This is a genomic window from Tessaracoccus sp. SD287 (genome assembly GCF_017355265.1).
GTDB lineage: Bacteria > Actinomycetota > Actinomycetes > Propionibacteriales > Propionibacteriaceae > Aestuariimicrobium.
This window is the reverse complement of sequence record NZ_JADIJQ010000010.1, coordinates 1-57671: the sequence shown is the minus strand read 5'-3', so window position 1 is coordinate 57671 and position 57671 is coordinate 1. Positions and strand designations below refer to the sequence as shown.

Genomic DNA, 57671 nt, shown 5'->3' with positions numbered 1-57671 from the left:
CAGCTGTGGACCGACTGGCTGTGGTTCCGCAGCCTGCAGATGTCGTCGGTGTACACGACCCGGTTGGGCACCTCGATCACGCTCTTCTTCGTCTTCGCCCTGGTCATGGCCGGCATCGTGGGGTTCAATGCCTGGCTGGCCCTGCGCCTCAAGCCGAAGGTCCGCAGCCGCTCGGAGTCCCTGATGGTGGCCCGTTCGCGGGAACTGATCGAGCAGCGGGCAGGTCTGGCCGTGGTGCTGCCGGCCCTCGTGATCGGCGTCATCGCCGGCCTGGCCGGGGCAGCCCAAACCACCGTGTACCTCGCCTGGCGCCACAGCACGCCGTTCGGTGTGGACGATCCGTGGACCGGGCTGGACGCCTCGTTCTACGTCTTCGACTACCCGTGGTTCAGATTTCTGGCCAGTTTCCTGCTGACCGCGCTGATCATCGCCACGCTGATGGCGCTGGCGTTGCACTTCGTCGTCGGTGCGCTGTCGACGATGACGCCGCGGGTGCTGAGCTCGGGCGGGTCCGCCCGTCCGCTGGCCTCGCCCTTCAGCCCGGCCGCCCAGACGCACCTGTCGATCCTGTTCGCGCTGTGCCTGGTGGTCTGGGCCGCCCAGCAGTTGCTCGACCGCTACGGCTATTCGATCGGCACCGGTGGGATGTTCACCGGCATGGGCTACACCGACCACCATGCCCGCACCACCGCCAAGCTGATCATGATGGTCATCGCCCTGCTGTGCGCGGCCCTGTTCGCCATCAACGCCAAGGTGCGGCGCTGGTCCCTGGCCGGCCTGTCGATCGTGGTCATGCTGGTCACCTCGTTGGTGATCAGTGGCCTCTACCCGGCCGGTCTGCAGCAGTTCGTGGTGCGCCCCTCGGAGCAGGATCGCGAGCAGCCCTACATCCAGGCCAACATCAATGCCACCCGGTCGGCCTACCTGCTGGACAAGGTCGACATCACCGAGGGCTACACGGCCAAGACCGATGTCAGCGCCGGCCAGTTGAAGACCGATGCGGCGGCGCTGCCGGCGATCCGCCTGATGGACCCCGCCATGATCGGCCCGACCTTCGAGCACCTGCAGCAGGTGCGCGGCTACTACTCCTTCCCGACCGTCCTGGACGTCGACCGCTACCTGATCGACGGCAAGAACACCGACATCGTGCTGGCCGCGCGCGAGGTCGACGTCAACAACATCGCCGACCAGACCTGGAACAACCTGCACACCGTCTACACCCATGGCTACGGGCTGGTGGCGGCCCAGGGCAACCAGGCCCAGGACAACGGTGAACCGGTCTGGGCAGCCGGCGGCATTCCCCCGACGGGGCCGCTGCCCAAGCACGAACCGCGCATCTACTTCGGCGAGCTGGCCAGCCAGTACGTGGTGGTCGGCGCCCCGGACGGCACCGACCCGGTGGAGTTCGACCAGCCGACCGGCACCGCGGGGGACGCCACCAAGAACACCTACAACGGCAAGGGCGGCGTCGGCATCGGCAACCCGATCACCCGCCTCAGCTACGCGGCCCGCTTCGGCGACATCAACCTGTTGTTGTCGAACCGGGTGAACGCCGACTCGAAGATCCTCTACGACCGCCAGCCCATCCAGCGGGTCTCGCAGGTGGCGCCGTGGCTGACCTGGGACAAGGACACCTACCCGGCGGTCGTCAACGGGCGGGTCGTGTGGATCGTGGACGGCTACACCACCACCGCGAACTTCCCGAACTCCCAGCGCACCGACCTGCGCACGGCGACCAGCGACGCGGTCTCCGACCAGATGCGGCTGCAGCAGGAACGACCCATCAACTACATCCGCAACTCGGTCAAGGGTGTCGTCGACGCCCTGGACGGCACCGTCACCCTGTACGCGTGGGAGGAGGGCGAGCCGATCCTGCAGACCTGGCAGAAGGCCTTCCCCGACATCCTGCAGTCGAAGTCCTCGATCCCGACCGAGCTGTTGCAGCACCTGCGCTACCCGCAGGACATGTTCAAGGTGCAGCGCAACCTGCTGACCCGTTACCACACCACCAACCCGCTGACCTGGGTGCAGGGCTCCGACGTGTGGCAGGTGCCCGACGACCCGGTCAAGGCCGGTGGCAAGAAGGAGCCGCCGTACTACCTGTCCATCAAGTGGCCCGGCGATTCGGCGCCGATCTTCAGCCAGACGGCGACCTTCGTGCCCAGCGGACGCCAGAACCTGCGCGCCTACATGGCGGTCAATGCCGATGCGTCCAGTCCGGACTACGGCACCATCCGCATCCTGCAGATGGACGACGCCAACCAGATCGCCGGACCCGGTCAGACGATGAACGCGATCACCACCGATCCGGCCGTCGCCGAGCGCCTGCGGCCGTTCCTGAACCAGGGCTCGGCCACGGCCATGTACGGCAACCTGATGACGCTGCCACTGGGCGGGGGACTGCTGTACGTGCTGCCGATCTACACCGAACGGCAGGTGGGCACCGCCGGCTACCCGGCCTTGCAGTTCATTGCGGTGCGCTTCGGTGAGCATGTCGGCATCGGGGAGACGCTGCAGGAGGCGCTGGACTCGGTCTTCGGGGGCGACTCCGGGGCCGAGACCGAGGAGGATCCCAACGACACCGGCAAGCCGCCACCGACCACGACGCCCACCGACGTCGAGGCGCAGATCATCACGTTGCTGGGTGAGGCGGATGCTGCCTTCGCGGCGGCGGACGCCGCGCTGAAGGCCGGTGACCTGGCCACCTACCAGAAGCACATTGCCGAGGCCCGGGCCAAGGTCGCCCAGGCGCTGGCCCTGCAGCGTCAGAAGTAGGCGCTCAGACGTCGAGCTCGAGCATCCGGACCTGGTAGCCGGCTGCCTCGAGCGGTCCGGTGAGCTGCTCGGCGTCACCGACGACGACCACATGTCCGTGCCCGTTGCCGACCAGCCGCTGGTGGGCGGCGGTGGCGCTGTGCGCCGTCACCCGCCGCAGGGCGTCATGGTGCATGTTGACCTGGTCGGGCGTGACCCCGGCCGCGGCCAGGGACGAGGCCTGCCCGACGATGGCCTCGGCGGTGTCGTAGTGCAGCGGGGCCACCCCCACGATCTGGTTGACCGCATCGGCCACCTCGGCCTCGTCCAGCGGGGCGTCGGTGAGGTCGAGCAGGCGCAGGGTCTGGTCCAGGGCGGGCACGGCGACGTCGGTGCGAATGTTCGCGCTGACCGTCCAGGTGCCGCCGACCCGCTGCGGCTGGGCGGTCAGGTTGATGCCGTAGGTGTAGCCCAGTTCCTCGCGGATGACCCTGTTCAAGCGTGACAGGAACGACCCGCCGACTGCGACGCTGGCGACCTGCAATGGCGCCCAGTCGGGGTGGTGGCGGTCCACGCCCTCGCCGGCGACCCGCAGGTCGATCTGCACTGCACCGGGTCGGTGCACCAGGGTGACGGTCCGCGTCGAGGGCTGGGCGGCGAACTGGTCCTGGGAGGAGGCCGCCCGCGGCTGGGTGCTGGCGCGCCAGGCGCCGAGGGTCTGGTTCAGCTGCTCGAAGGGGTCGACGGCGAAGTCGCCGGCCACCACCAGCACGGAGCCGTCCGGCCCCCAGTGCTGGGTGTGGAACTCGCGCACGTCCTCGGCGGTGATGGCCGAGACGGTGGCGCGGGTGCCCCCGACCGGGTGGCTGGCGCGGGTCCCCGGACGCCAGCGCAGGGCGCGCACGGCCAGGTTGGCGCTCTGGGCGCCAGTGACCAGGGCCTGCTCCAGTTCGGCGATGCGCAGCGCCTGGTGCCGGGCGACGTCGTCGGTGCTGATGGCTGGGCTGGAGACGATCTCAGCGAACAGGGGTAGGGCGGCGGCGAAGCGGGTCATTGGCACGTCGAGGGACGACACCGTGGTGGCGTGGGTGATCCGGCCGTCGTAGGCGGCCCCGACGTTCTCGAGGAGTTCCGAGATGCGTCCGTCGGGGTGGGCGGTGGTGCCCTCGTCGCTGACCCGCAGCGCCAGATTGGCGACACCCTCGACGCCGGGTGCCTCGACGTCCAGGGCGATCGGCTGCACCAGGTCCAGGGCGGCGACGTGCTGGCCGGGCAGGTGGTAGGCCCAGACCAGCAGGCCGTTGTCGAGGGTCTCGACCCGGGGCAGCGGGAAGCGCCAGTCGTCGCCGTGGACGACCTCGGGGCGGGCCACGCGGGGGGAGCGGACGGCGCTGGTGAATTCAGTCATCAGGCAACAACCTTCTGGAACGTGAGGGTGGCGCGGGCCTCGGGGGCGAGCCAGGTGGCCACGGCGGTGCGCAACTGGTCGGGGGTGACGGCCGCGTACTCGGCCAGGATGCGATTGATCCGGGTGGGGTCGCCGGTCAGGCTGGCCCACTGGTTGATCTCGTCGGCCCGGGAGTCGAGGCTGGCCATCTGCGACAGCATCGAGCGCTCCAGTTGGGCATGCACCCGCTGCATCTCGTCCTCGGTGGGCCCCTGGTCGACCAGGCGGTCCAGGTGTTCCAGGATGGCCTCGACGAGTTCGTCGGTGGACCTGCCCTCCCGGGTGCGGGAACTGACCAGGGCCAGGTTGCACTGGCCGACCAGGCCCATGGTGCCGCCGCTGATGCCTTCGGCCAGGTCGCGCCGCATGACCAGGTCGCGGTGCCAGCGCGCCGACTGTCCTTGGCCGAGGATGTCCAGGGCCAGGTCGATCGCGAAGGTGTCGGGATGGTCCAGGGTGGGGATGCGCCAGGCCAGGTGGGTGGCGTCGCGGGGCACGTCCCGCTCCAGGACGACGGTCGGGTTGCCCACGAACGGGGGCAGGTCACCGGGTGCCGGACGCGTCTGGCGGGTGGCTCCGGTGATCTGGCCGAAGTGGCGGCCGACCACGTCGATGGCCTGCTCGCGGGACACGGCACCGGCCAGCACCAGGATCGCGTTGGCGGGGGAGTAGTGCAGGGAGTGGAAGGCCTGGACGTCCTCGAGGGCGGCGGCGTCCAGGTCGGCCATCGACCCGATCGGGGTGTGGCCGTAGGGGTGCTCGGCGGGGTAGGCCAGGTCGAACAGGGCCTCGAGGGTCTCGCCGTAGGGCACGTTGTCGTAGCGCTGCCGCTTCTCCTCCTTGACCACGTCTCGCTGGTTGTCCAGGTTCGCCTGGTCGACCTTGAGGTGCTCCATCCGCTGGGCCTCGAGCCACAGCGCCAACTCCAGGGCGCCGGGGTGGACGGTCTCGAAGTAGTTCGTCCGGTCGAAGCTGGTGGTGGCATTCGCGGTGCCCCCGGCCGCCTGGATCGCGGCCAGGTGCTCACCGGATGCCACCCCCGTCCAGGTGCCCTGGAACATCAGGTGCTCGAACAGGTGCGCGAAGCCGGTGCGGCCCTGCACCTCGTCGCGTGAGCCGACCTGGTACCAGAGGTTCACCGCCACCCCGGGTGCCACCGGGTCGGGGTTGACCACCAGACGCAGGCCATTGGCAAAGGTGTGCTCGACCAGTTCGTAGTGCAGTGGGCCGACGGCGGTGTTCAGCGGTGTCATGTGTCCCTCGGTTGCGGCAGGCATTCGGGCCAGCTTATCCAGTCGTTCCCCGGGCACCGCGGGTGTCTGGCTGGCGAGGACGACTGGTGCCGGGTTCAGTGGCCGAAGCTGTTGGCGTCCACGACCCGGTAGTCGGGGCTGGTCAGCGCATCCAGGGCAGTGATGTCATCGGCAGCCAGCGCGACGTCCAGGGCAGCCAGGTTCTCGGCCAGGCGCGCGGGGTTGGCGGACTTCGGAATCGGCACCAGCCCCTGCTGCAGGTGCCAGGCCAGCACCACCTGGGCGCCGGTCGCGCCGCGCTGCTCGGCGATGTCCTGCACGACGGGGTGGTCCACCAGCCCGTTGCCGGCACCCAGGGGCGCCCAGGACTCGGTGACGATGCCGTGCTCGACGTGGTAGTCCCGCTCGCGGATGCGGTCGGTGAAGGGATTGCACTGCAGTTGGTTCACCTCGGGGGCCACCCCGGTGGCCTGGATCAGGCGATCCAGGTGCTCGGGCAGGAAGTTGGACGTGCCGATGGCACGGGTCAGGCCCTGCTCACGGGCCTGGACAAGTCCCTGCCACGCCCGGACGTAGAGGTCCTGGTCGGGGTTGGGCCAGTGGATCAGCACCAGGTCGACCTGGTCGAGGCCGAGCCGGTCCAGGCTGGCCTGGACGCCGGCGACCGGGTCGGCGTGCCAGAACTTGTTGAACTTGGTGGTGATGAAGATCTCGCTGCGGTCCAGGCCGCTGGCACGCACCGCCCGCCCGACGCCGACCTCGTTGCGGTAGTTCTCGGCGGTGTCGACCAGTCGGTAGCCGACCTCGAAGGCGACCGCCAGCATGCTGGCGACCTGGTCGTCGTCCAGGGGCCAGGTGCCCACACCGATCACGGGCAGGTGGGCACCACCGGGAAGGGGCAGGGATGTCGTCATGGGTCCATGGTGCCGCACGGTCGCATCGGGTGGGACACGAGATTCATGCTAAAGAACCCTTGCGCAACGAGTCTTTAGGAATTTATGCTCGGTGCATGACACCGCACGACGAGGCCACCCCCGGCAGGGACGAGGCCATCAGCAGCCCCGAACGGATCCGCGCACTGGCCCATCCGCTGCGACTGGACCTGCTCGACCACCTGCGCAACGTCGACCAAGCCACGGCCACCGAGTGCGCCGAACGGGTGGGGGAGTCGGTCGCCAGTTGCTCCTTCCACCTGCGGATGCTCGAGAAGTACGGATTCATCGAGCGCGGAGAACGCCGCGGCCGCGAGAAGCCGTGGCGGGTGGTGCGCCAGGGCCTGGAGTTGCAGCCCGTTCCCGAGCAACCGGGCTCCTACGCGGCCGTCGCCCAGGTCGCCCTGCTCCAGGTGCTGCGCGAAGCTGAGCGCATCCAGCAGTTCCTGCACCAGGCCCACGAGGTCGAGCACGAGTGGATCGAGGCATCCTCGGTCAACCAGTCGTCGTTCTGGGCCACCGCCGACGAATTGCGACAACTGGGCGACGACGTCCGCGACCTGGTCACCCGGTTCGCCGACCGCAGCGACCCGACCAAGCGCCCCGAGGGCGCCCGCCGCGCGCACCTGTTCGGGGTCATCAACCCCGACCCGGTGCCGGCGCCACCCACCACGACTGCCGCCCCTGACGGAGACCCTGATGACTGATGTGCTGACCACCACCACCACCACGACCCGGCCGAACGGTGCGGGGCGTCGCCTGCCCACTGCTTGGCAGTACCGAGGATTTCGCCAACTGTGCGGGGCGTGGGTCTTCACCAACCTCGCTGACAGCGCCCTGTTCCTGATGGTCGCGGTGTGGGTCAAGGAACTCACCGGCTCGGACAGCGCTGCCGCCCTGGTCTTCGCCATGCTCGGCATTCCCTCACTCCTGGCCCCCTTCCTGGGCCAGGTCGCCGACCGGTTGTCGCGCAAGTGGTTGCTGGTGGGCTCCTATGCCGTGGTGGCAGTGGTGGTTGCGCTGCTGCTGCTGGTCGACTCCCCGGCGGGGCTGTGGCTGGTCTACGTCGTGATGCTGGTCTACGCGACGGTCGCCTACCTGACGGCCGCGGCCCAGTCAGGACTGGTGCGTGACCTGCTGCCCGACGAGCACCTGGGCTCCGGCAATGGCCTGCTCACCACCATCGACCAGTCCCTGCGCCTGGTCTCGCCACTGCTGGGGGCGGCCCTGTACGCGGCATTCGGGCCGGGGTCGGTGATCGTGCTGACCGCTGCCTCGTTCCTGGTTGCCGCGGGACTGCTGGCGATGCTGCGTCTGGTCGAGTCCCCGCCCGAGACCGCCGACCAGCGGGGCAGCTACTGGAACGAGGTGACCGCCGGCTTCCGGCACGTGTTCGCCCACCCGGTGCTGGGACGTCTCACGCTGGTGGCAGCGGTTGGCTTCGGTGCCACCGGGCTGATCAATGTCGCCGCCCTGCCTGCCATTGAGCGAGGGCTGCACCTTCCCGCCGCCGCCCTCGGGCCGCTGGTCAGTGTCCAGGGCGTTGGCGCCGTTCTCGCCGGGTTGACGGCTGCCAGGGCCATGAGGCGGTGGGGCGAGACCCGTGTGTTCGGCATGGGCATGGTGGGGCTGGCGTTGGGAACGCTGCCGTTCATGGGCACCAGCCTGGTCGCGGTGGTGCTGGGACTCGCACTGGTCGGGGGGTCGGTGACGTGGTCGGTGGTGGCGTTCGTGACGCTGCGGCAGCGGCTCACGGCTCCGCGGATGCAAGGACGCACCTCGGCCGCGGTGAACGTGGCGTTCAACCTGCCACAGACGGTGTTCACGCTCGGCGGTGCCGCAGTGCTGGCGGTGCTCGACTACCGCATTCTGGTGGCGGCGACGGCCCTGTGCGTACTGGCGAGCATGGTGTTGTTGCCGCGCCGTCGCGTCTCGCCGGCGGCGTCGGGGTCGGGGACCCTCGACGCTGCGGTCGCGGAGTCGTAGCCTGTCGCCATGACGAGCATCGGCTACAGCTATGACGACAGCACCGGCATTGTCACCGTCGACGTGGACGGTCATGCCTTTGACGCCCGGGACGTCGCCCGGGTCGGCAACCTGAAGAGCGGTCCGGTCCTGGAGGCGCTGGCCAGTCGGGCGAGTGAGCGCGAACTCATCGCCCACCTGGCCATCGCGCTGCTGAGTCGAGAGGCCGACGTCGCCACCCTCGCCGCCCAAATCGACACCGAGTAGCCCGGTCCTACTCCGTCTGCACCAGCCGCAGGGCACGGCGCAACAGGCGCAGTGCCCTGTCGGCGTGTGGCTCCAGCCCCTGCCAGTCGGCCTGGCCGTCGACGACGTAGTCGATGAGGTCGCTGATCAGGTCCGGGTCCTGGTCGCAGACCCCGGCCACCTGCCGGATGCTCACCGGACCGTCGGCCAGCATGGTCACCAGACTGCGGGCCAGCACCTCGGTGCGCGACCTCGCGTCGTCGGCGATGCTGGCGTAGGACTCGCCGCCTACCGTCGGCCGCAGCCGCTGCGCCGCCTCCTGGGTGACGCGAATCATCTGATGGAGCGCGAAGACGACGTTCTGGGCCGAGAAGGGCGCGGCCAGTACATGCATCTCGGTGACGATGTTGCCGCGCTCCAGCATGAACGTGACCCCGCGCCGCTCCCGGTTGAGCTCGTTGACCGCCACCCGGGCGGCGCGCCGGTGCTCGACCCCGCGCAGCGCCATCGAGCGCAGGACGACCACGGGGGACTCGGGGTGCAGCGAGACCATCACCACGGCGGCCTCGGTCCAGAACATGTACTCGTCGTCGCTGGCCCGGTGCGGCGGCTCGGTGACCCGCCCGACCGTGTCGTCGAGCAGCCGTCGCAGATGGTCGTGGTCCTCGGCCAGGACGGCCAGTGGCAGCGGGGAGACCTCGACAGGCGCGGCCGACGTGCAGCCGTCGACGCCGGTGACCTCCAGCCAGGTGGGGTGCAGCACCGCGTAGCAGTCGCGCAGGGCGCCACAAATGATCGCGGCGGCCTGGTCGACGTGACTGAGCGGCAGGACGATCTCATAGTCGGCGCTGCCGTGGCGGCGCCGCAGCCCCATCTCGCGAAGCGTCCGCATCGCCGGTGCTGACAACCTCAGTGTGTCCGGCAGATAAGTGTTGCTGGGGATGGTGACCAACAGTTCGCGCCGGTGCCGCCGCACGCTGGTCCACAGCGAGTCGCCGTCGACCAGCATCTCCTCGGCGGGGCGGATGAGGGCGAGTCCGCCGTCGGCGAGTCCGGCCAGTCCGTCGGCGAGCCGGGCCCGGAAGGCCCGCCAGTCGGCGTCCATCTGCTCGTCGAGGCCGGCGCCGCGTGACCCGGGCGGCTCGGTGCGTTCCACAGTGCTCATCTTCGACCCTTCTCGTGCTGACACTTCGAGGCTACGGAGGGGCTCCGACATTTCCGGCGGGCGTCGATGGCCGTGAGCCAGGGTCAGTTGTCGGGAGTGCCCCGACCCGACAGCTGCCGGGTGATCTGGTCGTAGGTGGTCTGGTCGAACGCCACCAGGAAGACCTCGTCGACATCAGAGCCGGCCGCGTCGATCGTGGCGATGGCGACGTCGATGGCGTCGTCCTTGGGCCAGCCGTAGATGCCGGCGCTGATCAGAGGGAAGGCGACCGAGGCTGCGCCCAGATCGTCAGCCACCTCGAGGGATCGGCGGTAGCAGGACTCCAGCAGGGCACGGTCTCGTTGGCCTGCGGCGTAATTGGGGCCGACGGTATGGATGACCCAACGGGCAGGCAGGTCACCGGCGGTGGTCCAGCCGGCGTCCCCGGTGGCCAGGCCGTGGGGGAAGCGGGCGATGCAGTCGGCCAGGACCGCGGGCCCGCCGGCGCGGTGGATCGCCCCGTCGACCCCGCCACCCCCGCGCATCCGGTTGTTCGCGGCGTTGACGACGGCGTCAACCTCGAGGGTGGTGATGTCGCCGAGGAGGGCGGTGATCTTCGGCATGGTGCCGAGTGTAGGAGGAGTCCCCGGCCCTCGTGGAGGCGCTGGCATCGACGCGTAGCATCGCGGCCATGGCCAATCGCGAACGGGACTCACTGACAGCAGCACTGCACGGCGTCCGGTCGCACGTGCTGGCACAACTCGAGGGGCTCACCGACGCCGACCTGCGTCGCCCGGTGCTGCCGTCCGGCTGGCACTGTCTGGGGTTGGTGCGACACCTGACGCTCTCCGACGAGCGCTACTGGTTCGAGGTGGTGATGGCAGGCGGATCGCTGGACTGGTGGCCGACGGCTGAGAACGGCGACTGGCTGGTGGGGCAGGACGAGTCGGCTGAGGACGTGCTCGCGGCCTACCGAGCCGCCATCGAGGCCTCGGATGCTGTGATCACCGCCATGTCCCTGGACGAGGCGCCACGCCGACGTGAGCCGCAGTGGCCCGAGAACCGGTTTGCTGACCTGCGCTCGGTGATGCAGCACGTCATCGTGGAGACGGCCACCCACGCTGGGCACCTGGACGCGGCCAGGGAACTCCTGGACGGACAGCAGTACCTGGTCCTGTGAGCCGCGCCCCGGACGATCGGCACCTGCACAGACGCACTCATCGGCGCCGAGGGACCTCACCCGAACGGGTGCCCACCCGCATGAGAACCGCCGCGGGGCACCCGTCCCGCGCGATATGTTGTGATGCTGACAACTGAAGGATGTCCGGGCTGCTGGCCCGACCCCGGTGAGTCGGCGTTCTGCGAGGGAGAGTTCTCATGAGAGTGGCGTCTGTTCCGTCCGGGCATTCCTACATCAGGCACCTGGCGCGCCTCGACGGCGGGGGAGTCACCCGACTCGCCGATCCCCGACCGCCAGAGGCGTCCAGCGAGCAGCAGTGGTGGCCACCGGTGATGCTCCAGCCGGGCTGGATCCGCGACAATGCCGAGGACTTCGACGTCATGCACGTCCACTTCGGCTTCGACGCGCTGAGCCCCGAGGACCTGGAGCGCGTCTTCGGCGAACTGCGGGAAGCCGACAAGCCGCTGGTGTACACCGTCCATGACCTGCTGAACCCGCACCACACCGACCCGGGTCTGCACCAGGCCGCCCTGGACGTCCTGGTCAGGGAGGCGTCCGCGCTGATCACCCTCACCCGTGGGGCGGCGGACGAGGTCTGGCGACGGTGGGGACGCTACGCCCACATCCTGCCGCACCCCCACATCGTGCCGTTCACCGACATGGCTGTGCCGCGACCCCGCAATGAGCGCCTTCGCGTCGGCGTCCATCTGAAGAGCCTGCGTCCCAACATGAATCCGCTGCCGATGCTGCCGGTACTGGCCGAACTCACTGGTGAACGCGACATGGACCTGGTCATTGACGCCCACACCGATGTCGTCACCCCGGGCATGCGCAACTATTCCGCGGACGTCGTCGAACTGCTCCAGGGGCTGGACCGCAGCTCGCACGTGCAGGTGCACGTGCACGACTACTACAGCGACGACGACCTGTGGGACTACTTCCGCGGCCTCGACGTCTCGGTGCTGCCCTACCGGTTCGGCACCCATTCGGGGTGGCTGGAGGCGTGCTTCGACCTGGGCACCCGCGTGCTGGCGCCCCGGATCGGCTATTACCACGACCAGGAGCCCGGCGTGCTGGGCTACCGCCTGCGCGAGGACGGCCACCCGGTTGCGGGCGACGTGGCCGTGGCCCTGGACGAGGTCGCCGCGCGGGTGCCGTGGCAGGCCGACATCGGGTGGCGCCGCACCCAGCGGGAGGTGCTGGCCGCAGCCCACGAGGCGATCTATGAGTCCGTGCGCGCCGGGGGTGCCGGATGAGGGTCGCGATCATTGCCCACGACAGGCACCCCATCGCCGAACCCTTCGCAGGCGGACTGGAGTCCTTCGTCTGGCACCTGACCCGCGGGTTGCGTCTCCGCGGACTGGACGTGACCGTTTTCGCCGGTCCGGGCAGCGACCCGAGCCTCGGCGTCGAGGAACTGCGGGTGGATCCGGTGCAGCTGAGCACCCTGGCCCGCGCCGACGTCTCGATGCCGGCCGAGAGGGTCGTCCAGGGCACCTTCGCCTACCTGGGCTGCATGCAGCAGATCGCCCGGCGTGGCGACATCGACATCGTCCACAACAACTCCCTGCACTACCTGCCGATCGCCCTCAGCGAACTGCTGCCCGTTCCGGTGCTGACCAACCTCCACACCCCACCGACCCCGTGGATCGAACCACCGCTGCGCGAACTCGGTGACGCCGCCCACGTGGTGGCCGTCAGCGCGGCGGTCGCCAAGCAGTGGGAGGGAATCGTGACGCCGCGGGTCATCCACAACGGGGTCGACCTGACGAAGTGGACCTACGGCGAGGGCGGCAGCGACCTGGTCTGGGTCGGCCGGGTCGTCCCCGAAAAGGCCCCCCACCTGGCGGCGATGGCGGCACGACTGGCCAACCGCAGGCTGCGGATAGCCGGTCCGCTGTCCGACGTGGCCTACTTCGAGGACGTGCTCCGTCCACTGCTGGACGACAGGATCACCTACGTGGGCCACCTGCACCCCGGGGAGCTGATGACACTGGTCGGATCGAGCGCGGTGAACCTGGTGACCCCGATGTGGGAGGAGCCCTTCGGGCTGGTTGCTCCCGAAGCGATGGCCTGCGGCACGCCGGTGGTGGCACTGGCTCGCGGCGGACTGGTCGAGATCGTGGCACCACCCGGCGGGGTGCTGGTGTCGGCGTCGGGTGATGAGCAGCAGACCGTCGACGCGCTCGCCGAGGCGCTGTCGAGGGCCGAGGCCCTGCCCCGGCGCGAGGTGCGTCGCTACGCCGAGACCCGGTTCGACCTGGCCGCCGTCGTCGATCGCTACATCGCCTTCTACGAGGAGCTGGCGTCGGCGTGATCGGCTACTACGTCCACCACCACGGACTGGGCCATCTGGCCCGCGCCCGCCAGATCTGCGCCCAGTTGGCCTCGCGCGGCCACGAGGTGGTGGGCTTCAGCAGCCTGACCCGCCCCGACCAATGGCCGGGGGAATGGGTGGACCTGCCCCTGGACACGCTGCCGCCCGGCGCCGTGGCAGCCCCCCTGGACGCGACCGCGGGCGGTGTGCTGCACTGGGCGCCGCTCGGTCACGAGGGCATGGGCGAGCGCATGTCCCTGATCGCTCGACGGCTGGCCTCGCTGGACCTGATGGTGGTCGACGTCTCGGTCGAGGTGGCCCTGCTGGCCCGACTGTTCGGGGTTCCCACCGTCGTGGTGGCCATGCGCGGGCTGCGCGACGACCGTCCCCACGCCGCGGCCTACGACGCCGCCACCGCACTGCTGGCGCCCTGGGCGTCCGAGTTCCCCGAGCCATGGTGGCCGACGGCGTGGATGTCCAAGACGGCCTTCGTCGGCGCCCTGTCCCGGTTCGACCACCTTGATCCGGCGACGGCGGGCCCTGCGGATTCCGGCGGCACCCGCCCGCGGCGGGTCCTGGCCGTCTGGGGCGGCGGTGGCAGGGACCTGCCGGACGACGCGCTCGCATCCGCGCGACGCGCCACCCCCGGATGGAAGTGGCTGTGGCGCTCGCCCACCGAGCCCTCACCGGACCTGTGGGCTGAGTTGCTGGACTGCGACGTGGTCGTGTGCCATGGCGGCAACAACACCGTCGCCGAAGTGGCCGCGGCACGGCGTCCGGCGATCGTGCTGCCCCAATCGCGTCCCTTCCACGAACAGCACCACACCGCCGACGCGCTGGCTCGCGCCGGGCTGGCGGTCACCGTGGAGCAGTGGCCGACACCCGAGCGGTGGCCCGGGTTGTTGGACCAGGCCGTCGGCATCGGAGGCTCCGGCTGGGGCCGCTGGAACCCCGGCGACGGGGCCGCCCGTGCCGCCGACGCCCTGGACCGACTCAGCCGGAAGGCCGACCATGACCAGTGACCTTGCCGTCGTCACCGTCGCCCACGGGCGCCACCAGCACCTGCGCCGCCAACGGCTGGGGCTGCTCGCCGGCACCCGGGCGCCGGTGGTCCATGTGGTCGTCAGCATGGGGGACCCCGCCATCGCCGCGGTGCTGGCCGAGGAACCCGGACTGCACACCGACCTGGTCTGGCTGGACGCCAGCGAGAAGTTGCCGCTGGCACGTGCCCGCAACGCCGGGGTCGCCCGAGCAGCGCAACTGGGCGCGTCCGCCGTGGCCCTGCTGGATGTCGACTGCATCCCCGAACCGGGCCTGGTGGGCGACTACACGTCGTTGCTCAGCCAGGTCCCCGATGGCGGGCCGGCGGTCATCTCCGGACGGGTGCGCTACCTGCCCGAAGGAATGACCGAGGCCGACTACACCCCCGAGCGTCTGGAACTCCTGGGCCGGGACCATCCAGCGCGGATCGTCCCCACTGAGCCGCTCGTCCCGGGCGACCCGACGATGATGTGGTCGCTGAACCTCGCGATGACCCTCGGCGACTGGGATGCGGTGGGGGGCTTCGACGATTCCTACGTCGGCTACGGGGGCGAGGACACTGACTTCGGTCAGCGGGTGGCGGCCGCCGGGGGCGGCATGTGGTGGACCGCGCGGGCCGGGGTCTTCCACCAGTGGCACCCCACCAGCAGTCCGCCGGTCCAGCACGTGGCCGACATCGTCACCAACGCCAACCTGTTCCATGCCCGGTGGGGCTGGTACCCGATGGGTGGCTGGCTGGAGAAGTTCCAGGAGATGGGTCTGGTCGAGTTGACCGACCACGGGTGGGCGCTGACCCGTTGACGCCGCCGCGTCCGTGACCCACAGTTGAGGGGAATCCCGGGCCGATGAGGACGCAGTGTGGCGAACTCAGCGCAGATCACCCATGGCCCGACCCCTCCGAAGGAACCGGACATGACGCGCGTTCGCATTGACCTGAACACCTCCCTTGACGGTTACGCCTCGGCGCCCGACCCGAGCCCCGACAACCCGATGGGCAAGGACTGGGGGCGCCTGACCGCGGCCTATGCCGCCACCCGCACCTTCCGCCAGCGCGTCCTGGGCGACACCAGCGGCGCCGGCACCACCGGCGTCGACGACACCTACGCGGCGGCCTACTTCGAGGGCGTCGGCGCCGAGATCATGGGGGCCGGCATGTTCGGCCTGCACTCCTACCCCGACGACCCGGACTGGAAGGGCTGGTGGGGTGATGAGCCGCCGTTCGGCGCCCCGGTCTACGTCCTGACCCACACGGCTCCGCGGGCGTCGATCGCCATGCAGGGCGGGACGACCTTCCATTTCCGCGACGCGCCGCTGCGAGACGTGCTCGCCGAGGCCGCCGAGGCCGCCGGCGGGCTGGACGTGCGGATCGGCGGCGGCGCCGGCACCGCCCGGGACTTCCTGCGCGCCGGTCTGGTCGACCGTCTGCACGTGGGTATCGCCCCGATCCTGCTGGGTGGGGGCATCCGGCTGTGGGACGACCTGCGCGGCCTGGACCTCACCCACACCGTCACGAGCGAGGTGGCCGAGAGCGGCACGATTCACGTCACCTTCACGCGGGTCGCGGGGGCGGGCTGAGGACCTTGCGCCCGGCGACGATCGGCGCGAGGTGCTCAGTGTCGACGCGCGTCCAGGACGGCGTCCAGCAGCGCATCGGCGACCTGCCGCTTCGTCCCGGCGCTCTGCGCCACGACCTCGTCGGTGGCGTCGAGGATGGTGAGCCGGTTGTCGGGGGTCTCGAAACCCTTGTCCCAGCCAACCTCGTTCACGGCCAGCAGATCGACACCCTTGCGGCGTCGCTTGCGTCGTCCACGCTCGAGCAGTTCGTCGCCGGTGGCGGTCTCGGCGGCGAAGGCGACGATGGTCTGGCCGGGGCGCCGACGCACGGCCAGACCGGCGACGATGTCCTCGTTCTCGACCAGGGTGAGGGTGGGCGGCGTGCCGTCCTCCTTGGTCAGCTTGTCCTGGGACATCTCGGCCACCCGGTAGTCGGCGACGGCGGCGGCCATGATGATGACGTCCGCCTGCTCGGCCGCCTGGCGCATGACGATCGACAGGTCCGCCGCTGAACCCACGGTGGCGATGTGGATGCCGGGTCGTTGGGCGTCGCGCAGGATGTCGCCGTCGATGGTGGCGGCGGCCAGCAGCACCCTGGCGCCCCGCTCGGCGGCCGCGACCGCGAGCGCCACGCCCTGGCGGCCGCTGGAGCGGTTGCCCAGGTAACGGACGGGGTCGATGGGCTCGCGGGTGCCGCCCGCGGACACGGCAATGGTGAGTCCGGCCAGGTCATGGCGGGCGTTGATGATGGCGAGCGCGGCTTCGTGGATGGCCTCTGGCTCGCTCATCCGTCCGGGACCGGAGTCGCCACCAGTGAGCGGCCCGTCGTCGGGGCCGATGACGTGGACGCCGCGGGATCGCAGGGTCGCCATGTTCGCGCGGGTGGCATGGTGGTTCCACATCTCGGTGTGCATGGCCGGCGCGATCAGGATGGGGGCGGTGGTGGCCAGCAGCGTCGTCCCGAGCAGGTCGCCGGCCAGTCCGGCGGCCATGGCGGCGATGGTGTTCGCCGTGGCCGGGGCCACCACCACCAGGTCGGCCCGCTGGCCCAGCGCAACGTGGCGGACCTGCGGGACGTCGTCGTGCACCGACGTGGTGACCGGGTTCCGCGAGATCGCCTCCCACGTGGGCCGCCCCACGAAGCGCAGCGCGTCCTCGGTCGGGACGACGTGCACCTCGTGGCCGTCTCCGATGAACAGCCGGACCAGGTGGACGGCCTTGTAGGCGGCGATACCGCCCGTGACACCAACGACGATGACCATGGGTCAGATTCTCGCACCGCCGGCTCGGACCGGTAACCTGCCTGTCCATGTGCACCGTCGTGATTCGCGTGCCCGAGCCGGGCACCGGGCCGGTCCGGATGTTGGCCGTCCGCGACGAGGACCCGCAGCGGCGGTGGCGTCCCTGGGGTGCGTGGTGGCCGGACCTGCCCGCGGTGCACGGGGTCATGGACGAACTCGCCGGCGGGGCGTGGATGGCGGCGGACGACTCGACGCTGGCGGTGCTGCTGAACCGTGGCGGGGGGACGAACGGGCCGGTCTTCACCTCACGCGGGTCGCTGGTGCTGGACACCGTGGCGGGACGTCGGCTGCCCGATCCGCTGACGACGCTGGGGTTCAACCTGGTGCAGGTCACCGCCGAGGGTGCCCGGGTCACCTCGTGGGATGGTGGCGTGCCTCGGGTCGTGGAGTTGGCGCCCGGGACGCACATGGTCGCCCACGACGACGTGGACGACCCGACGACCGCTCGGATTGCCGCCTGGCTGGGGGAGTTCACTGCTGCGTCGACTGATGTGGATGCGGACGGGCGCTGGTGGGACGACTGGCTGTCGGTGTTGGCCAGGTCGACGGAGGTCGGTCCGCTGGATGACCGGGCGATCATCCGTGACAACCGGGTCCATGGTTATCCGACGTTGTCGCTGTTGGTCGGTGTGGCGTCGGTGGGGGAGGGCGAAGTCGAGGTGCGGATGGCGGAGCTCGAGGAGCCCGGGCGTTGGAACGCGCTGGGTGTGTAGGTTCACATGGAGTGTCAGTTGTCATCGACACACGGAATCCGATGAATACCGCGACAGTCCGCGCGAGTCGTCACAGATACTTGGGCAAGACTCGTGCAAATGTGTCGCCCATAGTCACGAGCCAGTGGACAAGTTCTTGCGATTGGCCCGCTTCTAGGAAATCGCCGGAACGAGAGACGACGAGCTTGGACGCCTTGCGGTCAGGTTTATCATCCCACTGGAGGACGAAGCCAAGCTCTGCTTCTATGACGTCACGCTGGGCGAGCAACTTCCCGTAAAGGTCCTTGTCGTTGTGAATCCAGAAGAGAGCGGTGACAAGCTTCTTCTGGGAATTTACCTGTAGGGAGATCTGCCCACGAGAGTCTCCGAGGCTCACGTCATACCAGTGTTGAGGGAAGGGCTTGCGCCAAGTAGTGATGTTGGTCGCATGCACTTTGCCATAGCCCCGTACCCGCTCGAAGAATTCAAGCTGGGCATCCTTCACAGACATGCGCCTTGCGGGCCTGAGTCTAGGCGTGGTCTTGCTGCGGCGCGCACCTATCGCCTCCGGATCGAGGTCAAGACCAGCGGCTTCCGCAAGTTCTTCCGCTCGGATGTACTGTTCAGGATTAGCGTGACCTTGTGCATCGAACACGAGTCCCTCACCCTCGAGGACCACTCGCGGGTCATCGGTGCGGCCGGGCTCGCTCCACCGGAAACCAGCCGAGATCGTCCCGCCGATCTGTAGGACTCTCCACGCGTTGGTCATCGGGAAATTCGCGATAATTGCGGCCAACGGTTGGGCCCAGGTGCCGGCCACGATTGCGACCTCGCCGTACGAAGTCCAGCGCCCTGCCGGGATCTCGGCGACGATCGCGGCGACTTGGCTGCGGAGCGCAGAGGGTTCGTCGCCAACAGCGATGACGCTTTCGTCCGGACCTGGCCACAGTTCGATGACTTTTTCTGCCAGTTCAGTGCTGCGGGTGTTGATTTCGTAGACTCCCCACGTGGCGTGGGCAGCGATCGCCTGGTTCATCGACACGCCACTCTTGGCCAGCAGCTCACGCTTCTCGACGAATGGCTTGTTGCTGAGTTCGCTGTTGTAACCGCTAAGGGTGAGGTTGCCGAGGGTGTGCACGACACGCTCATGTTCGTAGGCGATGTCGGCGTCGGCGCCGAAACCCTCCGCGAACGTCTCACGCACGGAGTCGGTCATCGTTTGGGGCAGGACGTGTTCGATTGTCAGGTGCTTGGGGTCGAGGTGGACGATCTCCTTCGCTCGGTAGGCTTCTTCGAGCCATTGGAGTATGAGCTTCTTTTGCGTTCCACGCCCCTGCCAGTAGAAGGCAACCGTCTGAGCGGCCTCGCGAACCTGTTCGTCGGTCGCGAAGTACTTGCGGCCGCGGGAGAGGTATTCGCGCAGTGCGACGTCAATATGATCCGCATCACTGATCGATCCAACTGCCTGGAGGAGTGTGCGATTGAGATTTGCGGTGGCGCGTCCGATCACGACGCGCCGAACGAAGTACGACTCGAGGTACGTGAGAGCACGCACAACTTCATCATCGGTAGCAGTGCCCGCTGCGCGCCTGTCGAGGATCCGCATGACCACCGGATACGCAGTCGTGGATCCCCAAGCCCTGATCCTGGTGAGACGGCGGCTTATCTCTACGTCTTGCTCCGTCGCAGGCTTGAGAATCGTCGCGAGCACATCGCCCAGCTTGGCAATACGAATCACCTCAGCCTCCAACTCATCGATAGTCGTGAGCCTCTCAAGCCGATGCTGCTGTCCGATGTAGGTATCCGACTGTTTCGCACGGTCATCGCGCTGAGCTAGGTCGAGCCAAAATAGCAACTCAAGGTTTTCAGCGTCGAGCTTCTTCTCCAAGGGAAGCCAGACGGTGTCATAGACTGCCTCTGCGCGGTCTCCAAGACGCATGAATAAGTAGTTCTTGAGCAAGTCACTCTGCGTCAGACGAAGACCAGTGTTGTTGAGTGACTCGAAGATGCGGTGCGCGTTGTCGGACGGCTCGGCTGTGACGACAACGAGCGCGAGACCACGTACGATGGCGGCCTCGAGTAGCTCGAGGTCATGCGGATCATCCGGATCGTCGCTCGCGGCGATCTTCGACCGGAAGAACCGATACGCATCTCCAACAGCGTCTTCCCCACCAGCCTGGGGCGTGCGGTTGAGCACCGCCTTGTAGGCAGGTCGATCTGTCTGAGTCGGCATGACCTTGAGCGGCTTTCCGTTGTCAAAGACATTGATCAAATATTGAGCGTCGATGCCGTTCGCCCGTTCGGCTTCCCCGGTCTCGATCAAGTGATCCCGGAGCGCCGCTAGCAGGAGTGTGAGGGTGGTCAGGCGCTGTTGACCGTCGACGACAAGGAACTTGTTGACACCGATGGCCCCGAAGTCAGGGCTGCTTGCCAGAACGAGGGAGCCGATGAAGTGCGAGGCCTTCGGGTCCTCGGCAAGGGTGCGCTCGAGCTCGACAATGTCTGACCAGAGCTGACCGAGCTGCTTCTTGCCCCACGAGTACACGCGTTGGTAGAGCGGAACCTGGTACTGCTTCTTGCCCTCCAGAACACCTGCGAGGGTCCCGTTCTCCGCTCGAACCACAAATGCCTCCCTCTAATACCGTATTGGATCGAGCCTACATGGCGAGCAGTCGTGGGCACTCCGCTCTTGGTCATGATCCGCGTACCCACATGGGCCCATCTACCCTGTTCAAGTGGCTCATCACAGAAGGCGATGGATCAGGGGTCGGAACCGCCCGCGTCGAGTAGGCGTCTGGCGATGTAGTTGACGGTATTGCGGAACCCTTCGGCGGTGCCTCGCAGGTGTTCAAGCAATCCGTGGATGGCTTCGGTGGGCCCGTTCGAGCTGCCGGGAGGGTCGAAGAACGCAAGGGTGTCCTCGCGGCGCCTCTTCAGGGTCTGCCCGAGCGAGCGCAGCTCCTCCAGGCCTGCCGGGACCCGCTCCGGAGGCTGGTGATCAGCCTTGTCATGATCGTCTCCCCTCGGCCGGTTCGGTGGCTTGGTAGGCGTCGATGACGTCCTGGTAGACGCTCCAGGTGACCTCGAAGGCGACATGGCGCTCATCGGCCAGGACCTTCGCCAAGCGGTGCTGCTGGTTGTCGGTGAGGCTGGCGCGCGTGCGGGCGACGCGGAAGATCGGGTCATCGGAGCGGCCGCGGTGGCCCAGCGTTCCTGCTGGACGCGTTGCTCTCAGCGGGTGGCCTTGTCCGCGACCAGGGCCCCGACGTTGGAACGGATGATGCCGAGCCCGGCATAACCCTGCTGTGACGACGTCCTGGTTATGCCGATGTGGGCAGTTCGAGGCGGTTGTGGGGTGGGATGAGGCAGCTGGGATGTCGGCATGATCAGGGCCGTCGAGGAAGGCCTGGCCCGGAGGGTGTCGTCAGTGACGGTGTAGCGCCCGGCATGGGCGCCGGTGGGTGGTGTCCGTGCGAGGGCGTCTTCCTTGGTCTTGATATGGCGTGGAGGTAGGCCTGAGTGGTCTTGCCCAAGAGCGGGATGACGGTGTTGTCGATCCTGGCGTTGAGCAGCCGCATGACTGCGGTGTGCCCCAGGACGTGGGCAATGACTCTCTTTCCGGTGAGGATCGGGCAGGCTGCGGTCGCGCTGACCATGTGGAGCGTGAGGCGTGCTGTGACAGCGTCGTGACTCATCCCTGTTCCATAGCGGGTCGGGAACACGACAAGCAGCGCGGCGAAGAGTTCACGTCTGGTCGTGGTTGATCTTGATCTCGCGCAGAATTTCCCGGATGGGCTTCTCCAGCGCCAACAGGCCGGCAAACTCGTCGTCGCAGATCACGGCACCGACAACTCTGAGTATTCGAGCACGCGCTCGAACTGTGCGCCCGTGAGGCGTATACACGAGGACCTACAACAGTCCAGTCCGGATACATCACAAAAAATATCATCGACGACTGACCCTTCGCCTACGAGAGGCAACGGCCAGGACGGTCGTTGCGACCACAACCAGAAGGCGGAGATGTTGCCCGACTGGTCGGGTTCGTGTCCCTGGGTGAGCACGAGGAGCGGCCCACCACCCAGGCAATCAGCGTGGCACTTGCATCGGCACCAGAGGGGCGAGATACGATCAGGCCACCGTGCCTCAGGTGAACTTGTTTCTCGACGGAGTCCATGGCGGAGCAGAGTCGAAGTGCAGCGATGTGGACGAGGTGGACAGATGTGCGTGTCGGGAGGAGGCCAACCGAGAAATGACGAGCCCCCAAGCTGTTGAGAGCGATTTCACCCTCGGAACGTTGCGGACGACCGCCAGCCACACGATCGGCATTCCCCACCTGGTGGAGCTTTTGCGCGAGGTGCCGGCTGATGCGCCCGCCGAGCAGTACCGCGAGGCGGTAGTCGACGGCAATATTCTGGGCCGACCAACCCAGGCCGGTAGGCAGCGCTCGTTCCGTCACCTGCGCGAACTCTACTTTCTCGACCCGCAGCGCCCGGAGTTCGCGGCGCTGCGGTACTTCTGGGAAATCGACCCCTCGTCACGCCCGCTCTTGGCGGGACAACTGGCCTTCACCCGCGACGAGGTGCTCCGTGCTTCATTCGCCGCGATTGCCGCACTGCCTGCGGGTTCAAGCGTGACATCGGCAGACCTAACCACTGCCGTGGCCGCACAATTCGGCAGCGAGATGTCCGAGTCGACGCTCGGCAAGACCGGTCGCAACACGGGCGCCTGCTGGACCCAGACCGGCCATCTGGCAGGGCGCGCGAAGAAGGTTCGTACCGATGTGGAAGCACGTCCGGTGGCTATCGCATATGCGGCGTACCTAGGACACCTCGCTGGCGGCCGGGGCCTTGGTGTCCTTGACAACCCGTGGACGCAGATCCTCGGGCTCGCACCCGGCCGCTCCTTGGAGGCATTGCGCGCTGCGCACACCCAAGGACTCCTCGACCTGCTCGTGGCGGGCAATGTCGTGGACGTAGCGTTCCCAGCCTTCGGGGGTGGCGCATGAGCCGCGTCTCCGATCTCATTAACGCCTATAAGGCCGAGTTATCCCTGACCTGGAAGGACACCGTCTCAGGTGGGGAGCGGGTGTGGATGCTCGTCTACCCACCGGACCTTGAACGCCAGATCCGCCACGCGCTCCCGAGCATGGAGTTGGCGACTGCCCAAGCGAGCCGCGGCTGGGTGGTCATCGACGTCACTGATGACTTCGGACGCTGGCTGTCGTCGCACCGTCACGCTGAGGCGTTCTACGAGGAGCCTAGCGACTTGACGCAATCGATTCTCGACCAGTTCGAGACGACGCTGGTCACCCGCATTCGCGAAGCCCTCGAAGCGGCTCCCGCGAACGCAGTCGTGACGCTCGTCGGTATCGGCTCAATCTTCCCGTTCCTGCGAGCGTCGAGCGTGATCAAGTCCGTCGATTCAGCCGTGACTGGCCGCCTCCTCGTGCTTTTCCCCGGGCTTCACGACCCGGAGACTCATTCATTCCGCTTACTCGACGCGCGCGACGGATTCAATTACCGCGCCCGCGTCATCGACCCGCAGAAGGACCTCGCGTGACGATCAACAACGACCTGTTCATCCGGCATCCGCTGAGCTTTGAGATTCCGAACGACGGCGTGACCAATGTCGACCGTCCCGAGGACTCCAACCAGTGGGACGTCCTCAAGTACGAGCTGCAGAGCTTCGTGTGCGAGGGCGAGTACGAGCACGGTCTGCAGCGCATCCTCGACTCGTACACTGGTCATCGGAACCGGACGACGCAGCCCGCGGTGTGGGTCTCAGGCTTCTACGGCAGCGGCAAGTCTCACCTTGTTCGCGTGCTTCAGCACCTGTGGGCCGACACGAAGTTCCCGAACGGTGCGACCGCCCGGGGACTGACCAATATTCCGCAGGGCATCCAGGACCAGTTGACGGAACTGACAACGCTCGGCCGTCGGGATAGTGCCGCACCGTGGGCAGCGGCAGGTGCACTTGATCGCAGCGGCGACACGCTCAACTCAGTATTCCTCTCGATCGTCCTCGGCGCGGCTGGACTGCCCACCCGCGTTGCGCCCGCCCAAGTGGCGCTATGGCTCGCAGGCAACGGGCACCTCGACACGGTCCGTGAGCATGTCACGGCCAATGGAGGCGACCTCAACGAGGAACTCGCCGAGTACAACCTCAGCACACTGTTGGCGAATGCCATTCTCGCCTCCGATCCGGAGTTTGCGGCATCGGCCAAGGACGTGCGCGCTGCGCTCCGCAACCAGTTCCCACCGGACACCCGCTCGTTCTCCACCGACGAGACGATCGCGCTGCTCAAGAAGATCCTTGAGTACGTAGGTGATGGCCAGCTCCCGCCGTCGCTGATCGTCCTCGACGAGGTGCAGCAGTACATCAGCGGCGACGGCGGCCGGGCGATGGAGGTGCAGAACCTCGTCGAGTCGGTGTCGCGCGAACTCAACGGTCGGGTGCTACTCGTCGCCACCGGCCAGCAGGAGCTGACGGCCGATTCCACGCTCCAGAAGATCCAGGACCGCTTCACCGTCAAGGTCGTACTCAAGAACCAGGACGTCGATGCCGTCGTCCGCCGCGTGCTGCTGAGCAAGGAGCCCGCCAAGAAGCCCGGGCTTGACAGTACGCTCTCTTCGGTCGCCGGGCAGATTTCCCGCCAACTCATCGGCAGCAAGATTCAGCACACCGCGGTGGATGACAAGGACCTCGCTGAGGACTACCCGCTGCTCCCGGTACGCCGTCGGTTCTGGGAGAGTGTGCTTCGCCAGGCCGATGCCGGCCGCGCTGGTCAGTTGCGCTCCCAGCTTCGCATCGTGCACGAGGCGAACCGCAGAGTCGCCCCCGAGTCGGTGGGCACTGTCGTTGGATCGGACTTCCTTTACTCCCAAAAGAACGAAGACCTCAACGGCGCGGGTTTGCTCCTCAAGGAGACGCAGACACTCATCCACGAGCAGGGGCAGAAGGACACTCTGCGCGGCCGCATTCTCGGGCTCATCCACCTCATCGGTCTGCTCCCGACATCGGGTCACGGCGACATCGGTGTCCGCACCTCGGCAGACCATCTCGTGGATCTGCTCGTCGAGGACCTCGCCCACGACGGCGACCGGCTCCGGCAGCAAGTCCCCGCAGCGCTCCAAGAACTCGCCGAAGAGGGCATACTCCAGCAGGACGGCGAAGAGTTCCGTCTTCAGACGAAGGCCGGTCGTGAGTGGGACGAGGCACTGCGCAGGCACCACGCGCAGGTGACCGACAGCGAGGTGAGCACGGAGCGCGACTCGCTGTTGCTAGCGGAGGTCAACCGGGCTCTGCCCGCGACGATCCAGCAGGGTCACGCCAAGGAATCGCGCAAGCTTGCGCTGCACGCCGACGCCTCGCTCCCGCCGGCCTCCGATGCGATCCCGGTCTGGCTCCGCTCGGAGTGGGACGAGGGAATCACGGCGAAGCAGTTCGACGAGGCCGCGCGCAGCCTCGGCATCGAGTCGCCGATCGTCCTCATCCACCTTCCTCGTGTCCAGGCTCCGGCGTTCGCGGCAGCGGTCCGCAACAGGATCGCTGCGCAGCGCGTGATCGACCAGCAGGGAATCCCGCAGGACGACGAGGGCAAGCAGGCACGAAGCGCGATGCAAACCCGCCTCAACCGCGCGACGGACCAGGCGAATGCCCATGTCCGTGACGTGATCTCCAAGGCGAACGTGCTCCTCGGGGGCGGTACAGCTCCGAACGGGCTCTCACTGCGCGAACACATCGAGGCCGGCGCACAGTCCGCCGCGACCCGCCTGTTCCCACGGTTCTCCGAAGCTGACGACACCCGGTGGTCGGTGGTTAGGGATCGAGTGAAGAACGGGTCGGCAGCCGATGCGCTGAAGGCCCTCCAGTTCGATGCCGACCCTGAGCAGCATCCCGTTGTCAAAGAAATTCTCAGCCACGTCGGCCCGGCAGGCACGTCCGCGAGTGACGTCGAGAAGGCCGTGACATCGAAGCCGCTCGGCTGGCCGCGCGACGCGCTCATGGCCTCGCTCGGCGTGCTCCTCGACACCGGCGTGATCCGCGCGACGCTCAACGGTAGTGACGCGACCACGGCAGATGTACTCAAGCAGACCCGCCTCGGCAACGTGCAACTCCGCCGCGAGGTCACTGTGCTCAAGCCCGCCGAGAAAATCCAGGCACGCCAAGTGCTGAGCAACCTCGGCTTCCCGACCGACAACGACCGACTCGTGTCGGCTGTCGAACAGGCCGTCAAGTCGCTCGTCGACCGCGCGAGGGGCGTGAGTGGGCCTGCTCCGCTCCCTGACATCACCGTGCCAGGCAACATCCAGGTGATCGTGAGTGCGTCTGGCAACGACCGCGTGCACGCCCTGCTGGCAGCGAAGAGTGACCTCACGAGCTTCAACGACCAACTCGGAGACCTGGAACGCAGATTCAAGAGCCGCACGCCTTCGCTCGAACTGGCGCATTCGCTTGCATCCGCGACCACGGGGCTGGAGCCCGCGTCGGCGGCCCGTGGACGGCTCGACGCGCTGGCCGCGAGCCGCGATCTCCTCGCCGACGCCGATCCAGTCGCCCCGATCGTCAAGGAACTCGCGGAGGCCCTCCGCGATGCCATCCACGAAGCAGCCGTTGCGCTGCGCGACGCCCGCGCAACGGCTGTAGCAGGCCTCGAACAGCAGCCAGCATGGACGGCTCTCGACGATGCGAAGCGCGAGGCTCTCCTCATGGAACATCATCTCGGCACCGAGGCGGCCCCCAACCTTGCAGATGCGGCAGCCGTGCTGAAGGCGGCGCAGGCTCGACCGCTCCAGGGATGGACCGCTGAACTCGACGCCATCCCGCAGCGGGCCTCGCGGGTGCTGGAAGCGGCTATTCAGCTCACAACACCTGCGGCGAAGATGACCACGGTGAGGGTCGCGACGGCGAACCTGAGCAGTGCCGACGAGGTTGAGCGCTATATCGAGGCCCTTCGGACGCAGCTTCTCGACGCCCTGAACAGCGGTAGCGACACTGTGATGGTGAAGGGCTGACATGACGACGGAAACGACGAAAGTCCTCAACTCCGACCAACGACGCTTTCTGGACGCCCAAACGCAGCGCGCCCGCGCCGCTGCACAACGCGCTGCCGACGATGCCCTGCGCGCTCTCGCGGTCGCAGAGCCGAGCCGTCCGGGCTACTTGAGTGACGAGCAGAACAGACTCCGGCTTGCGCTCCGCGACAAGGCACGGCAGCTCGGCGATGACAATGCACGAGCGGGTGCAGCGCTTACCAACCTTGTGCACGATGTCGCCTACGAGCAGTGGCATTGCTTGCTGTTCGCGCGCTTCCTGGAAGTCAATGGCCTGCTCCGGCATCCGGATTACCGCGATATCCCGTTGTCATTGGAAGACTGTGGCGATCTCGCGTCTGACCTTGGCGAGCCGGACGCCTGGGCCGTTGCCGCGCGGTTCGCGTCGGAGATCCTGCCGGGCGTGTTCCGCCTCACCGACCCCGCGGTACAAGTCCGGTTCGCAGCCGAACACCGAGACGCGCTGGAGCGTCTCCTCCTCGACATTCCTTCCGAGGTCTTCACGACGGAGGATGCGCTCGGATGGGTGTATCAGTTTTGGCAGACGGCCGAGAAGAAGCGCGTCAACGAGTCTGGCGTCAAAATCGGCGGGGCCGACCTCTCGCCCGTCACGCAGCTGTTCACCGAGAACTATATGGTTCGATTCCTGTTGGAGAACTCGCTCGGAGCATGGTGGGCCGCACGTCATCCCGACTCTTCGCTCACCGCAGGCTGGGAGTACTTCCGCCGTACCGAAGACGGCGCCCCTGTGGCGGGCTCGTTCAACGAATGGCCCGACCGCGCCGCCGATGTGACGATGATGGACCCGTGCTGTGGCTCCGGTCACTTTCTCGTCGCAATGTTTGGGATGCTCTGGCGCATGCGTGCCGAAGAGGAGGGCCTCACACCGGCGGAGGCGCAAGATGCCGTCCTCCGCGACAATCTCCACGGTCTCGAACTCGACTCGCGCTGTACTCAGATCGCCACCTTCAACGTCGCGCTCGAAGCCTGGAAGCAGGGTGGATTCCGCAACTTGCCCACGCCGCGAATCGCCTGCACCGGCGTCCCCGTTCGAGCGTCCCGAAACGACTGGGAAGCGATCGCTGGAGAAGACGGTGAACTGCGGAAGGTGCTTTCGCGACTGCACGGCCTGTTCGGGCAGGCGGATGTTCTTGGGTCGCTAATTCAGCCTCGTGAAGTCGACTCGGAGGATGCCCTATTCGGTTCTGATGGAAGCGTTGGGGTCGCGTGGGACGCGGTTCAAGGGGCTGTCGCGCTCGCCTTTCGAGGGGAGAAGGTTGACCAGACAGTCCTCGGAAATGCGGCCCAAGACATCGTGAATTCGGCCGAGCTTCTTTCGCGTCGCTACACGCTCGTAGCCACGAATCCGCCTTACCTGAAGCGGGCTTCAATGGACGCCGAGCTGCAAGCCTATTTGGACCGTTACCACTCCGATGCGCGCGCCGATATCGCGACCGCTTTCATCGAGCGAAGCCTGTCATTCGTGGGCGCAACAGGAACGGTTGCGACGGTGTCGCCTCAGAACTGGCTCATGCTTACTTCCTTCAAGAAATTCAGAACAAAGCTTCTGAAAGAGCGGCGAATCGACGCGATTGTTCGCCTGGGTGGTGGCGCATTCCGACAGATTACCGGCGAGGTTGTCAAAGTCTGTTTATCCATCGCTAGTGGCGAGCGGGCCGAGTCTAGCCATGCCATCATGGGCATGTTGGCGCACCGTACGACTGGCGTTGAAGCGAAAGCTGAAGCTCTTGCGAGTGGCCACCTATTACGGCCACGTCAATCGGAACAACTCTCCAATCCAGACAGTCGAATTACTCTGTCTCGATTGACTTCGGGAATGCTGCTGGAGGGCAACTGCCAGCCCATCAAGGGAAACACCACGGGGGACGATCCTCGCTACCGCCGCGCACACTGGGAGTATCCCGCCTTATCCGACGATCTTGCGCGTCTGCAGTCAACTCCGACTGTTCCAGGTCTGTACTCAGGATGCTCCGACGTGCTGCGGTTTCGAGATATGACTGAGCCCGAGGTTCGCCCGGGCGTAGAAATACGCAGCCAACACCTCTGGGGCCGACCTGGTGTCGTCGTGCACCTAATGAGTGAGCTTCGTGCCACCCTGTCGACCGGTGCCATGACAGACCAGAACGTTGCGGTTCTGGTTCCGAGGGACGAATCCTCACTGGAAGCTATTTGGGCATATTGCTCGAGCCCGAACTTTGCGGAGGACGTCCGCGAACTCGATGACTCGATCAAGGTGACGAACGCAACGCTCGGGAAAGTTGTGTTCGATCCAGAGCGCTGGCAGCCAGCAGGGGACGCGGTGGCGTTCCTTCCGGAGCCATTCTCGCGTGAACCATCCGAATGGCTTTTTGACGGGGTCATTCTTGGCTCGTCGTATCCTCTTCAAGTCGGAATCGCCCGCCTCCTGGGTTATCACTGGCCTGCTCAAGAGCCTGATGGACTAGATCAGTTCATTGACCATGACGGCATTGCGTCTTTGCAGGCGCTTCCGGGAGAGTCGGATCTTACGACTCGACTCCGGGAGCTACTCGCAGTTGCATATGGCGCGGAGTGGTCTAGTGCTACCGAGAGAAGGCTTGTCGTCGAGGCCGGCGGCAAGAACGGGCGGCTGGAGGACTGGCTCCGCGACTCGTTTTTCGCCCAGCATGTGAAGGTCTTCGACAACCGACCGTTCCTGTGGCATATCTGGGATGGTCGGAAGGACGGGTTCTCGGCAATCCTCAACTACCACCGCCTTGATCGGCGAACCCTTGAGAAACTCACATTTACCGCCCTCGGCGCATGGATCGACCGACAGAAGCACGAGGCCCGCGCAGAGCGTCCTGGTGCCGATGCGCGACTGGCTGCTGCCGAAGAACTTCAGCGCAGACTCCAACTGATTCTTGGCGGCGAGCCGCCCTACGATGTGTACGTCCGGTGGAAGGAGATGGCTGAGCAGCCGATTGGGTGGGAGCCTGACATTGATGACGGTGTTCGTTTGAACATCAGGCCGTTCGTGACCGCCGACGTGCTCCGGTCAAAGGTGAACGTGCATTGGCGAAAAGACCGCGGGACGAATCCTGATGGGTCGGAACGGCACAACGACCTTCACCCAACGCTTGAGGAGCGGCGCGCCGCCCGTCGCGAGGCGGGCGATTCCGAATGACACTCGTCCGTGCCGTTGTCGCCAAGGCTCTCCGCGACGCCGCTGCCTTCAATGCGGGGGCGAACTCGGCCCCAGCGGCTGTTCTGTGGGCCGACCCTGGGTGCACGTGGGAGCCGGTAATTCGTAGTCTCCAGGAGGCAGTGCCCATTCTCGTGCTCGGTGAGTACGCTCCCGCAGCCGCACAAGGTCCGGCACTTTGGCTTCGGGCCGTTCTGGCCTCGCCCGATTCAGTGGAGCTCCCAGCCCATCTCGCCGAACGAGACGAGCGCAATCCGTGGGTGATCTACCTGCCTGGCATCAGTCGAGGCTCCGTGGCAGAGGCAGCGGCGCTGGACGACTCGCTCGCGCCGCTGGCCGAGGTTGCGATCCGCTCGAACTGGTGGCCCTCTGCCCACGGTCAGACGCCCTGGACGCCTCACTCTTTCCTTGCGTCGAAGCAGGGTGCGGGGCTCGACATCGCGAGCGACAGTGCGACGAAGGCGGCCCTCGCTCAGGTGCTGGACAAGTTCATCTTCGAGGACGTCGACGATCTCAAGCGTATGGGGCGCCTCGATTCGTCTCGCCTGCACCACCTCGTGCTCGATGACACGGTTCGCACCCTCCTCGAATGGATGAACGAGCCGGACGACGTGAGGGCTTCGCTCGAAGGTGCGCAGTGGCAGGCCCTTGTCTCCTCCTGCAAGTCCGTTTACGGCTTTGGCCCGGAGAAGGACGGCGCGCTCACCGCAGCCAGTAAGCTCGGCGGCCGAACGGGCGAGTGGGGAGCTGTCTGGCAACGGTTCGCGGAGAACCCAAGCCGCTATCCGAACCTTCCTGCCTTGCTAGACCAGGCGCGGCCCTCTGTGGTGCCGCTCTTTGGAGACACCGACCCACACCCTGACTCGTGGCCTTCGTGGAACCGCGACCAGGAGGACGCGCTTAGGTCGGCGCTCGATGCATTGGGAACTCATCCCGACCCGCGTGGTCGCATTGAAGAGCTCGCTGCCGCGCACGCGTCGCGCGAAGACAACGTCTGGGCTGCTCTCGGCCAGGCACCGCTTGCGAGAGCCGCCGGTCACCTTGCGGAACTGGCAGACCGTGTCGGGAGCGCTTCGACAGCGACGGACCTCCAGAGTCAAGTTGCCTGGTACAGCGACGAGGGCCACGTGATTGACGACCTCGCACTGCGGACGATCGCGACGGCCAGGACCGCACAGGATAGGTCCGCTGTCTCCCACGCTCTCAGCGCGATCTATGACCCGTGGGTCGATCAGTCGGCACGAGCATTCCAGAAGGCCGCAGTTGGAACCTACCGCGGCCAGACGGGCCTCGACGTAACCGCCGGAACGTGCGTGGTCTATGTCGATGCGCTGCGCTACGACCTGGCCACCCGTGTTGCTCGCCGACTGTCAGGTCTCGCCGTAGTTGTGGAGCCGCGCCAGGCGGCTTTCCCCAGCGTCACGCCAACCGGCCAGCCGGCGGTGGCACCGATCAAGATCAGCATGGCTGGCGGCGCCGCTTTCGACGCCGCCGACGGTCAGGGGCGATCTGTGAAGGGTGCAGTGCTGCGGTCGGCTCTCGCTGGCGCGGATGTACAGTTCCTCGACTGGGACACCGCTCAGGTCGGCAACCCGGCCGGAGCGGCGTGGACGCAGACGAACATGATCGACTCGCTGGGCCACTCGCACGGTCACCAGATGGCGGACCTCGTCGACCACCACCTCGACCTCATCGCCGAGCGTGTTCGTGCACTGCTCGACGCAGGGTGGCGGAAGGCTGTCGTGGTCACCGATCACGGGTTCCTCCTGCCTGGCCAAGCAGCGCAGAAGGTCAACCTCCCGATACAGGTGACGGAAGGTGATACTGCCCGCAAGCCGCGTGTGGCGCGGTTGAAGGCCGCTGCCGCGCGCGCGGACTTTCCGATCCTGCCCTGGACCTGGGACTCATCTGTCGACATGGTCAGCGCACCGGGAGCTGCTGCATTTGAGGCGGGCTGCCTGTACGAGCACGGCGGTTTGAGTCTCCAGGAGTGCGTGATTCCCGTCGTCACCGTGACGCGCGGTCATTCGGCCGCTGCGCCCGTCCAGATTGAAGCTGTTCGATGGACCGGACAGCGATGCCGCATCGACTACCGTCCCGCAGAAGCCGAAGTGGTCGCCGAAGTTCGGCTTCGCCCCGCCGACGCATCGAGCTCCGTCGGTGGTCCGAAGTCGCCGACCGAGCCGGGTGAGGTCAAGGTGCTCGTCGATGAGGAACAGGCTCCTGCTGGGGCGAACGCATGGGTCGTACTACTCGACCCGAGCGGTGGAGTTCTAGCGCAAGCACAAACCACGGTAGGAGGCGTCGAATGACCGAGGCAATCACGCTTGACGAGATCGACACGACCGCAGCGTCGGCCTTCGAGGGGTACGTCGTTCGCAAGGACCTCGCCCAGCAGTTCAAGGGCGCGTATCCCGTCCCGACCTACGTCGGAGAGTTCCTCATCGGACGCTACTGCGCCACGACCGACCCGGAGGAGATCGAAGAAGGGCTCCAGGTCGTACGACGGCTGCTCGCAGACCGCACAGTGCGGGCAGGTGAAGAGGAGCTCTTCAAGTCGCGGGCGCGTGAGCGCATGACCGTCAAGCTCATTGATCTCGTCAAGGCACGTCTCGATGCGAAGTCGAACGCTTATGTTGCCGAGCTGCCGAGCCTTGGACTCCGAGACGTGCGCATCGACGATGCCGTTGTCCGCGAGAACGAGCGCATGCTGACCGGTGGCTTCTACGCCGAGGTTGATCTGTTCTACGACGCCGCGATCGCTGATGAGAACAACGGCAAGCCCTTCGCTATCGGGTCGCTTCGCCCCATCCAGCTCTCAACCCGTGATTCGCTCTCGCGTCTGGCCGAAGGCCGTTCACGGTTCACTACAGAGCAGTGGAAGCACTTGCTGCTTCGGTCAGTGGGCTTCGAACCTGCGCAACTTACTGAGCGCGAACAAGACGTGCTGTTGCTGCGCATGGTCCCGTTCGTGCAGCGAAACTTCAACATGGTCGAACTAGGGCCTCGTGGCACCGGCAAGTCCCACCTATTCCAACAGGTCTCGCCCTACGCGCATTTGATTTCCGGCGGTAAGGCCACCGTTGCCCGGATGTTCGTCAACAACGCCACTGGACAACGCGGCCTCGTCGCGCAGTACGACGTCGTCTGCTTCGACGAAGTCTCCGGCGTCTCCTTCGACCAAAAGGACGGCGTCAACATCATGAAGGGCTACATGGAGTCGGGCGAGTTCTCCCGCGGCCGTGAGTCCATCCGTGCTGACGGTTCGATCATGTTGGTCGGGAACTTCGACGTGGATGTCGCCCACCAGCAGCGGATCGGCCACCTGCTCTCTCCGCTGCCCCCGGAGATGCGCGACGACACGGCGTTCATGGACCGCATCCACGCATACCTGCCCGGTTGGGATGTTCCGAAGCTCAACCCGACCTACTTCACTCACCACTTCGGACTCGTGAGTGACTTCCTTTCCGAATGCTGGTCGCGTCTTCGTGACCAGTCGCGCCTTACCTCGATCCAGGGGCGGGTCAACTACTCCGATGCATTGTCGGGCCGAGACCTGTCGGCCGTCAACAAGACGGTAGATGGTCTACTCAAGCTCCTGTATCCCGACGCCGAAGCCGCGATCTCCGACGACGACCTCGAATGGGCGGTGCGCATCGCCCTGGAGTGCCGTCGTCGCGTCAAGGAACAGCAGCGTCGCATCGGCGCAGCAGAGTTCCGTAATACCCAGTTCGGCTACCGCCTCGGCGAGGGAGTCGAGCAGTTTGTCTCGACCCCCGAACTCGCGAGCCCCGACTCGATCGGCCTCGATCCGCTGCCCCCCGGTCAGGTGTGGGCGATCTCCGAGGGCGGCGGCGACGTCGGCCCGGGACTCTACCGAATCGAGGCGGCGGACACGCCCGGCTCGGGCGCACGCGGTCTACTCAACCAGGCCGCACCCGCCACGCTCCGGGAAAGCTTCAAGGTCGCAGAGCAGAACCTCATCGCCCAGGCGAGACAACTCGTAGGCGACCGCGACCCGCGCGAACACAACCTCACCGCCCAGGTCCGCGCGCTCGACGCGGCCAAGACCGGTGCTGGGCTCGGGCTGCCGATCCTCCTCGCACTGGCCTCAGCGATGCTCCAGAGGTCGATCCGCGGTGGCCTCATTGCGGTCGGGAACCTGTCGCTCGGCGGGGGTGTCGAGACCGTCTTGAACGCCGCGCAACTCGCGGAGCACGCTATGGAGAAGGGCGCGACGGCGCTGCTGCTACCGGTGTCCGCCCGCCGTCAACTCCTCGACGTCAGCGACGAGGTCGCCACGAAGGTGTCATTCATCTTCTACAGCGACGCCCAGGACGCTCTCGTGAAAGCACTCGACGAATGAGAAGACAGATCGTCGAGCATCCCTGCGTCCGAATGAAGGGGCGATCTGATGGCCGGCGCTCATTAGGGGCTCATCACAATTGAGGGTGTAGGTGGCGCTGTCTTGGGGTGCGGCGCGGCGGCCGGTTGAAGGGGTCGAGGTCCTCCGAAGATGGGAGTTCTCACGTTGCCCATCTGGAAGACCTCGACGGGGAGTTCGCTGCTGCGTCGAACGATGCGGGGGCGGACGGGCGCTGGTGGGACGACTGGCTGTCAGTGTTGGCCACGTCGACCGAGGTCGGTCCGCTGGATGACCGGGCGATCATCCGTGACAACCGCGTTCACGGTTATCCGACGTTGTCGTTGCTGGTCGGCGTCGCCTCGGTGGGGGAGGGCGAGGTCGAGGTGCGGATGGCGGAGCTCCAGCAGCCCGGGCGGTGGAACGCCCCAGGAATGTAGTTGTTCTCCCTGTCACAGCCCCAAGCGGTCTGTAAGCTGCGGCCAACCGCGCCACGCCCAGGTGCAGCACAGTACTGAGGGGCCAAGGCCTCATTTCCTGCTCACGCGAAGAGACGCCAAGAGAGAATCTCCACCACTAGCAGCCACGCGGATGCTGGTTGGCCATGAAGGGGGGCCCAGGTGGTATCAGTCGATGTGGTCGGACTGGGCTTTGTTGGCCTCAGTACCGCGATCAGCCTGACGTTGGCGGGACATGAAGTGCACGGCTACGACGCGGACCCTGCGCGCGTGGCGCTACTGGCCGAGGGGCGTCTTCCGTTTTCGGAGCCGACTCTGCTCGCCGGGCTCACCACAGCGCTGGGGAAGGGCCTGAATTTCCCGCCGCTCGAAGCGAAGACGCGTTCGAATGGGTTGGTCATCGCGGTTCCCGCCCCCACGCAAGCCGACGGTCAGGTGCATCTGGGCGCCATCCATTCCGCCTTGGCAAGCCACTGGAACCAGAATTCCCACGAAGTAGTTGCTTTCCGGTCGACTCTCACGCCCAGGGCCATCGATGATCTGAGTGACCGGTACGGAGCGTCCTTCGATGACGCAGCTGTCATATGGCCCGAGTTCCTCAACCAGGGTCGAGCACTCGACGATGCCCTGAATCCGGACAGAATCGTGGTGGGAGTTCTCGGCGAGGGCGCACGAACCCTGATGCAGGAACTCTTGGCGCCCTGGCGCTCCGAGGGCGCGCCCATTCATTGGGTGGGGCTTCGAGAGGCGGCAGCGGTCAAGCACTACTCAAACGCCTGCCTCGCCGTGAACAAGGTGTTTGCCTCGGATGTAGCCCTCAGTTGTCGTGAGGCCGGCTTGGATGGTGCCCAGGTCCTGGCCGCCGTTGCTGGGGATGGGCGACTCTCATCAGAGCTCTTGCGCCCGCGAGTCGGCCTGATTGATTCCTGCCTGCCCAAGGATCTTGACGCGCTCCACGCTGCATCCGCGGGGCAAGCAGTTGAGGTCCTCTTGGAGGTGACGCGACAGCGCTCAAAGGCCCAGCACGATTGGTACGTGGGTCACATTCAGTCCCACGTACGTGGTGAGGAAGCCACGCTGCGCGTGGCCGTCCTGGGCATGGGGTTCGAATCGGCCGTCGGCGATATCGGACGATCGCTGGCGCTGGACCTCGTTCCAGCCCTGCGCGCGGAGGCAGCGCTCATCATCTGGGACCCCTACGTAGCGCTTGAGGGTCTTGATCTAGCGGGTTGTTCGGTCAATGCGTCATTGGACGCGACACTCGCTGCGGCCGACATTGCCGTCATCGTGGTGGAACACCCTGAGGTGCAAGAGGTCGATTGGGGGGCTTGGCTGCGCGAGGATCCCCGTCGGCTCGTATTTGACAGCGCGGACAGCGTTTCGGTGATGGCGAGTGCAGATAGCTCGCGTGTACATCAATGGGGCCGAAGGCCGGAGTGTCCGCAGTGTGAAATAACCGGGTGATTCGGCACAGCTTCAAAGACCGTGCGCTGGGCCGTCGCGCGGTGGCTCGCTCTCCTAGGGATCCGACAGGGGTCGCCGCCGCTCAGCGTCCATCCCGTGCCGTCTGGGACCGGATCTCTCACGAGTCCACGACCTGATAGCCAAGCATGTGCTGTCGACGTCTGCGCTCAGATTCCGCTTCGCTCAAAGGGTGTTCGGCGATTGCTGCGGGCCTGGCCGGAGCAGCTCGATGAGCTGGGCTCGACGTGTCAGTTCGGGAGCGCGGGGCCCCTCCAGACCGGAGAAGCAGAAAGGCCCTGACCAGGATTTCCCCTGGTCAGGGCCTTCTCGTTGGTAGCGGGGACAGGATTTGAACCTGTGACCTCTGGGTTATGAGCCCAGCGAGCTACCGAGCTGCTCCACCCCGCGTTGCCTGATGAACATTACACGCCACGTCGCAGGAGGCCAAATCGGCGGTGGAGATCCGCTCGCCACCGGTGCCACCGGACGTCCTGCCACCCACGCCACGATGTCCTGCGAGACGCCCCGATCAACCGGACGTCCTGCCACCCACGCCACGATGTCCTGCGAGACCCCTCGATCGACCGGACGAGGCGGTCCTGGAGCGTGCCCCGCTGCCGGCGTCCTGCCACCCGTGCCACGATGTCCGGCCCTCGGGCCCCTCACCCCGCACGATCGGATGTCCGGCTCCCCAAGCCCCACAACAACCCGCCATCCACCCCAAGGTTCGCCCCGGGCGAACCGTCCTATCAGGCCACACTCAGCCTGTCCCGCTACACTCGTGGGGTCATGGACGGGACCGTCGCTATGGTCCTTGCGAACCTGGAGCCACGAATGTCCCTGGAAATGAATCGTCGCCACCTGCTCGCGCTCGGTGGGGCCGCGGCCAGCGTGCCGCTGCTCGCGGGGTGCCTCGACAACGACCTGCCCGGGCAGACCCCCGAGGGCAGCCGCGAGATCTCCGTGGGCGCCTCCGACGAACCCCAGGTGCTCGACCCGGTCGCCAACGCGCAGGCCGCGATTCCCCAGGTGCTGCTGTACAACGTCTACGAGACGCTGGTGAAGGTCGACAACAACGGCGAGCTGCGCGGTTTGCTTGCCTCCGCCTGGACCATTTCCGAGGACCGGCTGACCTACCGGTTCACCCTGCACGAGGCCACTACCTTCGCCAGCGGCACCCCGCTGGACGCGGCCGCCGTGGTGGCGAGCATCGAGTTCCTGCGGGCCGCCAAGAGCCCGAACACGTCGGTGGCGCGCGCCATGGACCAGATCGAGTCGGTCACCGCCGAGGGCGCCCTGACGGTCATCGTCAAGCTCACCGCCCCCAGCCTGCTGTGGCTCTACGACATGACCTCCACCGGCGGCATCATCGTCGACCCCGCCGGCCACGAGACCATGGCCGATGCCCCGATGGGTTCGGGCCCCTACGTCTTCGACAGCCACCAGCGCGGCACCTCGATCACGCTGAAGCGCAACGAGAAGTACTGGGGCACCCCGCAGCGCGTCGACACCATCGTCTTCCGCTACTTCACCGACCCCAACGCGATGAACTCCGCCATGCTGGCCGGGGACCTTGACGTGATCAGCAACCTGGCCGCCCCGCAGGCGCTCGACCAGTTCGCCGACGAGCGGTACACCGTCCTGGAGGGCTTCACCACTGGCGAGGTCGTCCTCGGCTTCAACCACACCAACCCTGCCCTGGCCAAGAAGCAGGTGCGCCAGGCCATCAACCACGCCATCGACCGCCAGGGCCTGGTCGACACGGTCTGGGGAGGCAAGGGGCAGATGATCGGCTCCATGGTGCCGCCCAGCGACCCGTGGTACGAGGACCTGTCCGAGACCTACCCCTTTGACCCAGCCAAGGCCAAGCAGTTGCTGGCCGACGCGGGCCACGCCACCGGCCTGACCCTGAAACTGCGGGTGCCGACCCTGCCCTACGGGCCTGGCGCCGCGACCGTCATCAAGAGTCAGCTCAACGACGTCGGCATCACCGTCACCGTCGAAGAGATCGACTTCACCCGCTGGATCAACGAGGTCTTCGTCAACGCCCAGTACGACATGACCATCGTCGCCCACGTCGAGGCTCGCGACATCGTCAACTGGGCCAACAAGGGCTACTACTGGAAGTACGACAACCCCGACTTCCAGCGTCTGATCGCCGAGGCCGCCGCCGCCGAACAGACAAAGGCCTACGAGTTGATGAAGCAGGCCGCCAAGCTGCTCTCCGACGACGCCGTGGCCGACTTCCTGTTCCTGTTGCCCAGCCTGGTCGTCACCAAGAGCACCGTCAGTGGCATCGGCAACAACGCGCCCTCGCTGAGCTTCGACCTGACCTCGGTCGCCACCCGGTCCAGCTGATCCATGCACCCCGTGGCGCGGGCATGGCTCGTCCGGCTCGCGACCCTGGTCGCCAGCCTGCTGGCCAGCTCCCTGGTCGTCTTCCTGGTCATCCAGACGCTGCCCGGTGACCTGGCCGAAGCGATCCTCGGCACCTCTGCCACCCCGGAGCGTCTGGCGGTCCTGCGCGCCGAGCTGGGTCTCGACCGACCGTGGTACGTCCGTTACGGCGAATGGCTGGCCGGGTTCGCCCGCGGCGACCTGGGCGTCTCGGCCCTGTCGGGACGCCCGGTCTGGGCGCTGATCCGCGGACCACTGGGGGTCACCACCTGGCTGGTGCTGTTCGGCACCATCCTCTCGCTGCTGGTCGCCCTACCGCTGGGACTGTGGTCGGCGATGCGCCGCCGCCACGCCGACGGGGTCATCGTGAATGCCACCAGCCACCTCGGCATGTCCATCCCCGCGTTCTTGGCCGGCCTTCTGCTGGTCGTCGTGTTCGCCGTCCAGTTGCGGGTGCTGCCCGCCAACGGATTCGTGGCGCTGGTGGTCGACCCGGTCGAGTGGGCCCGCCACCTGGTGCTTCCGGTGGTGGCCCTGGGCCTGGTGCAGGGTGCCCTGCTGACCCGCTACGTCCGTTCGGCCTTCGTCGAGGTGCTCGGCGAGGACCACCTGCGCACCGCCCGCGCCATCGGCTGGACCAGGCTGGCGGCCGTCCTGCGCCACGGCCTGCGCCCCGCGGGGCTGTCGATCATCACCGTGCTGGGGCTGCAGCTGGTCTCGCTGCTGGTCGGCGCCATCGTCATCGAGAACGTCTTCGTGCTGCCCGGCCTGGGTTCGCAGTTGATGACCGCGGTCAACCAGCGCGACCTGCTCACCGTGCAGGGCATCGTGATGCTGCTGGTCGCCGCCGTGCTGGTGATCAACGCCGTGGTCGACCTGCTCTACCTGGCCCTCGACCCGCGGCTGCGCACCGGCGGGTCGTCGAGCGGCCCGACACCCGCGACCGATGGCGTTCCACACGCCATCGTGGGCGCTCCCGTCGAGGTACCCGGACGGCAGCCATGAAGCGTTTCACGCTGTGGGCAGGCATCGTCCTGGTCGGCGCGCTGGTGCTGGTCGCCCTGGTCGCCGCCTTCTGGACGCCCCACGACCCGGTCCGGGTCGAGACCCGCAAGGCGCTGCTCGCCCCGTCCTGGACCCACCCACTGGGCACCGACCCCTACGGCATCGACATCCTCAGCAAGATCATGGCGGGTGCGGCCAGCTGCCTTCAGGTGGGAGTGATCGCGGTCGCGATCGCCAGCCTGGTCGGCATTCCGCTGGGCCTGGTCATCGGGATGGCGCACCAGACCTGGTGGTCGCGGCTGCTGCTGCGGGTCACCGACCTGTTCTACGCCTTCCCGGCGCTGCTGCTGGCGATCCTGCTGGCCGCCGCCGTCGGCGCCTCCACCGTCACCGCCATGGTGGCCATCGGAGTGGCGACCATCCCCGTCTTCGTCCGGATGACCCGGGCGGGCACCCTGCTGGCCATGACCCGCGATTACGTCGCCTCGGCCCGGGTCTCCGGCATCGGCTGGCCGGCCATCGGCGCCACCCACGTCCTGCCCAACATTGCCCCGCTGCTCGGGGTGCAGGCATCGGTCAGCTTCGCCATGGCCATCCTGGCCGAGGCCGCGCTCAGCTACCTGGGGCTGGGGGCACCGGCCAGCACCCCGACCTGGGGACGGATGGTCTTCGACGCCCAGCGCCACATCTACACCAGCCCGTCGCTCACCGTCTGGCCGGCGCTGGCCATCGGACTGGCCGTGCTCGGCTTCAACCTGCTGGGCGACGGCCTGCGCGACCGGCTCGACCCGCTGCTGCGGGAGGTCTCATGAGCCTGCTCGAAGTCCGCGACCTGCACGTCGAGTTCGGCCGTTCGCGGGCCGTGGCCGTCCACGACCTCAGCTTCACCCTCGATGAGGGCCAACGCCTCGGACTGATCGGCGAGTCCGGCTCGGGCAAGTCGGTGACGGCCCTGGCCATCATGGGGCTGCTGCCAGACAACGCGCACGTCAGCGGGTCGATCCGATTGTGGGGACGCGAGCTGCTGGGGCTGGGCGACCGGGACCTGTCCCGACTGCGCGGTGACCTGCTCAGCATGGTCTTCCAGGAGCCGCTGACCGCGCTGGACCCGACCATGCGCGCCGGCCGCCAGGTCGCCGAGTCGCTGCGGCTGCACCGGCTGAGCGCCCACGACACCCGCCACCGGGTGCTCGCCATGCTCGGCCAGGTCGGCATCAGCGACCCCGCCCGCATCGCCGACTCCTACCCCCACCAGCTGTCGGGCGGGCAGCGCCAGCGGGTGCTGATGGCCATGGCCCTGATCAACGACCCCAGCCTGCTGATCTGCGACGAGCCCACCACCGCCCTGGACGTCACCGTGCAGGCCACCGTGCTGCGCACCCTGGACGAACGCCTCACCGCCTCCGGCGCCGCCTGCCTGTTCATCAGCCACGACCTGGCCATCGTCTCCCGGATGGTCGACCGGCTGCTGGTGATGCGCGAGGGCCGGCTGGTCGAGCAGGGCAGCGTCGCCGACCTGCTCACCCGACCCCGCGAGGGCTACACCCGCGGACTGGTCGCCACCGCCCGCCTCGACGGCGTCCCACCCGGCAGCCGACTGCCGGTGCTGGAGGACTTCCTGTGAGCCTGTTCACCCTCGACCACGTCAGCCGCCACTACACCCGGGGCGGCCAAACCACCCGCGCCCTGGACGACGTCAGCCTGGCCATCGACGAGGGCACCCAGCTTGGCGTGGTGGGGGAGTCGGGCTCCGGCAAGACCACCCTCATCCGGATGCTCACCGGCCTGGACCGACCCACCCGCGGGCAGGTGCTGTTCCGTGGGCAGCCGGTGACCTCACGGGCGGTGCGTCCCCAGCTCGCCTCACAGGTGCAGGTCGTCTTCCAGGACCCCCGCAGTTCGCTTGACCCCCGGATGCGCGTGCGCCGCATCGTCACCGAACCGCTGCGCTCCCGGCTGCTGCGCCGCGCCGGCGACGCACCCACCGACCACGGGCAGCGCTTTGGGCAGGTGATGGGCCAGGTCGGTCTCGACCCCGACTGGGGCGACCGGTTCCCGCACGAGTTCAGCGGCGGGCAGCGCCAGCGCATCGCCATCGCCCGGGCCCTGGCCCCGCGCCCCAGCGTGCTGATCGGCGACGAACCGGTCTCAGCGCTGGACGTGTCGGTGCGGGCCCAGATCCTCAACGTGTTCACCGAACTGATCGCCAGCCAGGACATCACCCTGCTGATGGTCAGCCACGACCTGGGCGTCATCCGCCACGTCTGCGACCGGGTGGTGGTGCTGCGGGCCGGCCAGATCGTCGAGGACGGGCCGGTCGCCGACATCTTCGACCGCCCCCAGCACCCCTACACCGCCGAACTCATCGCAGCCATGCCGACCCTGCCCACACCCGGACCGAACATGGACGATGACGGGTTGGCGGGCCCGGCGCACTAGCATTGCCCCTCGTGAAGGCACTCCTGCTTGAGAACATCCATTCCGAGGGCATCCGTGTCCTCGAAGAGGCCGGCTTCGAGGTCGAGACCCGTCCCGGCGCCCTGGGGGAGGACGACCTGGTCGAGGCGCTGCGCGGCGTCGACGTGCTCGGCATCCGATCGGCCACCCACGTCACCGACAAGGTGCTGGAGGCCTGCGGCAATGACCTGAAGGCGGTCGGCGCGTTCTGCATCGGCACCAACCAGATCGACCTCGGCTCGGCGGCGGCCCACGGGGTCGCCGCCTTCAACGCCCCGTTCAGCAACACCCGTTCGGTCGTCGAGCTGACCATCGCCGAGATCATCTCGCTGGCCCGCCACCTGACTGACAAGAACGCCAAGATGCATGCCGGCATCTGGGACAAGTCGGCCAAGGGCTCCCACGAGGTCCGGGGACGCACCCTGGGGATCGTCGGTTACGGCAACATCGGCTCGCAGCTGTCGATCGTGGCCGAGGCGCTGGGCATGCGCGTCATGTTCTACGACATTGCCGACAAGCTGGCCCTGGGCAATGCCCGGCGGGCCCACTCCCTGGACGAACTGCTGGCCGAGTCCGAGACCGTCTCGCTGCACGTCGACGGTCGTCCCGGCAACGCCGGCTTCTTCGGCGAGGCCGAGTTCGCCAAGATGCGTCCCCGCTCGCTGTTCCTGAACCTGTGCCGAGGCATGGTCGTCGACCACCACGCGCTGCACCAGCACCTCACCTCGGGCCACCTGGCCGGGGCGGCCATCGACGTGTTCCCGCAGGAGCCCAAGACCGCCGGCGACCCCTTCGTCAGCGAACTGCAGGGCCTGCCCAACGTCATCCTGACCCCGCACGTCGGTGGCTCCACCCAGGAGGCCCAGGAGGACATCGGCCGCTTCGTCGCCGGCAAGCTGGTCGACTACGTCACCACCGGCTCGACGCTGATGAGCGTCAACCTGCCCACGGTCGGCACCCAGGGCCCCGGCGCGGTGCGCGTCGTCCACCTGCACCGCAACATTCCCGGCGTCATGGCCGGGCTCAACCAGGTGTTCTCCAACCACGGTGCCAACGTCGAGTCCCAGACCCTGGGCACCCGCGGCAACCTCGGCTACGCGGTCACCGACATCCGGCTGGCCCATGACGCGGCCGCCTCGAACCTCGAGGCCGAGCTGCGGGGGGTTCCCGGCACCGTCAAGGTGCGGGTCATCGACGCCTGATTGCCCCGGTCGTCACCTGCGGCGCCCGTGGACGTCAGCTGCGGCAGTTGGGTGCTCCTGCAGCGCTTGAAGCCGTGCAACTGCACGGAACCGTCGCAGGTGTCGTCATGGGTTGGCCAGCGTCCTGCCGTGTGCCCCAGCCTGCCCCGCTGGGCTCAGTCCTGGTCGAGGGCCAACCGCTCCACCAGGTCGGGGTGCAGCAGGCCATTGCTGCACAGCGCGCCGGGGCCGGCCACGCCGTCCTCACCATTGATGTTGGTGAAGCGGCCGCCGGCCTCACGCACGATGATGTCGAGTGCGGCCATGTCATGCAGTGCCAACTCAGGCTCCAGGGCCAGGTCAACGGCGCCCTCGGCGACCAGCATGTAGCTCCAGAAGTCTCCATAGGCCCGGGTGCGCCAGCAGTCGCGCAGCAGGTTCACGAACGCCTGCCCGCGACCGGAGTCGACCCAGCCGCCAACCGAGGAGTAGCTCATCGAGGCGTCCTCGAGCTTGGCGACCTGCGAGACCTTGATCCGCTGGCCGCGCAGCAGCGACGGGCCGGTGAACGCGCCACCGCCCTCGTGGGCCCACCAACGGCGGCCCAGGGCTGGCGCCGAGACGACACCGGCGACGACCCGACCCTCGACCATCAGCCCGACCAGGGTGGCCCACACCGGCACCCCGCGGACGAAGTTGCGGGTGCCGTCGATGGGGTCGATCACCCAGCGGCGAGGACCCCAACCGGTGTCGGCGCCCTCCTCACCATGGACGGCGTCGCGGGGGCGGGCCTTGGACAGGGTGCGACGGATTGCCTCCTCGACAGCCACGTCGGCGTCGGTGACTTCGGTCATGTCGGGCTTGGTCGAGACCGCCAGGTCGCCCGCCTTGAACCGACTCATGGTGATCGAGTCGGAGTCGTCGGCGAGCATGTGCGCCAGTCTCAGGTCATCGGTGTGGTCGGGGCTGCCCATGCTCGCGAGCCTAGCGGTCACGACCCGGATCCTCGCGTCCGGCTCGCTCCATCCTCCGGAACGACTCCAGCCGGGGCAGCGGCAGTTCCCCGCGCGCCGCGGCGGCGTCCAGCCCGCACTCCGGTTCGGTGCTGGTGTGTCGGCACCCGCGCGGACACTCCTCGGTGAAGCCGGCCAGGTCGGCGAACGCCGCCAGGATGGTGTCAGGGGTGACGTGCGACAGGCCGAAGGACCGCACCCCTGGGGTGTCGATCGCCCAACCACCGCCCTGCTCGTCGGCACCCGAGGGCAACTCCAGGGCAATCACCGAGGTCGAGGTCTGCCGACCGCGGCCGGTCACGTCGTTGACCACACCGACCGAGCGCTGCGCCGTGGGGATCAGCGCGTTGACCAGGGTCGACTTGCCCACCCCGGAATGGCCCACCAGGACGGTGACGTGGTCGTTGAGCAGTTCACGGATCTGGGCCAGGTCGGACCCGGGTTGGGTGACGACCACGGGCACGTCCAGCGGCTGGTAGGCGGCGACCAGGGCGTCCGGGCTGGCCAGGTCGGCCTTGGTCAGGCACAGGATCGGCTGGATTCCGGCGTCGAAGGCGGCCACCAGCATCCGGTCGATCATGCCCACCCGTGGTGGCGGGTCGGCCAGAGCGGTGACGATCATCAACTGGTCGGCGTTGGCGACGATCGGACGCTCGAAGGGGTCGTCGTCGTCGGCGGTACGACGCAGCACGGTGGTGCGTTCGGTGACCTCCACGATGCGCGCCAGGGTGCCCGCTTCGCCGGTGACGTCACCGTCCAGATGCACCACGTCACCGACGATGGCGGCCTTGCGGCCCAGGTTGCGAGCCTTGGCGGCCAACACCTGCACCGGCGGGTCGACCGGCAGCAGGTCGTCGTCGTTGACCAGGGCGCAGTGGTAGCGGCCCCGGTCGACGGTGATCACCCGACCCAGCGGCAACTTCGAGAAGTCCGGGCGATCCTTGGTGCGCGGCCGGGTGCGGCGCGGACGGTCAAAGGCATCGGTGTCGTCATCGCGGAAGCTCCGCGACGCCGCACCGCGGATCTTCGGGCTCACCCGCGGCCGCTTCCGGCCGCGTCAGCACGTCCCAGCAGGTGCGACCACATGCCCGGGAAGTCGGCGATCGTCTTCGAGGTGCACTCGATGTCGTCGAGTTCGACCCCGGGTACGGCCAGACCGACGATGGCGGCCACGTGGGCCAGGCGGTGGTCGGCGTAGGCCTTGAGCGCTGCACCCTGCAGCACGGCGCGGCCGCGGCCGTTGATGAGCAGACCGTCGGGGGTCTCGCTGATCTCGGCACCAATGGCACCCAGTTCGTTGACCAGGGCGGCGAGACGGTCGGTCTCGTGCCCGCGGATGTGGGCGACGCCGGTGATTCTCGTGGTGCCCTCGGCCAGTGCCGCCAGCGCGGCCACCACCGGGGTGAGTTCGCTGGAGGCGAGCAGGTCGACGGTGCCGATGCCCCTCAGGACGCCGGTGCCGCGAGCGGTGAGGGTGCCATGGCCGCCGGCGTCCACCTCGTCCAGGGAGCATTCGGCGCCCATCCGGGTGAGCACGTCGACGATGTGGGCGCCGCCCTGGGTGGTCTGGGCCGGCCAGCCCGGAACCCGGACGGTGCCACCGGTGACCGCGGCCGCGGCCAGGAAGACTGCTGCCGAGGTGAGGTCGGGCTCGACCTGTTCGTCGGTGGCGTTGATCACCCCGGGGGAGACCTGCCAGGTGAACTGGTCGGGGGTGGTGACCTCGACCCCGTGGCGGCGCAGCATGGTGACGGTCATCTCGATGTGCGGCCGCGACGGCACGTCGGCCCCTGGCTGGGACGGCACGTGGACGACCTCGATGCCCTCGGGCAGCAGGGCACCGACCAGCAGCAGCGCCGAGATGAACTGGCTGGAGGTCGACGAGTCGATCTGCACCCGACTGCCCGACAGTCCGCCGCTGGCGTCCTGGGTGAACGGAATGTTGGGGGCATCGAAGCGCACCCCCAGTTGCTGCAGGGCGTCCAACAGCGGACCCATCGGACGGGCCGAGGCATGCGGGTCGCCGACGAAGGTGGTGGCACCGCCGTTCAGGGCGGCGATCGGCGGCACGAACCTCATCACCGTGCCGGCCAGGCCGCAATCGATCGGTGCGGCCGGAATCGTGAATCGCGACGGGGGAGTCACGTGCCAAGCGTCCCCCGCGACCTCGATGGTGACACCGAGTTGGGCCAGCGCGGCCCGCATCAGGTCGGCGTCACGGCTGGACAAACCCCCGGTGATGACCGACGGCCCGTCGGCCAGCGCTGCCAGCACCAGCGCGCGGTTGGTCTCGGACTTGGAACCAGGCACCACGACAGTGGCATCGACCACGTCGCCCTCGGCGAGCGTGGGGGCAGACCAATTCGTCATCTGTGCGTTCAGTGCGCCAATCCGGACTCGAGTTGCTTCTTGGCGTGGCGCAGTTCCTTCTTGGCCTTGCGCGAGAGCCGCTCGGCGTCCTTGCTGATGGACCGGGCCTTGCGGTCGGCGGCCTTGGAGATGCGCTTGTTGGCATCCTCGGCGCGCCAGCCCAGGCCGGGCTTGCCCTGGGTGTCCTTGGCGGCCAGCACGGCCGCGCCGAGCAGGGCGACGTTGCGCAGCAGCACCGAACGACCGGCGGACTTGTCACCGTCGTTGAGCTGGCGCACCGAGGCAATGACGTGGGACACCTGGGTGAGTGCCATCAGGCCGGCGCCCAGGCGGCGTCCCCAACCAGTCGCAAAGGCCAGACCGCCGATGACCTGGGCGGCGCCGGAGATCTGCACCAGGGTCTTGGTCTGTTCGGGCACGTAGGAGGCGACCGAGGCGGGCACGGCTTTCTGGGCCAGCGGCACCACCTTCTGGGCGATGGGTTCAGCGGCCTCCACCTGCTCCTCGGGCTTGGTCACCGCCTTGACGCCTTCGTAGACGAAGTAACTGGCCAGCGCGGAACGTCCGAAAAATCGCAGAAGACTCATGGGTCATTTCTACCGCGAACCGCCGACAATGTCAGTCGGCGCCGCCACAATCTCACCTGAGTACACTCGCCCCATGTGTGGTCGTTACGCCGCCTCCCGGCATCAGGACCAGTTGGTCGAGGTCTTCGAGGTCGACGAGGTCGTCGAACCGGAGCCGACCGGCACCGCGCAGAAACCCTGGACCGAGCCGCGCTGGAACATCGCGCCGACCGACCAGGTGGCCGCGGTCCTCGAACGTGCCCGTGACGAGCACGTCCGACGCAAGCTGGTCGGTCTGCGCTGGGGTCTGGTGCCGAGTTGGGCCAAGGACCCCGGCGGGGGAGCCAGACTGATCAATGCCCGCCTCGAGACCGTCGCCGAGAAGCCCAGCTTCCGCAAGGCGCTGCAGTCGCGGCGCTGCCTGATCCCCGCCGATGGCTACTACGAGTGGTACGCGTCCCCGAATGCCGCCAAGGGCGCCCGCAAGCAGCCCTTCTACATCCATCCGGCCGGGTCCGGCGCACCGGCCGGCGACGCCGGGGTGACCACGCCACTGATGGTGATGGCAGGGCTCTACGAGTTCTGGCGCGACCCCGCCAAGGCGAAGGGTGACCCGACGGCGTGGCTGACCAGTTGCTGCATCATCACCACCACCGCGACCGACGACCTGGGTGTCATCCACGACCGGATGCCGGTGCAGGTGCCACGCGAGCACTGGGACGCGTGGCTGGACCCGTCGCTCACTGATCCCGATGCCGTCACCGACCTGGTCCACATCCCCGCCGCCGGGGAGATGAGCGCCCATGCCGTCTCACGTCTGGTCAGTACGGTCGGCAATGACGGCCCCGAACTCGTCGAGCCGCTGCCCGCCGAGCAGGAGCCGGCGCTGTGAGCGACCTGGCCCCCGTCACCGCGGCTCCCCTCACCCTGGACGTGGACACGCCTCAGGGGCCGGGCCGGTGGTTGCTCTCACCGACCCAGGGCACCGCGACCGCGCTGCTCCTGCTGGGCCACGGCGCCGGCGGCGGCCTCGACGGCATTGACCTGGTCGCCCTGGCGAGCCTGCTGCCCGCCCACGGCGTGGCCGTGGCCCGGTTCGAGCAGCCCTGGCGGGTGGCCGGACGCAAGGTCGCCACCCGACCGCCGACCCTGGACGAGGCCTGGCTGGCGGCGGTGCCGGCACTGCTGGACGACCCGGCGCTGGACCTGGCCGGGGTGCCGGTCATCCAGGGCGGCCACTCGGCCGGCGCCCGGGTCGCCTGCCGCACCGCGCAGAGCGTGGATGCCGTCGGTGTGCTTGCCCTCTCCTTCCCGCTGCACCCGCCCGGCAAGCCCGAGCGCAGCCGGCTCGAGGAACTACTGACGCCGAGCGTTCCGGTGCTGGTGCTGCAGGGGGACCGCGACCCATTCGGCTCGGCCGCTGAGCTGTCCGCCGCCGTCACCGCGTCCGGCGCGGGGGAGGGCATCAGCGTCGTCGAGGTCACCGGCGCCGGCCATCCGCTGGCCGTGCCGGCCCGGGTGCGACCCGCCGCCGCCCACCGCCAGTGGCTCGCCGACCAGGTGCTGCCTGCGCTGCGGGTGATGCTGCCGACGGGGAGCGCACCAACCGCGAGCGCGTGACGGGGTGAGGGATGACGGCGGGGAATAACTCGACCCGGCAGCGACGTTCCACTGCACATGAGCCCCACCCTGACCCCTGCCCGGCCACCCGCCGGGCTTGCCGAGCGAACCGGCGCGCTAGGCTCTTGGCTCATGAATGTCGGAACGGCTGAACCGTTGGCCCAGCCTGGCAACGAGCCCGCAGTTGACCTGCCCGTCGTCGATCTGGACACCGAGACCGACGCCGAGCGCGCCGAACGCTTCGAGCGTGACGCCATGGGCTACATCGACCAGTTGTACGGCGCGGCGATGCGGATGACGCGCAAGCCCGCCGACGCCGAGGACCTGGTGCAGGAGACCTACGCCAAGGCCTACGCCTCGTTCGCCCAGTTCACCCCGGGCACGAACCTGAAGGCCTGGCTGTACCGCATCCTGACCAACACCTACATCAACACCTACCGCAAGGCCCAGCGCCAACCCAAGATCGGCGGGGACGGCGAGGTCGAGGACTGGCAGATCGCCGCCGCCGCGGAGCACTCAGCCACCGGGCTGCGTTCGGCCGAGGTCGAGGCGCTGGAGGCGATGCCCGACTCCATCGTGGTCGACGCGATGCAGCGGCTCTCTCCCGATTTCCGTGAGGCCGTCTACCTGGCCGATGTCGACGGGTTCGCCTACAAGGAGATCGCCGAGATCATGGGCACCCCCATCGGCACCGTGATGAGCCGCATCAACCGCGGACGCAAGCAGTTGCGCGAGCATCTCACCGACTACGCCGCCAGCATGGGCATCGGCCCCGGCGCCAGCGAAGGGGAGTGAGCGTTCATGACGCTCCACGTTGCGCACCACCACCACGGTGGCGACGAACCGCACGAGCACGACGCCTGCGTGGCGGCCCTGTCACGCATCCAGGAGTTCCTGCACCAGGAACTCGACGAGGACGCCGCCGACATCATCCGTGAGCACCTGCAGGCCTGCGAGTCCTGTCTGGACACCTACGACGCCGAGGCCGCCATCGCGCACCTCATCAAGCGTGCCCTTCCGGCCCAGGCCTGTCCTGACGAGCTGCGGCTGCGCGTGATGAGCATGCGGATCACGTCGGTGACCACCGTGCGTCCCGCCACCGACTGAGCAGCTTGACCAACCCGGGCCAGTTCCCGGAGACATGACAAAGGGCCCCCGCAGGGAGGGCCCTTCATCATGTGTGGGTGACGACGGTCAGGCGTTGGGACGCTTGCCGTGGTTCGCACCCTTCTTGCGACGTGCGCGGCGCTTACGTCCGGTCTTGCCCATCGTGACCTCCCAGAAATCGTGGTGAGTGCCGAGTCCCGGCACGGCTGACCATTCTGCCAGATTCGCGGCCCCAGCACGAACCCGAGCCCCACCGCGGGTGTGGCGGCGGTGCCGACACCGCTCGGCGCGCACCTAGACTGAAGGCCATGTCCATGCTGTCGCAGTCGATGCTCGACCACACCACCCTTGAGCCATCGGACCAGCAATGGCTGCGCGACTTCGTCAACGAATGGCAGATGCTGGCTGACACCTCGTTCTCGGACCTGATCCTGTGGGTGCCCGACGCCGACGAGTCGATCTTCTGGGCGGCGGCCCAGACGCGTCCGTCCACCGGCCCCACCGCGCTGGAGGACGACGTGGTCGGCGACAGCATCCACTACGACCCCGAGCATCTGGTCACCGAGGCGTTCCTCAGCGAGACCATCTGCGAGACCAGCGACAACCAGCTGCGCTCCGGCATCCCCGTCGACGTGTGGGCCATCCCCATCCTGCGGCACGGACGCGTGATCGCCATCGTTGAGCGCCACACCAACCGGATGGGTGTGCGGGCCCCCGGCGCGCTCGAGGACGCCTACCTGGAGACCGCCGACGCCCTGTCGGTGATGGCCTGGCAGGCCACCTACCCGGTGCAGCCCGCCTCGGACCCGTCGATCAGCCCCCAGGTGGGTGACGGCATGATCCTGCTGTCGGTCAGCGGCATCATCAGCTACGCCACCCCGAACGCGGTCTCGGTCTTCCGCCGGCTCGGCTGGGCCGGCGACATGGAGGGTGAGGACCTGCGCCAGATCTCGCTGCAGATCCTGAACTCCTCCAAGCAGATCGGCCAGACCGTCGTCCGCGACCTCACGGGTCAGCAGGTGCGCGAGTTCGACCTGGAGACCGACGAGGCCAGCAGCCGCATCCGGGTGGTGCCATTGGTCGGGTTGGAGGGCCCCAGCGGCACCATGGTGATGTGCAGTGACACCACCGAGCTACGGCACCGCGACCGGGCGCTGGTCACCAAGGACGCCACCATCCGCGAGATCCACCACCGGGTCAAGAACAATCTGCAGACGGTGGCGGCGCTGCTGCGCCTGCAGGCCCGCAGGATCGAGTCGCCGGAGGCCAAGCGCGCCCTCAAGGACGCCATGGGTCGCGTGCAGGCGATTGCCGTCGTCCACGAAATACTGTCGCGGACCTTCGACGAGGACGTGCCCTTCGACGACGTGGTCGACAAGATCCTGCAGATGGTGGGCGACGTCTCGGCCGCGACCAATGACGTGCGCGCCCGCCGCGACGGCGACTTCGGCATGGTGCCTGCGGGGACCGCCACCTCACTGTCGGTGGTGATCACTGAGCTGTGCCAGAACGCCGTCGAGCACGGACTGGGCCGAGCGACAGGCACCGTGACGGTCCGCCCGACCCGGCGGGACAAGGAGTTGGAGGTGGCCGTCATCGACCAGGGGTTGGGCATCACCGACCCCGAGGCCATCAATGGGTCCAAGAGTCTGGGCCTGTCGATCGTGCGGACCCTGGTCAGCGACCTGGGCGGCACCTTCGACCTGTCGAACAATCCCGGTGATGAGCCCGGTGCCCGGGCGGTGGTTCGGATCCCGATCTGAGCCCGGGGCCGCGGGTCAGGAGTTGCGCAGGCGGCTGCGGGCCTGGCGGCGCTTCATGGCGCGCCGCTCGTCCTCGCTGAGTCCACCCCAGACGCCGTGGTCCTGACCGGCCTCCAGCGCCCACGCCAGGCACGGCTCGCGCACCTCGCAGCGCATGCAGACCTTCTTGGCTTCCTCAATCTGGAGGATGGCAGGTCCTGTGTTGCCGATCGGGAAGAACAGCTCGGGGTCTTCCGTCAGGCAGGCAGCCCGGTGGCGCCAGTCCATGGACTCGCTCTCCAATCATTCGGTGGTGTGTTTGCACACAGAAACCGACCAGCCCCAAATGGGCCAGTCGGTGGACCACCCTGCAGCCATGTCCGCGATCTGTCCGCGAAGTCAACGTGTGGTGCGCAGGGTGAACCAATTCAGTTTAGGCATCTGGCCGACAATGATCAAGGGGTGGCACCGGATCGGTGCCCTCATCGGTTGTCGCCCGGTGTCGGGGTCAGGACTACAGTAGTCGCGTGTCCCGAGGATTGTCAGCAGAACGCACCGGTCATTCGTCACCACTCACCGTCGCCGTCGTCCTGACCGGGCTGGCCGCGCTGCTGCTGGTCGGGCTGGCCGTGACGGTCATGGGCCAGGGCCATGGACGCTTCTCGTTGGGGGTGGGGCTGTCGTTGCTGCTCTACGGCGCCCTGGTCGCCGGCATCGCGCTGCTGGCCTGGCTCAAGCATCCACTGGGCTACGGACCGATCGTCGCGGTCAACGTGCTGCACGGCTGCGTGATCGCCTCGACCGCCCTCGGCAGCCAGGCCTGGTGGCTGTGGCTGGGCCTGATCCCGGTGGTGGTGGCCGTCGGCTGCCTGCTGCTGCCCGACGTCCGGGCCGAACTGGGCCGTGGCGCACGGTCCCGGGTCTGAGCCCAGAACTCAGGCGATCCGTCGGGCACCCGCGGAGGGGACAGCCGTGAACCACTCCGGCTCGCCATGACCCGCGGTCGCGAAGGCGGCGGCAATGGCCTGGCCCACAGCGTCCCCGGTGCCCACGGGAACCAGGGCGATGATGCAACCGCCGAAGCCGCCACCGGTCATCCGGGCACCCAAGGCGCCCTGCTCGCGAGCCGTCTCGACGGCCAGGTCGACGGTCGGCACGGTGATCTCGAAGTCGTCGCGCATGGACACGTGGGAGGCGTCCAGCAACGGTCCCAGTTCGGCGAAGCTGCCGGCCCGAGCCAGGTCGATGGCCTCGAGTACGCGCTCGTTCTCGGTCACCACGTGGCGGGTGCGGCGTACCAGTTCCTCGCCCTGGTCGCCCTCCGCGGCCAGCCGGTCCAGGGCCGCGGCCAGGTCGGTGACGTCGCGCAGCGCGTCCAGGCCCAGCAGCCCGGCCGCCTCCTCGCACGCCGCCCGTCGGGCTGCGTACTCGCCGTCGACGTGGCTGTGCGGGGTCCGGGTGTCGAGCACCAGGATCTCCAGACCGGCACCGGCCAGGTCCATCGGAATCTGGGCCGTCTCCAGGCTGCGGCAGTCCATGAACAGGGTGTGGCCGCTGGTGCACAGCGTCGAGGCCGCCTGGTCGAGCAACCCGGTGGGGGCCCCGACGTAGGCGTTCTCGGCGCGACGGGCCAGGTGGGCCCGGTCGATCGGGCTGATCTCCAGGCCGAACAGGTCGCACATGGCCGCGACGGTGGCGCACTCCAGGGCCGCCGAGCTCGACAGGCCGGCGCCGATCGGCACGGTGGAGGCGACCACCAGGTTCACCCCGCCGATGCGGTGGCCCGCCTCGCGCAGGGCCCACAGGCAGCCGGTCAGGTAGTCCGACCAGACCCGCGCCGGGGCGTCGGGGGCGTCGAAGGGTGCCAGCTCGTCCAGGGCGGTCTCGGTGGTCTCGGCCAGGTCGACAGAGGTCACCACCACCCGGTCGTCGTCGCGGTGGGCGGCGGCCAGCATGGCTGAGCGGGTCAGCGCGAAGGGCATCACGAAACCGTCGTTGTAGTCGGTGTGCTCACCGATCAGGTTGACCCGTCCCGGCGCCTCCCAGACACCAGCCGGGGGCTGGCCCCACCGCTCGACATAGGCATCATGCAGGGCCGTGCGGCGCTCGCCGTGCTCGACCACGTCGCGGGGGGACTGGTTCATTCGTCGTCCTCGTCGTCCAGACGGGCCAGCCATGTGGCCAGTCGTTCCACCGGCACCTCGAAGTCGGGGTTCACGTCCACGAAGGTGCGCAACTGCTCCGCCAGCCAGCCGAACGAGACCTGCTCGTCGCCCCGGCGGGCCTCCAGTTCCTCGATGCCGCGATCAGTGAAGTACATCTCACAGACCCCCGAAGGCGCGACGCATCAGGTCCTCCTCCTGCTCCTTGTGGGCCTTCATCGAGCCCACCGAGGGAGCCGACGCGTAGGGGCGGCAGACGACCTTCATGTCGAGCTGGTAGCCCGGCAGGTGCTGGGCGACCGCTTCGGGCAGGCGCAGCTTCATGAACTGCCACGATCCCTGGTTCTCGGGCTCGTCCTGCACGAAGGTGATGTCGGTGACGTGCTGGTAGCGGCTCAGGATCTGGGCCAGTGCCTGGTCGGGCAGCGGGTAGAGCCGCTCCAGCGAGACGATGGCGACCCTGCCGTCGAGGCCGAGCTTCTTGCGCTCGGCGACCAGGTCCCACCGCACCTTGCCCGAGCAGAGCAGGATGCGCTCCACCGCGGCCGGGTCGGTGATGGTGGGGTCGTCCAGGGCCGGTTCCCAACGGCCCGAGGTGAACTCCTCGGGCTGGGAGGCGGCGAGCTTGTTGCGCAGCATCGACTTGGGGGTGGCGATCATCACCGGACGGTGCCAGTTGACGTAGGCGTGCTGGCGCAGCAGGTGGAAGTGGCTGGCGGCCGAGGACGGCTGGCAGACCGCGAGCGCGTTCTCGCTGCACAACTGCAGCCAGCGCTCGATCCGTGCCGAGCTGTGGTCCGGCCCCTGGCCCTCATGGCCGTGGGGCAACAACAGCACGACGCCCGACTTCTGCGTCCACTTGGCGTTGCCCGAGCTGATGAACTCGTCGATGATCGTCTGGGCGCCGTTGGCGAAGTCACCGAACTGGGCCTCCCACAGCACCAGGGCGTCGGGACGGGCCACGGAGTAGCCGTACTCGAAGCCCATGGCGGCGTACTCGCTGAGCAGCGAGTCGTAGACCTCGAAGGAGGCCTGGTCGTCGCTGATGTGGCGCAGCGGCAGGTACTCCTCGTTGGTGACCCGGTCGACGACGGCGGCGAAGCGCTGGGTGAAGGTGCCGCGTCGAGAGTCCTGGCCGGCCAGGCGCACCGGGCGTCCCTCGAGCAGGAGTGCACCGAAGGCCAGCATCTCGGCGGTGGCCCAGTCGATGGGGCCCTCGAGGATCTGCTTGGCGCGACGCTCCAGCTGGGGCAACACCTTCGGGTGGACGGTGAAGTCCTCGGGGAAGGTGGTGTGCGCGTTCGAGATGGCCTGCAACTGGGCGCTGGTGATGGCCGTGCCCCCGGTGCTGGAGGTCTTGGTCGGGTAGAACGGCACCTTGCGGTAGTCGTCGTCCGGTTCGGCGGCCTGGCGGGCCTCCTTGAAGACGTCCTCCAGTCGGCTGCGGAACCGGTCCATGACCTGCTCGGCGTCCTCGATGGAGATGTCGCCGCGGCCGATCAGCGACTCGGTGTACAACTTGCGGGTGGAGCGCTTCTGCTCGATCAGGTCGTACATCTTGGGCTGGGTGAAGCTGGGGTCGTCGCCCTCGTTGTGGCCGCGCCGGCGGTAGCAGATGAGGTCGATGACCACATCCTTGTTGAACGCCTGGCGGTACTCGTAGGCCAACCGGGCCGCCAGCACGCAGGCGTCCGGGTCGTCACCGTTCACGTGCAGGATGGGGGCCTGGATGGTCTTGGCGACGTCGGTGCAGTAGGTCGAGGACCGCGACTCCCCGGGCGAGGTGGTGAAGCCGACCTGGTTGTTGACCACCACGTGGACGGTGCCACCGGTGGTGTAACCACGCAGCTGGCTCATCTGCAGGGTTTCGTAGACCACACCCTGTCCGGCGAAGGAGGCGTCACCGTGCATCAGGATCGGCAGCACGCCGAAACCACCGCCGAGCATGTCCTGCTTGGCGCGGGCGATGCCCTCCAGGACCGGGTTGACGGCCTCGAGGTGGGACGGGTTGGCGGCCACGGACGCCTTCACGGTGGCCCCGGTGGCGGCGGTGAAGGTGCCCTCTGCGCCCAGGTGGTACTTCACGTCACCGGTGCCCTGGGAATTGCGGGGGTCGATGTTGCCCTCGAACTCGCGGAAGATCTGTCCGTAGTTCTTGCCGATGATGTTGGCCAGCACGTTCAGCCGTCCGCGGTGCGGCATGCCGATGGCGACCTCGTCGAGGTCACCGTCGGCGGCGCGCTCGCAGATCTCGTCGAGCACCACGATCGCCGACTCGCCGCCCTCGAGGGAGAAGCGCTTCTGGCCGACGAACTTCGTCTGCAGGAAGGTCTCGAAGATCTCGGCCTCGTTCAGCTTGTCGAGGATGCGCAGGTGCTCCTCACGGGGCAGCGGGGCGTGGGTGCGCTCGAAGCGCTCCTGGAACCACTCGCGCTCCTCGAGGTCGGCAATGTGCATGTACTCAATGCCCAGGGTGTGGCAGTAGGAATCCCGCAGGATGTCCAGGATCTCGCGCAGCGTCATGTAGGCGCGACGTTGGCCACCGAAGTGGCCCACGGCGAACTCACGGTCGAGGTCCCACAGCGTCAACCCGTGGGTGTCCAGCTCGAGGTCCTTGTGGGTGCGGGCCTGGTACTCCAGCGGGTCGATGTCGGCGGCCAGGTGGCCGACGTGGCGGTAGGCCTGGATGAGCTCGACCACGCGGGCCGCCTTGGGCACCTGGGTGGTGCGGTGGCCGGAGATGTCGTCGGCCCAGCGCAGCGGCGAGTAGGGGATGCGCAGGCTGGTGAAGATGTCGTCGTAGAAGCCGTCGGCACCCAGCAGCAACTCGTGGATCCGCTTGAGGAACTCACCACTCTGCGCGCCCTGGATGATGCGGTGGTCGTAGGTGGAGGTCAGCGTGGTGACCTTGGAGACGCCCATCTCGTTGAGGCGGCTCTGGGAGCTGCCCTGGAACTCCGGCGGGTAGTCGATCGACCCCATGCCCAGGATGACGCCCTGGCCGTTCATCAGCCGGGGGACGGAGTGGTTGGTGCCGATGCCGCCGGGGTTGGTCAGTGAGGCGGTGATGCCCTGGAAGTCCTCGATGGCCAGCTTGTTGCCGCGGGCCTTGCGGACCAACTCGTCGTAGGCCGCCCAGAACTGGGCGAAGTCCAGGTTGCCGGCGTCCTTGATGGCCGGCACCACCAGTTGGCGGGTGCCGTCGGCCTTGACCTGGTCAATGGCCAGTCCCAGGTTGATGGTCTCGTTGACCACCAGGTTCGGCTTGCCGTCGATCTCGGCGTAGGAGTTGTTCATCTCGGGGATGGCCTTGATGGCCTGCACCATGGCGTACCCGACGATGTGGGTGAAGCTGATCTTGCCGCCCTTGGAGCGGCGCAGGAAGTTGTTGATCATGGAGCGCTGGTCGATGACCAGCTTCATCGGTACCGCGCGCACCGAGGTCGCCGTGGGCATGGTCAGCGAGGCGTCCATGTTCTTGGCGGTGCGCATCGGCGCACCCTTCATGACCTTGTTGACCGGGCCGGACGAGGTCGACGCCGGGCGCTTGCTCGGGTCGGGCCGGTCGGCCGAGAGCGGGGTCTCCTTCTTGGCGGTCGGCGAGGCGGGGGTGACCTTGGAGGCCCCTCCGCTCGGAACCGCAGGGGCGGACCGCGACGCGGCAGCCGACGTGGCAGCGGGCCGTGCCTGCGGCGCTGGGGCC

At 67.6% G+C, this 57671-nt stretch carries 48 protein-coding genes and 1 tRNA gene (1 of these 49 running past the window's edge); 31 read left to right on the top strand and 18 right to left on the bottom strand.

Going from position 1 to position 57671, the window contains the following annotated elements; all coding sequences use genetic code 11:
- A protein-coding gene (locus tag IPV09_RS05950) for a UPF0182 family protein (RefSeq protein WP_370590236.1) crosses the window boundary here: on the top strand, positions 1-2775 show its 3' portion. Its footprint begins 60 nt before the window's first position; only the last 2775 of its 2835 coding nucleotides appear in the window; its start codon lies off the left edge, out of view; its stop codon occupies positions 2773-2775.
- Between the two features lie 4 nt (positions 2776-2779).
- On the opposite strand, the gene IPV09_RS05945 is transcribed toward IPV09_RS05950, so the two are convergent.
- From IPV09_RS05945 to IPV09_RS05935, 3 genes are all read right to left on the bottom strand, one after another.
- Entirely contained in the window at positions 2780-4162 is a 1383-nt protein-coding gene (locus tag IPV09_RS05945; protein ID WP_207474318.1) for a pitrilysin family protein, read from the bottom strand.
- Positions 4162-5478, bottom strand: coding sequence for a pitrilysin family protein (locus IPV09_RS05940; protein ID WP_242681293.1), 1317 nt, complete (start codon positions 5476-5478; stop codon positions 4162-4164). The genes IPV09_RS05945 and IPV09_RS05940 overlap by 1 nt, the downstream gene beginning before the upstream one ends.
- Before the next feature lie 71 nt (positions 5479-5549).
- Positions 5550-6368 (bottom strand): aldo/keto reductase, encoded by an 819-nt coding sequence (locus IPV09_RS05935; RefSeq protein WP_207474317.1) that lies wholly within the window; start codon positions 6366-6368, stop codon positions 5550-5552.
- Between the two features lie 95 nt (positions 6369-6463).
- On the opposite strand from IPV09_RS05935, the gene IPV09_RS05930 reads away from it, so the two are divergent.
- From IPV09_RS05930 to IPV09_RS05920, 3 genes are read left to right on the top strand one after another with little or no spacing between them, the layout of a single operon-like run.
- A complete protein-coding gene (locus tag IPV09_RS05930) occupies positions 6464-7093 on the top strand; it encodes a helix-turn-helix transcriptional regulator (protein ID WP_207474316.1) in 630 nt (209 codons plus the stop codon).
- Complete coding sequence (locus IPV09_RS05925; protein ID WP_207474315.1) at positions 7086-8372, top strand: MFS transporter; 1287 nt, start codon at positions 7086-7088, stop codon at positions 8370-8372. Before IPV09_RS05930 ends, IPV09_RS05925 begins: the two co-directional genes overlap by 8 nt.
- A 9-nt stretch (positions 8373-8381) precedes the next feature.
- Complete coding sequence (locus IPV09_RS05920) at positions 8382-8618, top strand: hypothetical protein (RefSeq protein WP_207474314.1); 237 nt, start codon at positions 8382-8384, stop codon at positions 8616-8618.
- A 7-nt stretch (positions 8619-8625) separates the two neighbouring features.
- Here IPV09_RS05920 and IPV09_RS05915 read toward each other — a convergent pair whose 3' ends face one another.
- Both IPV09_RS05915 and IPV09_RS05910 read right to left on the bottom strand, forming a co-directional pair.
- Positions 8626-9762, bottom strand: a complete 1137-nt coding sequence (locus IPV09_RS05915) for a hypothetical protein (RefSeq protein WP_207474313.1) — start codon at positions 9760-9762, stop codon at positions 8626-8628.
- 83 nt (positions 9763-9845) lie between these two features.
- The gene (locus IPV09_RS05910) at positions 9846-10364 is read right to left on the bottom strand and encodes an O-acetyl-ADP-ribose deacetylase (RefSeq protein ID WP_207474312.1); all 519 of its coding nucleotides are present in this window, start codon (positions 10362-10364) and stop codon (positions 9846-9848) included.
- A gap of 68 nt (positions 10365-10432) precedes the next feature.
- Here IPV09_RS05910 and IPV09_RS05905 point away from each other — a divergent pair, with 68 nt between their 5' ends.
- The 6 genes from IPV09_RS05905 to IPV09_RS05880 all read left to right on the top strand — a co-directional run bounded on the left by IPV09_RS05905 (position 10433) and on the right by IPV09_RS05880 (position 15854).
- Positions 10433-10921, top strand: a complete 489-nt coding sequence (locus IPV09_RS05905; RefSeq protein WP_207474311.1) for a DinB family protein — start codon at positions 10433-10435, stop codon at positions 10919-10921.
- 197 nt (positions 10922-11118) lie between these two features.
- The gene (locus IPV09_RS05900) at positions 11119-12177 is read left to right on the top strand and encodes a glycosyltransferase family 1 protein (protein ID WP_207474310.1); all 1059 of its coding nucleotides are present in this window, start codon (positions 11119-11121) and stop codon (positions 12175-12177) included.
- Positions 12174-13238, top strand: a complete 1065-nt coding sequence (locus IPV09_RS05895) for a glycosyltransferase (RefSeq protein WP_207474309.1) — start codon at positions 12174-12176, stop codon at positions 13236-13238. Before IPV09_RS05900 ends, IPV09_RS05895 begins: the two co-directional genes overlap by 4 nt.
- Entirely contained in the window at positions 13235-14260 is a 1026-nt protein-coding gene (locus tag IPV09_RS14620; protein WP_207474308.1) for a glycosyltransferase, read from the top strand. Before IPV09_RS05895 ends, IPV09_RS14620 begins: the two co-directional genes overlap by 4 nt.
- On the top strand, positions 14250-15080 hold the full coding sequence (locus tag IPV09_RS05885) for a glycosyltransferase family 2 protein (RefSeq protein WP_207474307.1): 831 nt from the start codon (positions 14250-14252) through the stop codon (positions 15078-15080). The genes IPV09_RS14620 and IPV09_RS05885 overlap by 11 nt, the downstream gene beginning before the upstream one ends.
- 111 nt (positions 15081-15191) lie before the next feature.
- Positions 15192-15854 (top strand): dihydrofolate reductase family protein, encoded by a 663-nt coding sequence (locus IPV09_RS05880; RefSeq protein WP_207474306.1) that lies wholly within the window; start codon positions 15192-15194, stop codon positions 15852-15854.
- A gap of 35 nt (positions 15855-15889) precedes the next feature.
- On the opposite strand, the gene coaBC is transcribed toward IPV09_RS05880, so the two are convergent.
- A complete protein-coding gene (gene coaBC, locus IPV09_RS05875) occupies positions 15890-17095 on the bottom strand; it encodes a bifunctional phosphopantothenoylcysteine decarboxylase/phosphopantothenate--cysteine ligase CoaBC (RefSeq protein ID WP_207474305.1) in 1206 nt (401 codons plus the stop codon).
- Between the two features lie 47 nt (positions 17096-17142).
- On the opposite strand from coaBC, the gene IPV09_RS05870 reads away from it, so the two are divergent.
- On the top strand, positions 17143-17847 hold the full coding sequence (locus IPV09_RS05870) for an NRDE family protein (protein ID WP_207474304.1): 705 nt from the start codon (positions 17143-17145) through the stop codon (positions 17845-17847).
- A 70-nt stretch (positions 17848-17917) separates the two neighbouring features.
- On the opposite strand, the gene IPV09_RS05865 is transcribed toward IPV09_RS05870, so the two are convergent.
- Together IPV09_RS05865 and IPV09_RS14615 are read right to left on the bottom strand one after the other, a co-directional pair.
- A complete protein-coding gene (locus IPV09_RS05865) occupies positions 17918-20449 on the bottom strand; it encodes a DUF4268 domain-containing protein (RefSeq protein WP_207474303.1) in 2532 nt (843 codons plus the stop codon).
- A 137-nt stretch (positions 20450-20586) separates the two neighbouring features.
- Positions 20587-20793 carry a transposase gene (locus IPV09_RS14615; protein WP_370590239.1) on the bottom strand — a complete coding sequence of 69 codons (207 nt, stop codon included), beginning with the start codon at positions 20791-20793 and terminating at the stop codon, positions 20587-20589.
- 1282 nt (positions 20794-22075) lie between these two features.
- Here IPV09_RS14615 and IPV09_RS05855 point away from each other — a divergent pair.
- The 8 genes from IPV09_RS05855 to IPV09_RS05820 all read left to right on the top strand — a co-directional run bounded on the left by IPV09_RS05855 (position 22076) and on the right by IPV09_RS05820 (position 36348).
- On the top strand, positions 22076-22831 hold the full coding sequence (locus IPV09_RS05855; protein ID WP_207474301.1) for a hypothetical protein: 756 nt from the start codon (positions 22076-22078) through the stop codon (positions 22829-22831).
- On the top strand, positions 22828-23385 hold the full coding sequence (locus IPV09_RS05850; protein ID WP_207474300.1) for a BREX protein BrxB domain-containing protein: 558 nt from the start codon (positions 22828-22830) through the stop codon (positions 23383-23385). Before IPV09_RS05855 ends, IPV09_RS05850 begins: the two co-directional genes overlap by 4 nt.
- The gene (gene brxC / locus IPV09_RS05845; protein WP_207474299.1) at positions 23382-26840 is read left to right on the top strand and encodes a BREX system P-loop protein BrxC; all 3459 of its coding nucleotides are present in this window, start codon (positions 23382-23384) and stop codon (positions 26838-26840) included. Before IPV09_RS05850 ends, brxC begins: the two co-directional genes overlap by 4 nt.
- A 1-nt stretch (position 26841) precedes the next feature.
- Positions 26842-30045, top strand: a complete 3204-nt coding sequence (locus IPV09_RS05840; protein WP_207474298.1) for an N-6 DNA methylase — start codon at positions 26842-26844, stop codon at positions 30043-30045.
- Positions 30042-32375, top strand: a complete 2334-nt coding sequence (pglZ, locus tag IPV09_RS05835) for a BREX-1 system phosphatase PglZ type B (RefSeq protein ID WP_207474297.1) — start codon at positions 30042-30044, stop codon at positions 32373-32375. The genes IPV09_RS05840 and pglZ overlap by 4 nt, the downstream gene beginning before the upstream one ends.
- The gene (gene brxL, locus IPV09_RS05830) at positions 32372-34429 is read left to right on the top strand and encodes a protease Lon-related BREX system protein BrxL (protein WP_207474296.1); all 2058 of its coding nucleotides are present in this window, start codon (positions 32372-32374) and stop codon (positions 34427-34429) included. The genes pglZ and brxL overlap by 4 nt, the downstream gene beginning before the upstream one ends.
- A 254-nt stretch (positions 34430-34683) precedes the next feature.
- Positions 34684-34866, top strand: a complete 183-nt coding sequence (locus IPV09_RS05825) for a hypothetical protein (RefSeq protein ID WP_207474295.1) — start codon at positions 34684-34686, stop codon at positions 34864-34866.
- A gap of 180 nt (positions 34867-35046) precedes the next feature.
- A complete protein-coding gene (locus IPV09_RS05820) occupies positions 35047-36348 on the top strand; it encodes a nucleotide sugar dehydrogenase (protein WP_207474294.1) in 1302 nt (433 codons plus the stop codon).
- Between the two features lie 331 nt (positions 36349-36679).
- Here the strand turns inward: IPV09_RS05820 and IPV09_RS05815 are convergent.
- Positions 36680-36756 (bottom strand) — tRNA-Met (locus IPV09_RS05815).
- Between the two features lie 426 nt (positions 36757-37182).
- On the opposite strand from IPV09_RS05815, the gene IPV09_RS05810 reads away from it, so the two are divergent.
- Genes IPV09_RS05810 through serA form a run of 6 tightly spaced genes read left to right on the top strand, consistent with a single transcriptional unit; the run spans position 37183 to position 43409 of the window.
- Positions 37183-38706, top strand: coding sequence for an ABC transporter substrate-binding protein (locus tag IPV09_RS05810; protein ID WP_242681292.1), 1524 nt, complete (start codon positions 37183-37185; stop codon positions 38704-38706).
- A gap of 3 nt (positions 38707-38709) precedes the next feature.
- Positions 38710-39750, top strand: coding sequence for an ABC transporter permease (locus IPV09_RS05805; RefSeq protein WP_207474293.1), 1041 nt, complete (start codon positions 38710-38712; stop codon positions 39748-39750).
- Positions 39747-40562, top strand: coding sequence for an ABC transporter permease (locus IPV09_RS05800; RefSeq protein WP_207474292.1), 816 nt, complete (start codon positions 39747-39749; stop codon positions 40560-40562). The genes IPV09_RS05805 and IPV09_RS05800 overlap by 4 nt, the downstream gene beginning before the upstream one ends.
- Complete coding sequence (locus IPV09_RS05795) at positions 40559-41374, top strand: ABC transporter ATP-binding protein (RefSeq protein ID WP_207474291.1); 816 nt, start codon at positions 40559-40561, stop codon at positions 41372-41374. Before IPV09_RS05800 ends, IPV09_RS05795 begins: the two co-directional genes overlap by 4 nt.
- Positions 41371-42189, top strand: coding sequence for an ABC transporter ATP-binding protein (locus tag IPV09_RS05790; protein WP_207474290.1), 819 nt, complete (start codon positions 41371-41373; stop codon positions 42187-42189). The genes IPV09_RS05795 and IPV09_RS05790 overlap by 4 nt, the downstream gene beginning before the upstream one ends.
- 11 nt (positions 42190-42200) lie before the next feature.
- Positions 42201-43409 (top strand): phosphoglycerate dehydrogenase, encoded by a 1209-nt coding sequence (gene serA, locus IPV09_RS05785; protein ID WP_207474289.1) that lies wholly within the window; start codon positions 42201-42203, stop codon positions 43407-43409.
- 155 nt (positions 43410-43564) lie between these two features.
- Here the strand turns inward: serA and IPV09_RS05780 are convergent, their stop codons facing one another.
- Genes IPV09_RS05780 through IPV09_RS05765 form a run of 4 tightly spaced genes read right to left on the bottom strand, consistent with a single transcriptional unit; the run spans position 43565 to position 47358 of the window.
- On the bottom strand, positions 43565-44362 hold the full coding sequence (locus tag IPV09_RS05780) for an inositol monophosphatase family protein (protein ID WP_207474288.1): 798 nt from the start codon (positions 44360-44362) through the stop codon (positions 43565-43567).
- Positions 44363-44372: 10 nt separating this feature from the next.
- Positions 44373-45437 (bottom strand): ribosome small subunit-dependent GTPase A, encoded by a 1065-nt coding sequence (gene rsgA, locus IPV09_RS05775; protein WP_370590235.1) that lies wholly within the window; start codon positions 45435-45437, stop codon positions 44373-44375.
- Positions 45434-46771 (bottom strand): 3-phosphoshikimate 1-carboxyvinyltransferase, encoded by a 1338-nt coding sequence (aroA, locus tag IPV09_RS05770; protein WP_207474287.1) that lies wholly within the window; start codon positions 46769-46771, stop codon positions 45434-45436. The genes rsgA and aroA overlap by 4 nt, the downstream gene beginning before the upstream one ends.
- An 8-nt stretch (positions 46772-46779) precedes the next feature.
- The gene (locus tag IPV09_RS05765; protein WP_207474286.1) at positions 46780-47358 is read right to left on the bottom strand and encodes a DoxX family membrane protein; all 579 of its coding nucleotides are present in this window, start codon (positions 47356-47358) and stop codon (positions 46780-46782) included.
- Positions 47359-47431: 73 nt separating this feature from the next.
- On the opposite strand from IPV09_RS05765, the gene IPV09_RS05760 reads away from it, so the two are divergent.
- From IPV09_RS05760 to IPV09_RS05745, 4 genes are all read left to right on the top strand, one after another.
- On the top strand, positions 47432-48229 hold the full coding sequence (locus IPV09_RS05760) for an SOS response-associated peptidase (RefSeq protein ID WP_207474285.1): 798 nt from the start codon (positions 47432-47434) through the stop codon (positions 48227-48229).
- A complete protein-coding gene (locus IPV09_RS05755) occupies positions 48226-48957 on the top strand; it encodes an alpha/beta family hydrolase (protein WP_207474284.1) in 732 nt (243 codons plus the stop codon). Before IPV09_RS05760 ends, IPV09_RS05755 begins: the two co-directional genes overlap by 4 nt.
- Positions 48958-49089: 132 nt before the next feature.
- A complete protein-coding gene (locus tag IPV09_RS05750; protein WP_207474283.1) occupies positions 49090-49752 on the top strand; it encodes a sigma-70 family RNA polymerase sigma factor in 663 nt (220 codons plus the stop codon).
- A gap of 6 nt (positions 49753-49758) precedes the next feature.
- Positions 49759-50064, top strand: a complete 306-nt coding sequence (locus tag IPV09_RS05745) for a zf-HC2 domain-containing protein (RefSeq protein WP_207474282.1) — start codon at positions 49759-49761, stop codon at positions 50062-50064.
- Positions 50065-50151: 87 nt separating this feature from the next.
- Here IPV09_RS05745 and IPV09_RS14610 read toward each other — a convergent pair whose 3' ends face one another.
- Positions 50152-50226, bottom strand: coding sequence for a 50S ribosomal protein bL37 (locus IPV09_RS14610; protein WP_369797015.1), 75 nt, complete (start codon positions 50224-50226; stop codon positions 50152-50154).
- Between the two features lie 146 nt (positions 50227-50372).
- Between IPV09_RS14610 and IPV09_RS05740 the strand changes: the two genes are divergently transcribed.
- Positions 50373-51827, top strand: coding sequence for a sensor histidine kinase (locus IPV09_RS05740; protein WP_207474281.1), 1455 nt, complete (start codon positions 50373-50375; stop codon positions 51825-51827).
- 15 nt (positions 51828-51842) lie between these two features.
- Here the strand turns inward: IPV09_RS05740 and IPV09_RS05735 are convergent, their stop codons facing one another.
- The gene (locus tag IPV09_RS05735) at positions 51843-52094 is read right to left on the bottom strand and encodes a WhiB family transcriptional regulator (RefSeq protein WP_207474280.1); all 252 of its coding nucleotides are present in this window, start codon (positions 52092-52094) and stop codon (positions 51843-51845) included.
- A 239-nt stretch (positions 52095-52333) separates the two neighbouring features.
- Between IPV09_RS05735 and IPV09_RS05730 the strand changes: the two genes are divergently transcribed.
- Positions 52334-52732: a hypothetical protein gene (locus IPV09_RS05730; protein WP_207474279.1), complete on the top strand. Its 399-nt coding sequence runs from the start codon at positions 52334-52336 to the stop codon at positions 52730-52732.
- A gap of 9 nt (positions 52733-52741) precedes the next feature.
- Here IPV09_RS05730 and galK read toward each other — a convergent pair whose 3' ends face one another.
- The 3 genes from galK to IPV09_RS05715 form a co-directional block, all read right to left on the bottom strand.
- The gene (galK, locus tag IPV09_RS05725) at positions 52742-53950 is read right to left on the bottom strand and encodes a galactokinase (RefSeq protein ID WP_207474278.1); all 1209 of its coding nucleotides are present in this window, start codon (positions 53948-53950) and stop codon (positions 52742-52744) included.
- Positions 53947-54126 (bottom strand): DUF6104 family protein, encoded by a 180-nt coding sequence (locus IPV09_RS05720; RefSeq protein WP_207474277.1) that lies wholly within the window; start codon positions 54124-54126, stop codon positions 53947-53949. Before IPV09_RS05720 ends, galK begins: the two co-directional genes overlap by 4 nt.
- A 1-nt stretch (position 54127) precedes the next feature.
- Positions 54128-57671, bottom strand: a 3544-nt coding sequence (locus IPV09_RS05715; protein ID WP_207474276.1) for a multifunctional oxoglutarate decarboxylase/oxoglutarate dehydrogenase thiamine pyrophosphate-binding subunit/dihydrolipoyllysine-residue succinyltransferase subunit, incomplete at its 5' end; no start/stop codon positions are given.

Coding starts and splice junctions, on each gene's coding strand:
- IPV09_RS05945 (WP_207474318.1), bottom strand. CDS start 4,162: ATGACTGAATTCACCAGCGCCGTCCGCTCCCCCCGCGTGGCCCGCCCC.
- IPV09_RS05940 (WP_242681293.1), bottom strand. CDS start 5,478: ATGCCTGCCGCAACCGAGGGACACATGACACCGCTGAACACCGCCGTC.
- IPV09_RS05935 (WP_207474317.1), bottom strand. CDS start 6,368: ATGACGACATCCCTGCCCCTTCCCGGTGGTGCCCACCTGCCCGTGATC.
- IPV09_RS05930 (WP_207474316.1), top strand. CDS start 6,464: ATGACACCGCACGACGAGGCCACCCCCGGCAGGGACGAGGCCATCAGC.
- IPV09_RS05925 (WP_207474315.1), top strand. CDS start 7,086: ATGACTGATGTGCTGACCACCACCACCACCACGACCCGGCCGAACGGT.
- IPV09_RS05920 (WP_207474314.1), top strand. CDS start 8,382: ATGACGAGCATCGGCTACAGCTATGACGACAGCACCGGCATTGTCACC.
- IPV09_RS05915 (WP_207474313.1), bottom strand. CDS start 9,762: ATGAGCACTGTGGAACGCACCGAGCCGCCCGGGTCACGCGGCGCCGGC.
- IPV09_RS05910 (WP_207474312.1), bottom strand. CDS start 10,364: ATGCCGAAGATCACCGCCCTCCTCGGCGACATCACCACCCTCGAGGTT.
- IPV09_RS05905 (WP_207474311.1), top strand. CDS start 10,433: ATGGCCAATCGCGAACGGGACTCACTGACAGCAGCACTGCACGGCGTC.
- IPV09_RS05900 (WP_207474310.1), top strand. CDS start 11,119: ATGAGAGTGGCGTCTGTTCCGTCCGGGCATTCCTACATCAGGCACCTG.
- IPV09_RS05895 (WP_207474309.1), top strand. CDS start 12,174: ATGAGGGTCGCGATCATTGCCCACGACAGGCACCCCATCGCCGAACCC.
- IPV09_RS05885 (WP_207474307.1), top strand. CDS start 14,250: ATGACCAGTGACCTTGCCGTCGTCACCGTCGCCCACGGGCGCCACCAG.
- IPV09_RS05880 (WP_207474306.1), top strand. CDS start 15,192: ATGACGCGCGTTCGCATTGACCTGAACACCTCCCTTGACGGTTACGCC.
- coaBC (WP_207474305.1), bottom strand. CDS start 17,095: ATGGTCATCGTCGTTGGTGTCACGGGCGGTATCGCCGCCTACAAGGCC.
- IPV09_RS05870 (WP_207474304.1), top strand. CDS start 17,143: ATGTGCACCGTCGTGATTCGCGTGCCCGAGCCGGGCACCGGGCCGGTC.
- IPV09_RS05855 (WP_207474301.1), top strand. CDS start 22,076: ATGACGAGCCCCCAAGCTGTTGAGAGCGATTTCACCCTCGGAACGTTG.
- IPV09_RS05850 (WP_207474300.1), top strand. CDS start 22,828: ATGAGCCGCGTCTCCGATCTCATTAACGCCTATAAGGCCGAGTTATCC.
- IPV09_RS05840 (WP_207474298.1), top strand. CDS start 26,842: ATGACGACGGAAACGACGAAAGTCCTCAACTCCGACCAACGACGCTTT.
- pglZ (WP_207474297.1), top strand. CDS start 30,042: ATGACACTCGTCCGTGCCGTTGTCGCCAAGGCTCTCCGCGACGCCGCT.
- brxL (WP_207474296.1), top strand. CDS start 32,372: ATGACCGAGGCAATCACGCTTGACGAGATCGACACGACCGCAGCGTCG.
- IPV09_RS05810 (WP_242681292.1), top strand. CDS start 37,183: ATGTCCCTGGAAATGAATCGTCGCCACCTGCTCGCGCTCGGTGGGGCC.
- IPV09_RS05805 (WP_207474293.1), top strand. CDS start 38,710: ATGCACCCCGTGGCGCGGGCATGGCTCGTCCGGCTCGCGACCCTGGTC.
- IPV09_RS05800 (WP_207474292.1), top strand. CDS start 39,747: ATGAAGCGTTTCACGCTGTGGGCAGGCATCGTCCTGGTCGGCGCGCTG.
- IPV09_RS05795 (WP_207474291.1), top strand. CDS start 40,559: ATGAGCCTGCTCGAAGTCCGCGACCTGCACGTCGAGTTCGGCCGTTCG.
- IPV09_RS05780 (WP_207474288.1), bottom strand. CDS start 44,362: ATGGGCAGCCCCGACCACACCGATGACCTGAGACTGGCGCACATGCTC.
- aroA (WP_207474287.1), bottom strand. CDS start 46,771: ATGACGAATTGGTCTGCCCCCACGCTCGCCGAGGGCGACGTGGTCGAT.
- IPV09_RS05765 (WP_207474286.1), bottom strand. CDS start 47,358: ATGAGTCTTCTGCGATTTTTCGGACGTTCCGCGCTGGCCAGTTACTTC.
- IPV09_RS05760 (WP_207474285.1), top strand. CDS start 47,432: ATGTGTGGTCGTTACGCCGCCTCCCGGCATCAGGACCAGTTGGTCGAG.
- IPV09_RS05750 (WP_207474283.1), top strand. CDS start 49,090: ATGAATGTCGGAACGGCTGAACCGTTGGCCCAGCCTGGCAACGAGCCC.
- IPV09_RS05745 (WP_207474282.1), top strand. CDS start 49,759: ATGACGCTCCACGTTGCGCACCACCACCACGGTGGCGACGAACCGCAC.
- IPV09_RS05740 (WP_207474281.1), top strand. CDS start 50,373: ATGTCCATGCTGTCGCAGTCGATGCTCGACCACACCACCCTTGAGCCA.
- IPV09_RS05735 (WP_207474280.1), bottom strand. CDS start 52,094: ATGGACTGGCGCCACCGGGCTGCCTGCCTGACGGAAGACCCCGAGCTG.
- galK (WP_207474278.1), bottom strand. CDS start 53,950: ATGAACCAGTCCCCCCGCGACGTGGTCGAGCACGGCGAGCGCCGCACG.
- IPV09_RS05720 (WP_207474277.1), bottom strand. CDS start 54,126: ATGTACTTCACTGATCGCGGCATCGAGGAACTGGAGGCCCGCCGGGGC.